This window comes from Flavobacterium profundi, from assembly GCF_006491645.1.
In the GTDB taxonomy this organism is placed as follows: domain Bacteria; phylum Bacteroidota; class Bacteroidia; order Flavobacteriales; family Flavobacteriaceae; genus Flavobacterium; species Flavobacterium profundi.
This window is the reverse complement of sequence record NZ_VDCZ01000018.1, coordinates 1-52,526: the sequence shown is the minus strand read 5'-3', so window position 1 is coordinate 52,526 and position 52,526 is coordinate 1. Positions and strand designations below refer to the sequence as shown.

Annotated in this window: 54 protein-coding genes; 29 read left to right on the top strand and 25 right to left on the bottom strand. The window is 30.4% G+C overall.

The features are described 5' to 3' along the window. Positions 1–148: 148 nt before the first annotated feature. Positions 149–928, bottom strand: a complete 780-nt coding sequence (gene mazG, locus FHG05_RS17515; protein WP_140999408.1) for a nucleoside triphosphate pyrophosphohydrolase — start codon at positions 926–928, stop codon at positions 149–151. A 192-nt stretch (positions 929–1,120) separates the two neighbouring features. On the opposite strand from mazG, the gene FHG05_RS17510 reads away from it, so the two are divergent. Genes FHG05_RS17510 through FHG05_RS17500 form a run of 3 tightly spaced genes read left to right on the top strand, consistent with a single transcriptional unit; the run spans position 1,121 to position 2,273 of the window. Beyond that, positions 1,121–1,657 (top strand): DUF2975 domain-containing protein, encoded by a 537-nt coding sequence (locus tag FHG05_RS17510; RefSeq protein WP_140999407.1) that lies wholly within the window; start codon positions 1,121–1,123, stop codon positions 1,655–1,657. Positions 1,658–1,659: 2 nt separating this feature from the next. Then, complete coding sequence (locus tag FHG05_RS17505; RefSeq protein WP_130736122.1) at positions 1,660–1,863, top strand: helix-turn-helix domain-containing protein; 204 nt, start codon at positions 1,660–1,662, stop codon at positions 1,861–1,863. Positions 1,864–1,907: 44 nt separating this feature from the next. Then, entirely contained in the window at positions 1,908–2,273 is a 366-nt protein-coding gene (locus FHG05_RS17500; RefSeq protein ID WP_140999406.1) for a VOC family protein, read from the top strand. A 44-nt stretch (positions 2,274–2,317) separates the two neighbouring features. Here FHG05_RS17500 and FHG05_RS17495 read toward each other — a convergent pair whose 3' ends face one another. Both FHG05_RS17495 and def read right to left on the bottom strand, forming a co-directional pair. Further along, positions 2,318–2,740 (bottom strand): DUF5606 family protein, encoded by a 423-nt coding sequence (locus FHG05_RS17495; RefSeq protein ID WP_140999405.1) that lies wholly within the window; start codon positions 2,738–2,740, stop codon positions 2,318–2,320. A gap of 101 nt (positions 2,741–2,841) precedes the next feature. Next, positions 2,842–3,429 carry a peptide deformylase gene (gene def, locus FHG05_RS17490; RefSeq protein WP_140999404.1) on the bottom strand — a complete coding sequence of 196 codons (588 nt, stop codon included), beginning with the start codon at positions 3,427–3,429 and terminating at the stop codon, positions 2,842–2,844. 209 nt (positions 3,430–3,638) lie between these two features. Between def and FHG05_RS17485 the strand changes: the two genes are divergently transcribed. From FHG05_RS17485 to argH, 8 genes are read left to right on the top strand one after another with little or no spacing between them, the layout of a single operon-like run. After that, the gene (locus FHG05_RS17485) at positions 3,639–4,313 is read left to right on the top strand and encodes a GNAT family N-acetyltransferase (protein WP_140999403.1); all 675 of its coding nucleotides are present in this window, start codon (positions 3,639–3,641) and stop codon (positions 4,311–4,313) included. A 15-nt stretch (positions 4,314–4,328) separates the two neighbouring features. Continuing rightward, entirely contained in the window at positions 4,329–5,546 is a 1,218-nt protein-coding gene (locus FHG05_RS17480) for an argininosuccinate synthase (protein ID WP_140999402.1), read from the top strand. After that, positions 5,536–6,507, top strand: coding sequence for an N-acetyl-gamma-glutamyl-phosphate reductase (gene argC / locus FHG05_RS17475; protein WP_140999401.1), 972 nt, complete (start codon positions 5,536–5,538; stop codon positions 6,505–6,507). Before FHG05_RS17480 ends, argC begins: the two co-directional genes overlap by 11 nt. Positions 6,508–6,520: 13 nt before the next feature. Then, the gene (locus FHG05_RS17470) at positions 6,521–7,684 is read left to right on the top strand and encodes an aspartate aminotransferase family protein (RefSeq protein ID WP_140999400.1); all 1,164 of its coding nucleotides are present in this window, start codon (positions 6,521–6,523) and stop codon (positions 7,682–7,684) included. Beyond that, on the top strand, positions 7,662–8,615 hold the full coding sequence (locus tag FHG05_RS17465; RefSeq protein ID WP_140999399.1) for a Rossmann-fold NAD(P)-binding domain-containing protein: 954 nt from the start codon (positions 7,662–7,664) through the stop codon (positions 8,613–8,615). The genes FHG05_RS17470 and FHG05_RS17465 overlap by 23 nt, the downstream gene beginning before the upstream one ends. Then, positions 8,608–9,408 (top strand): acetylglutamate kinase, encoded by an 801-nt coding sequence (argB, locus tag FHG05_RS17460; protein ID WP_140999398.1) that lies wholly within the window; start codon positions 8,608–8,610, stop codon positions 9,406–9,408. Before FHG05_RS17465 ends, argB begins: the two co-directional genes overlap by 8 nt. Next, on the top strand, positions 9,383–10,468 hold the full coding sequence (locus tag FHG05_RS17455; RefSeq protein ID WP_140999397.1) for a M20 family metallo-hydrolase: 1,086 nt from the start codon (positions 9,383–9,385) through the stop codon (positions 10,466–10,468). Before argB ends, FHG05_RS17455 begins: the two co-directional genes overlap by 26 nt. A gap of 1 nt (position 10,469) precedes the next feature. After that, positions 10,470–11,780, top strand: a complete 1,311-nt coding sequence (gene argH / locus FHG05_RS17450; RefSeq protein ID WP_140999396.1) for an argininosuccinate lyase — start codon at positions 10,470–10,472, stop codon at positions 11,778–11,780. A 36-nt stretch (positions 11,781–11,816) separates the two neighbouring features. On the opposite strand, the gene FHG05_RS17445 is transcribed toward argH, so the two are convergent. The 4 genes from FHG05_RS17445 to FHG05_RS17430 form a co-directional block, all read right to left on the bottom strand. Then, positions 11,817–12,293 carry an Lrp/AsnC family transcriptional regulator gene (locus tag FHG05_RS17445; RefSeq protein WP_140999395.1) on the bottom strand — a complete coding sequence of 159 codons (477 nt, stop codon included), beginning with the start codon at positions 12,291–12,293 and terminating at the stop codon, positions 11,817–11,819. A gap of 6 nt (positions 12,294–12,299) precedes the next feature. Then, complete coding sequence (gene ruvX / locus FHG05_RS17440; RefSeq protein ID WP_140999394.1) at positions 12,300–12,713, bottom strand: Holliday junction resolvase RuvX; 414 nt, start codon at positions 12,711–12,713, stop codon at positions 12,300–12,302. A 132-nt stretch (positions 12,714–12,845) separates the two neighbouring features. After that, positions 12,846–14,324 (bottom strand): malate:quinone oxidoreductase, encoded by a 1,479-nt coding sequence (locus tag FHG05_RS17435; protein WP_140999393.1) that lies wholly within the window; start codon positions 14,322–14,324, stop codon positions 12,846–12,848. 124 nt (positions 14,325–14,448) lie between these two features. Further along, entirely contained in the window at positions 14,449–15,060 is a 612-nt protein-coding gene (locus FHG05_RS17430) for a PAS domain-containing protein (RefSeq protein WP_140999392.1), read from the bottom strand. Between the two features lie 246 nt (positions 15,061–15,306). On the opposite strand from FHG05_RS17430, the gene FHG05_RS17425 reads away from it, so the two are divergent. Beyond that, complete coding sequence (locus FHG05_RS17425; RefSeq protein ID WP_140999391.1) at positions 15,307–16,122, top strand: 2,3,4,5-tetrahydropyridine-2,6-dicarboxylate N-succinyltransferase; 816 nt, start codon at positions 15,307–15,309, stop codon at positions 16,120–16,122. A gap of 135 nt (positions 16,123–16,257) precedes the next feature. Beyond that, positions 16,258–18,129, top strand: coding sequence for an LTA synthase family protein (locus FHG05_RS17420; RefSeq protein WP_140999390.1), 1,872 nt, complete (start codon positions 16,258–16,260; stop codon positions 18,127–18,129). Here the strand turns inward: FHG05_RS17420 and FHG05_RS17415 are convergent. Continuing rightward, positions 18,126–18,878, bottom strand: a complete 753-nt coding sequence (locus tag FHG05_RS17415; RefSeq protein WP_140999389.1) for a glycosyltransferase family 2 protein — start codon at positions 18,876–18,878, stop codon at positions 18,126–18,128. The two genes, FHG05_RS17420 and FHG05_RS17415, sit on opposite strands and share 4 nt — an antisense overlap. A 93-nt stretch (positions 18,879–18,971) precedes the next feature. Between FHG05_RS17415 and FHG05_RS17410 the strand changes: the two genes are divergently transcribed. Then, positions 18,972–20,036 carry a glycosyltransferase family 9 protein gene (locus tag FHG05_RS17410; protein ID WP_140999388.1) on the top strand — a complete coding sequence of 355 codons (1,065 nt, stop codon included), beginning with the start codon at positions 18,972–18,974 and terminating at the stop codon, positions 20,034–20,036. On the opposite strand, the gene FHG05_RS17405 is transcribed toward FHG05_RS17410, so the two are convergent. Next, positions 20,033–20,848 carry a glycosyltransferase family 2 protein gene (locus FHG05_RS17405; RefSeq protein WP_140999387.1) on the bottom strand — a complete coding sequence of 272 codons (816 nt, stop codon included), beginning with the start codon at positions 20,846–20,848 and terminating at the stop codon, positions 20,033–20,035. The genes FHG05_RS17410 and FHG05_RS17405 overlap by 4 nt on opposite strands. Before the next feature lie 24 nt (positions 20,849–20,872). Next, on the bottom strand, positions 20,873–21,634 hold the full coding sequence (locus tag FHG05_RS17400; protein WP_140999386.1) for a lipopolysaccharide kinase InaA family protein: 762 nt from the start codon (positions 21,632–21,634) through the stop codon (positions 20,873–20,875). An 80-nt stretch (positions 21,635–21,714) separates the two neighbouring features. On the opposite strand from FHG05_RS17400, the gene FHG05_RS17395 reads away from it, so the two are divergent. After that, positions 21,715–22,515 carry a glycosyltransferase family 2 protein gene (locus tag FHG05_RS17395; protein WP_140999385.1) on the top strand — a complete coding sequence of 267 codons (801 nt, stop codon included), beginning with the start codon at positions 21,715–21,717 and terminating at the stop codon, positions 22,513–22,515. Here the strand turns inward: FHG05_RS17395 and FHG05_RS17390 are convergent. Next, positions 22,512–23,621 carry a glycosyltransferase family 4 protein gene (locus tag FHG05_RS17390; protein ID WP_140999384.1) on the bottom strand — a complete coding sequence of 370 codons (1,110 nt, stop codon included), beginning with the start codon at positions 23,619–23,621 and terminating at the stop codon, positions 22,512–22,514. The two genes, FHG05_RS17395 and FHG05_RS17390, sit on opposite strands and share 4 nt — an antisense overlap. A 190-nt stretch (positions 23,622–23,811) precedes the next feature. On the opposite strand from FHG05_RS17390, the gene FHG05_RS17385 reads away from it, so the two are divergent. Together FHG05_RS17385 and FHG05_RS17380 are read left to right on the top strand one after the other, a co-directional pair. Beyond that, a complete protein-coding gene (locus FHG05_RS17385; RefSeq protein WP_140999383.1) occupies positions 23,812–24,732 on the top strand; it encodes a glycosyltransferase family 2 protein in 921 nt (306 codons plus the stop codon). Further along, positions 24,729–25,907, top strand: a complete 1,179-nt coding sequence (locus FHG05_RS17380) for a glycosyltransferase (protein ID WP_140999382.1) — start codon at positions 24,729–24,731, stop codon at positions 25,905–25,907. The genes FHG05_RS17385 and FHG05_RS17380 overlap by 4 nt, the downstream gene beginning before the upstream one ends. Here the strand turns inward: FHG05_RS17380 and FHG05_RS17375 are convergent. From FHG05_RS17375 to FHG05_RS17365, 3 genes are read right to left on the bottom strand one after another with little or no spacing between them, the layout of a single operon-like run. Continuing rightward, positions 25,891–27,039 (bottom strand): glycosyltransferase, encoded by a 1,149-nt coding sequence (locus FHG05_RS17375; protein WP_140999381.1) that lies wholly within the window; start codon positions 27,037–27,039, stop codon positions 25,891–25,893. The two genes, FHG05_RS17380 and FHG05_RS17375, sit on opposite strands and share 17 nt — an antisense overlap. Before the next feature lie 3 nt (positions 27,040–27,042). Beyond that, on the bottom strand, positions 27,043–28,296 hold the full coding sequence (locus tag FHG05_RS17370) for a glycosyltransferase (protein WP_140999380.1): 1,254 nt from the start codon (positions 28,294–28,296) through the stop codon (positions 27,043–27,045). Further along, positions 28,293–29,348, bottom strand: a complete 1,056-nt coding sequence (locus FHG05_RS17365; RefSeq protein WP_140999379.1) for a glycosyltransferase family 2 protein — start codon at positions 29,346–29,348, stop codon at positions 28,293–28,295. The genes FHG05_RS17370 and FHG05_RS17365 overlap by 4 nt, the downstream gene beginning before the upstream one ends. 166 nt (positions 29,349–29,514) lie before the next feature. On the opposite strand from FHG05_RS17365, the gene FHG05_RS17360 reads away from it, so the two are divergent. The 3 genes from FHG05_RS17360 to FHG05_RS17350 are packed head-to-tail and all read left to right on the top strand — an operon-like array spanning position 29,515 to position 32,625. Next, positions 29,515–30,075, top strand: coding sequence for an L-threonylcarbamoyladenylate synthase (locus FHG05_RS17360; protein WP_140999378.1), 561 nt, complete (start codon positions 29,515–29,517; stop codon positions 30,073–30,075). A gap of 58 nt (positions 30,076–30,133) precedes the next feature. Then, on the top strand, positions 30,134–31,552 hold the full coding sequence (locus FHG05_RS17355; protein ID WP_140999377.1) for a CCA tRNA nucleotidyltransferase: 1,419 nt from the start codon (positions 30,134–30,136) through the stop codon (positions 31,550–31,552). Positions 31,553–31,599: 47 nt separating this feature from the next. Next, positions 31,600–32,625 carry a COX15/CtaA family protein gene (locus FHG05_RS17350; RefSeq protein WP_140999376.1) on the top strand — a complete coding sequence of 342 codons (1,026 nt, stop codon included), beginning with the start codon at positions 31,600–31,602 and terminating at the stop codon, positions 32,623–32,625. On the opposite strand, the gene FHG05_RS17345 is transcribed toward FHG05_RS17350, so the two are convergent. The 10 genes from FHG05_RS17345 to FHG05_RS17300 form a co-directional block, all read right to left on the bottom strand. Beyond that, positions 32,626–33,381 (bottom strand): LytR/AlgR family response regulator transcription factor, encoded by a 756-nt coding sequence (locus tag FHG05_RS17345; protein ID WP_140999375.1) that lies wholly within the window; start codon positions 33,379–33,381, stop codon positions 32,626–32,628. It lies immediately after the preceding gene. A gap of 10 nt (positions 33,382–33,391) precedes the next feature. Continuing rightward, the gene (locus FHG05_RS17340) at positions 33,392–34,882 is read right to left on the bottom strand and encodes a glycosyltransferase family 39 protein (RefSeq protein ID WP_140999374.1); all 1,491 of its coding nucleotides are present in this window, start codon (positions 34,880–34,882) and stop codon (positions 33,392–33,394) included. A gap of 27 nt (positions 34,883–34,909) precedes the next feature. Then, the gene (locus FHG05_RS17335; protein WP_140999373.1) at positions 34,910–35,278 is read right to left on the bottom strand and encodes a 2TM domain-containing protein; all 369 of its coding nucleotides are present in this window, start codon (positions 35,276–35,278) and stop codon (positions 34,910–34,912) included. A 1-nt stretch (position 35,279) separates the two neighbouring features. Beyond that, positions 35,280–35,615 carry a 2TM domain-containing protein gene (locus tag FHG05_RS17330; RefSeq protein ID WP_232338113.1) on the bottom strand — a complete coding sequence of 112 codons (336 nt, stop codon included), beginning with the start codon at positions 35,613–35,615 and terminating at the stop codon, positions 35,280–35,282. Beyond that, a complete protein-coding gene (locus FHG05_RS17325) occupies positions 35,593–35,895 on the bottom strand; it encodes a 2TM domain-containing protein (RefSeq protein ID WP_232338112.1) in 303 nt (100 codons plus the stop codon). The genes FHG05_RS17330 and FHG05_RS17325 overlap by 23 nt, the downstream gene beginning before the upstream one ends. A 2-nt stretch (positions 35,896–35,897) precedes the next feature. Then, on the bottom strand, positions 35,898–36,221 hold the full coding sequence (locus tag FHG05_RS17320) for a 2TM domain-containing protein (RefSeq protein WP_181369191.1): 324 nt from the start codon (positions 36,219–36,221) through the stop codon (positions 35,898–35,900). A 2-nt stretch (positions 36,222–36,223) separates the two neighbouring features. After that, a complete protein-coding gene (locus FHG05_RS17315; RefSeq protein ID WP_140999370.1) occupies positions 36,224–37,558 on the bottom strand; it encodes a 2TM domain-containing protein in 1,335 nt (444 codons plus the stop codon). 10 nt (positions 37,559–37,568) lie between these two features. Then, positions 37,569–38,192: a hypothetical protein gene (locus FHG05_RS17310; protein ID WP_140999369.1), complete on the bottom strand. Its 624-nt coding sequence runs from the start codon at positions 38,190–38,192 to the stop codon at positions 37,569–37,571. 415 nt (positions 38,193–38,607) lie between these two features. Then, positions 38,608–39,018 (bottom strand): DUF2141 domain-containing protein, encoded by a 411-nt coding sequence (locus FHG05_RS17305; protein WP_140999368.1) that lies wholly within the window; start codon positions 39,016–39,018, stop codon positions 38,608–38,610. A 78-nt stretch (positions 39,019–39,096) separates the two neighbouring features. Continuing rightward, positions 39,097–41,250 (bottom strand): TonB-dependent receptor, encoded by a 2,154-nt coding sequence (locus FHG05_RS17300; RefSeq protein WP_140999367.1) that lies wholly within the window; start codon positions 41,248–41,250, stop codon positions 39,097–39,099. Between the two features lie 139 nt (positions 41,251–41,389). Here FHG05_RS17300 and FHG05_RS17295 point away from each other — a divergent pair, with 139 nt between their 5' ends. From FHG05_RS17295 to FHG05_RS17275, 5 genes are all read left to right on the top strand, one after another. Beyond that, positions 41,390–42,304: a glutaminase gene (locus tag FHG05_RS17295; RefSeq protein WP_140999366.1), complete on the top strand. Its 915-nt coding sequence runs from the start codon at positions 41,390–41,392 to the stop codon at positions 42,302–42,304. 84 nt (positions 42,305–42,388) lie between these two features. Continuing rightward, a complete protein-coding gene (locus FHG05_RS17290; RefSeq protein WP_140999365.1) occupies positions 42,389–42,919 on the top strand; it encodes an IS1096 element passenger TnpR family protein in 531 nt (176 codons plus the stop codon). 98 nt (positions 42,920–43,017) lie between these two features. Then, positions 43,018–44,076 (top strand): nucleoid-associated protein, encoded by a 1,059-nt coding sequence (locus FHG05_RS17285; RefSeq protein ID WP_140999364.1) that lies wholly within the window; start codon positions 43,018–43,020, stop codon positions 44,074–44,076. 92 nt (positions 44,077–44,168) lie between these two features. Further along, entirely contained in the window at positions 44,169–44,618 is a 450-nt protein-coding gene (locus FHG05_RS17280; protein WP_140999363.1) for a GNAT family N-acetyltransferase, read from the top strand. Between the two features lie 123 nt (positions 44,619–44,741). Beyond that, positions 44,742–45,827, top strand: a complete 1,086-nt coding sequence (locus FHG05_RS17275) for a serine hydrolase domain-containing protein (RefSeq protein ID WP_140999362.1) — start codon at positions 44,742–44,744, stop codon at positions 45,825–45,827. 58 nt (positions 45,828–45,885) lie between these two features. On the opposite strand, the gene glyA is transcribed toward FHG05_RS17275, so the two are convergent. Further along, positions 45,886–47,160 carry a serine hydroxymethyltransferase gene (gene glyA, locus FHG05_RS17270; protein ID WP_140999361.1) on the bottom strand — a complete coding sequence of 425 codons (1,275 nt, stop codon included), beginning with the start codon at positions 47,158–47,160 and terminating at the stop codon, positions 45,886–45,888. A gap of 110 nt (positions 47,161–47,270) precedes the next feature. On the opposite strand from glyA, the gene fahA reads away from it, so the two are divergent. The 4 genes from fahA (at position 47,271) to FHG05_RS17250 (ending at position 52,399) form a co-directional block, all read left to right on the top strand. Continuing rightward, a complete protein-coding gene (gene fahA / locus FHG05_RS17265; protein WP_140999360.1) occupies positions 47,271–48,554 on the top strand; it encodes a fumarylacetoacetase in 1,284 nt (427 codons plus the stop codon). Between the two features lie 196 nt (positions 48,555–48,750). Then, positions 48,751–49,932: a hypothetical protein gene (locus FHG05_RS17260; RefSeq protein ID WP_140999359.1), complete on the top strand. Its 1,182-nt coding sequence runs from the start codon at positions 48,751–48,753 to the stop codon at positions 49,930–49,932. 128 nt (positions 49,933–50,060) lie between these two features. After that, positions 50,061–50,921 carry a TolB-like translocation protein gene (locus tag FHG05_RS17255; protein WP_140999358.1) on the top strand — a complete coding sequence of 287 codons (861 nt, stop codon included), beginning with the start codon at positions 50,061–50,063 and terminating at the stop codon, positions 50,919–50,921. A gap of 5 nt (positions 50,922–50,926) precedes the next feature. Next, positions 50,927–52,399, top strand: coding sequence for an N-acetylmuramoyl-L-alanine amidase (locus FHG05_RS17250; RefSeq protein WP_140999357.1), 1,473 nt, complete (start codon positions 50,927–50,929; stop codon positions 52,397–52,399). Positions 52,400–52,526 lie beyond the last annotated feature (127 nt).

Genomic DNA, 52,526 nt, shown 5'->3' with positions numbered 1-52,526 from the left:
CATTTCCTTATTTTGGTAAACGCTTCGCTTCCTCCCAAAATTGTAGAACTATTTGAAAATCATAGATTTCCATTTCCTTATTTTGGTAAACGCTTCGCTTCCTCCCAAAATGGTAGAACTATTTGAAAATCATAGATTTTCTAATTCTTTATTTTGGCAAACGCTTCGCTTCTTCCCAAAATACATCCATTTCAGCTAAAGTCATATCTGCTAATGATTTTCCTAATTCACCAGCTTTATTTTCTAAATATTGAAATCGCTTTATAAATTTTTTATTGGTTCGCTCCAATGCGTCTTCCGGATTTACTTTTAAAAAACGAGCATAATTAATCATCGAAAATAAAACATCACCAAATTCTGCTTCAATTGTATCTTGATTTCCCAGTTGAATTTCATCTTGTAACTCTTGTAATTCTTCTTGTACTTTGTCCCAAACTTGATGAGACTCTTCCCAGTCAAAACCTACTCCTTTCACTTTGTCTTGTATGCGACTCGCTTTAACTAATGCAGGTAAACTCTTGGGTACACCTTCTAAAACGGATTTTTTTCCTTCTTTTAATTTCAATTTTTCCCAATTGCGCTTCACTTCTTCTTCATCAGCTACAACAACATCCCCATAAATATGCGGATGACGATCAATCAATTTATCACAAATAGAATTCGCTACATCTGCAATATCAAAAGCATTGGTTTCACTTCCTATCTTAGCATAGAAAACAATATGCAACAATAAATCTCCTAATTCCTTTTTTATTTCCTGTAAGTCATTATTTAAAATGGCATCACCTAATTCATATGTCTCTTCTATAGTTAAATGACGTAAACTTTCCAATGTTTGTTTTTTATCCCATGGACATTTTTCTCTTAAATCATCCATGATATCTAATAATCTATTAAAGGCTTGCAATTGACTTTCTCTATTGTTCATTGTTTTTTATTTAAAATTCCAAAATGAATACTGTAAAATTAGGTATTATTTTATGAAATGCTACTATTCAATCTCTTATTATCATATTTCTACTTTTGTAAATTCATCAAAATAAATATTTATTCGTATTTATTGTTTTTCAATAAATATTTATTTATTTTTGACAAATATTAATTACTAATCAAATACAATATGTCAAAACAAAACAACTTCGTTTTTAAAGTTTTAAGTATTTTTTCTTGGATTATTTTTGTGGGCTTGTGTATTGAAGCTGGAGGTTTATTGGTTAATTTTTTTATCAGTATATTCAAACCAAAATGGATACAAAATTTATATCAAAAATTAGATTTAACTGAACTATACAACCAAAGCAAATTCTTATTTTTTGGTATCTATAGTTTTATCTTGTGTATTGCGATTCTAAAAGCTGTACTTTTTTATATGATTATTAAATTGACTTATAAAATCAATTTAGAAAAACCATTTAGCACATTTGTTTTAAAACAAATTTCTCGCATTAGTTATTATACTTTTTCTATAGGTATTTTGAGTTATATTGGACAACAATTTAATAAAAATTTAATGCATAAAGGGTTCGATACCACTCTTACAAATCCCTTTTTACCCGATAGTCAAGCGTTTATTCTCATGGCAGGAATTATCTATATAATTGCTGTTATTTTTGCAAAAGGAATTGATCTACAGAATGAAAATGAATTAACTATATAAGTATGCCAATAGTTGTGAATCTAGATGTAATGATGGCAAAAAGAAAAATGTCATTGAACGAACTCTCAGAGAAAGTGGAATTAACACTCTCCAACCTTTCTATTTTGAAAACGGGTAAAGCAAAGGCCATACGATTTAGTACTTTAGAAGCAATTTGTAAAGCATTAGAATGTCAACCTGGTGATATTTTAGAATATATTGATTAATATTTCATTTTAAAGTATCTTTATAATTCTTTTAAAACATACATATGAATCATCAAGCTAAATCCATACGCCCTTTTATTGGTTCTAAAAATTACGAGATTTCAAGACAATTTTACCTAGATTTGGGTTTTAAAGAAAGTAGTATAGAACCAAATATGAGTTATTTCTATTCTGGTGATTTTGGTTTTTATCTTCAAAATTACTATGCAAAAGATTGGATAGACAATACTATGGTTTTTATGGAAGTAGAAGATGTTTATACTTTTTGGAATGAATTACAAGAACTTCAATTACCTGAAAAATATGAAGGGGTAAAAATTGTTCCCATAAGAGAACTTCCTTGGGGAAGAGAATGTTTTGTTCATGATCCTTCAGGAATATTATGGCATTTTGGAAATTTTAATACATAAAAAAGTCCTCAAATGAGGACTTTTTAGTATACGATAATTTAAAATTATTCTGCTTTTTCTTCTTTAGCTTCTTCTGTTAAAGCTTCAACTGATACAAATCCTTTTGGTTGTAATATGTTGTACCAATTTAAAATCTTTTTAATATCTGAAGTATACACTCTCTCTTCATCAAATTCTGGTAACACTTCACGGAAATATGCTTTTAAAGTAGCATCATCTTCTTTATGAGAAATAGTCTCTCCATCATTTTCTTTTGTAGCAATTGCCTTAAAAACTTCTGATAGACGAACTTCTTCTGTATAGGTATACACTGCTATTTCAGATAACAAACTTACATTACTTCTCATTCCTACAGTAATTCGTTTTCCGTCTAATAAAGATTCTGCAACAAATCCAGTTCTTGTTTGTATTTTTAATTCGTATAAACCTGGTTTACCAGAAATAGCTAATATTTTTTGAATACTCATGTTGTTTTAAATTTTAAAGATGGCAAATATATAATTTTAGTTTAAAGTTTAAAAGTTTAAAAGTCGAAAGTTCAAAGTATAATTAATACTTCTTTTTCTTCCTATCTTCCTTTTACTTTCGCAAATTTCATTTTATAATCGGGTCTTGCTTTTCCTTCTAAAATGTTATTCAATTTTTTACCAATCAATTTCTTTTTTAAAGCAGATAAATGATCTGTGAATAAAATTCCTTCAATATGATCATATTCATGTTGAATAACGCGCGCAATTAATCCAGAATACACCTCTGTTTTTTTATTAAAATCTTCATCAAAATATTCAATTGTAATTGTTTCATGTCTAAAAACATCTTCTCTTACATCTGGAATACTTAAACAACCTTCATTAAACCCCCAAATATCTCCTTCTTCCTTAATAATTTTAGCATTAATAAAAGTTTTCTTAAAAGCTTTTAATTCAGCTGCTTCTTCTTTAGAAACCTCATCACTATCTGAAAAAGGAGCCGTATCAACAATAAAAATTCTTATAGGCAAACCTACTTGTGGTGCCGCTAATCCAACTCCTGATGCATGATACATCGTTTCATACATATTAGCTATGGTTTCTTTTAAATTAGGATATTCAGGTGTAATTGCCTCACCTACTTTTCTTAACACGGGTTCGCCGTATCCGTATATTGATAAAATCATTCTTTAGTACATTTTAATAAAGTGCAAAATTAAACAATTAAATTATATGTTTTACTAGATTTTTCACTATTAAAAAAGATAATTTATTTAAAAAAATTTATTTAAAAGATAAAATATCTAAATATATTTTTTAATAATATTATTTATCTTTTTTTAACTAAATTTACAAATAATAAATCTATATTTGCCGCTTATTATTAATTTTAATTATGCAATTTACAATTGAACAGGCTTCAGAAAAGCATTTACATTATGCTGAAGCGATTTGCAATGAAATGGAAGCTTCTGCCAAAGTTAGAGGCACTGGTATTGCTAAGCGTTCCCCTGAGTATCTTCAAAAAAAAATGATGCAAGGCAATGCAATTATTGCGATAACAGAAACAGGCAACTGGGCCGGGTTTTGTTATATCGAAGTGTGGAGTCACGAAAAATTTGTTGCTAATTCTGGTTTAATTGTGTCACCCGAGTTTCGGGAATTTGGCTTAGCCAAGAGAATAAAGCAAGCTATTTTTAAATTATCTAGAAGTAAATACCCTACTTCTAAAATTTTTGGACTAACCACAGGTTTAGCCGTTATGAAAATTAATAGTGATTTAGGCTATGAACCGGTAACGTATTCTGAACTGACTCAAGATGAAGATTTTTGGAAAGGTTGTACTTCGTGTATTAATTACGAAATTTTAGTAAGTAAAGATCGGAAAAACTGTATGTGTACTGCTATGATTTGGGATCCTGTAGAAAAAGAAAAAGACAAAAAGTTAAAAATAGAACAAAAAGTTATCGCAAAAGAGCGATTGAGTAGAATGAAGAAAAAACATTCTTTATTGAAAATAATATCAATGAAATTTAAAAAAAAAGGTAAAACTTTTTTAAACCTTATTTAAAATCGCATTATAACAATGAAAAAGAAAATAGTTTTAGCATACAGTGGTGGTTTAGACACATCTTTTTGTGCCGTTTATCTCTCGAAAAAATTAAATTATGAGGTGCATGCGGTAACTGTAAATACGGGTGGTTTTTCACAAGAAGAAATCGATGCTATTGAGAAACGTGCTTATGAACTAGGAGTACATTCCTACACTTGTGTAGATGCAATGGAAGATTACTATACAACTTGTGTAAAATATTTAATTTTTGGAAATGTACTAAAAAACAATACGTACCCTTTATCGGTTAGTGCAGAAAGAACCATACAAGCAAAAACCATTGCCGATTATGCTCTTCAAATTCAAGCAGAAGCGGTAGCGCATGGCAGTACTGGTGCTGGTAATGATCAAGTTCGATTTGATGTTATTTTTAATATTCTTTGTCCTAATACTACTATCATAACCCCAATTCGTGATTTACAACTTTCTAGAGAAGCAGAAATTCATTTTTTACAAGAAAATGGTTTTGAAATTAATTTTGAAAAAGCGCTCTATTCTATTAATAAAGGCTTATGGGGAACTTCAGTTGGTGGAAAAGAAACGCTTACTTCTCATGGCTATTTACCCGAACAAGCTTTCCCGTCTCAATTAAATACGGCAGTAGCTCCTTCTACAGATGTAACACTTCATTTTGAAAAGGGAGAAATAGTAGGTATTAATAACAAAGCATTTTCCAATCCTGTACAAGCCATTCAACATCTTGAAAACATTGCAGCTCCTTATGCAATTGGAAGAGATATGCATGTTGGTGACACCATTGTAGGTATAAAAGGAAGAGTTGGTTTTGAAGCTGCTGCTGCCATTTTAATTTTAAAAGGACATCATCTCTTAGAAAAACACACCTTATCCAAATTTCAATTGAATCTGAAATCGCAATTAGCAGACTGGTATGGAAGTTGGCTACATGAAGGTTTATTTTTAGATCCAGCTATGAGAGATATCGAAGCCTTCTTTGAAAGTACTCAGGATAAAGTAACTGGAAAAGTATTTATTACGCTTTTACCTTATCGTTATATTCTAAAAGGAATTGAATCAGAAAATGATTTAATGAATGCTAAATTCGGTAGTTATGGTGAAATGAATTTAGGATGGTCTGGAGAAGATGTAAAAGGGTATTCAAAAATTATTAGCAATTCACTTTCTATTTATCATAAAGTGAATGCCGCTCAAAAAGAAGTCAATGCAAACTAAAATAAAAGTAGGAATTATAGGTGCTGCCGGTTATACCGGTGGCGAACTCATTCGATTATTACTCCATCATCCAAATGTACAAATTAACGCTGCTATCAGTAGAAGTAATACTGGTAAACCGGTTTATGCTGTACATACAGATTTATTTGGGGAAACTGAATTGCAGTTTACGAATGAATATGTTAACTCAGACGTTTTATTTTTGTGCTTACCACACAAAGAAAGTAAAACTTGGTTAGAAGAACATACCGTTTCTGATACCACTAAAATTATTGATTTAGGAAATGATTTTAGATTAGATGGTAATTTCTCAAAAGGTGAATTTATCTACGGTTTATCAGAAATCAATTGGGAAAGCATAAAAAAAACAAACTATGTAGCTAATCCTGGCTGTTTTGCAACTGCCATACAATTAGCATTATTACCATTGGCTCAAGAAAAATTATTGAATAAAGTGTACACAACGGGTATAACGGGTGCAACCGGTGCTGGTCAACAATTGCAACCTACCTCACATTTTAGTTGGAGAACCAATAATATTTCAGCTTATAAAACATTATCGCACCAACATGTACCTGAAATTTGTCAAACATTAGAACATTTTAACAAACAGAAAGTGCATTTAGAATTTATACCTTGGAGAGGCGATTTTACGAGAGGTATTTTCACCAGTTCTACAGTAGAAACGTATTTGTCTTTAGAATCGGTTTATGCGATTTATGAAACCTATTATAAAAACAATCCGTTTGTATTTGTTTCTCATAATACTATAGATTTAAAACAAGTAGTCAATACCAATAAATGTTTGATTCATATTGAAAAACAAGGAGAACAAGTGGTTATCCACTCTATTATAGACAATTTAATTAAAGGAGCTTCAGGTCAAGCTATTCAAAACATGAACATTATGATGGGTTGGGAACCAACCTTAGGCTTGAAACTAAAAGCATCCGCATTTTAAAAATATTCCCATTATGAAACTATTTGATGTATATCCGTTATTTGATTTAAATTTCATTGAAGCTGAAGGCAGTTTTTTATGGAATGATAGAAATGAAAAATATTTGGACCTATATGGAGGTCATGCAGTAATATCTATTGGTCATAGTCATCCAACCTATGTAAAAATGTTAACCCGACAATTGCATAATATCGGCTTTTATTCTAATTCTGTACGTATACCTATACAAGAAGAAGTAGCCAAACAATTAGGGAAATTAAGTGGCTATGAGGATTACGAATTCTTTATGTGCAATTCAGGAGCTGAAGCCAATGAAAATGCTTTAAAATTAGCTTCTTTCCATACCAATAAGAAAAAAGTAATTTGCTTTACAAAAGCGTTTCACGGAAGAACTGCAGCAGCTGTTGCCGCAACCGATAATAAAAAAATTATAGCTCCTATAAATGAAACGGATAATTTTATCTTTTTACCTTTTAATGAAATTGAAGTATTAGAAGATGCTTTTAAAAATAATGAGATTGCTGCTGTAATTATTGAAGGAATTCAAGGTGTGGGCGGTGTTCAAATACCTACTACTCCATTTTTACAAAAGATACGAACTCTATGCGATCGTTATCAAGCGTTACTTATTTTGGACGAAATTCAATCGGGTTACGGAAGAACGGGTAAATTCTTTGCACATCAACATGCTAATATTAAAGCCGACATCGTTACAGTTGCAAAAGGTATGGGAAATGGTTTCCCTGTTGGTGGTGTAATCATTTCTCCTGAAATAGAAGCCAAACATGGTTTATTAGGAACTACTTTCGGAGGCAATTATTTAGCCTGTGCCGCATCAAAAGCCGTTTTAGAAGTGATGGAATCTGAAAAATTAATGGTAAATGCTAAGGAAATGGGAGATTATTTGTACCAACAATTAAAAGAGGATGAAATTATCAAAGAAATCCGTTATCAAGGACTCATGTTTGGTATTGAATTAAAAATGCCTTGTGCGCCTTTCAGAAATCAATTGTTACAAGATTTTAGAATTTTAACTGGAAATGCCTCTTGTCCTAACACACTTCGGATTTTACCAGCTTTGAACATTTCCAAAAAGGAATTGGATGTTTTCATCAGTGCTTTTAAAACCGTTTCTAAATTAAACATTAAAAAAAATGAACAAATTCTTTTCTGTTAAAGACATAACAGATTTAAATACATTAGTAAAAGAAGCTATTGCATTAAAAAAAGCGCCTTTACAAAACCAACATTTAGGAAAAGGAAAAACCATTGGCCTGGTTTTTTTAAATTCTAGTTTGCGTACGAGATTAAGTACTCAAAAAGCGGCTCAAAATTTAGGGTTACACACCATTATATTAAACGCAAATCAAGAAGCATGGACTTGGGAATTTGAAGATGGTGCTATCATGAATGGAAATACAATAGAACATGTTAAAGATGCAGCCAATGTTTTAAGTCAGTATTGCGATATTATTGGTATTCGTTGTTTTGCTGGTTTGACCAATAAAGAAGAAGATGTATCAGAAAAAGTGTATTCCCTTTTCGAAAAATATGCTAAAGTTCCACTAGTTTCTTTAGAATCTGCTACTTTACATCCTTTTCAAAGTTTAGCGGATTGCATTACCATTGCGGAACATTTACCTATAAATAAAAAACCAAAAGTAGTGTTAAGTTGGGCACCTCATATAAAACCTATCCCTCATGCTGTAGGTAATTCTTTTGCACAATGGATGCAAAAAGCAGATTATGATTTTGTAATTACACATCCCGAAGGTTATGAATTAGATCCTCAATTTACGGGTGGAGTAACCATTGAATACAATCAGGAAAAAGCGCTTGAAAATGCCGATTTTGTATATGTAAAGAATTGGTCCTCTTTTAAAAACTATGGCAAGCTAATTCCTGTTGAGGAAGATTGGTTATTGACCAATGAAAAATTGAAAGGAAGCAACAATGCTAAAATAATGCATTGCTTACCAGTAAGAAGAAATGTGGAGATTAGTGATGAGGTATTGGATAGCGAAAATGCATTGGTATACCAACAAGCCAATAACAGAACCTATGCTGCTCAAATTGTCTTGCAGAAAATATTAGAAAATCATGAATAAAGAAAAAGTTTTAGTAATAAAAATTGGTGGTAATAGTATCGATAACCCAAAAGAGTTAGTTGCTTTTTTGGAAACTATTGCTACTATTAAAACACCTTTTATACTCGTTCATGGTGGTGGAAAACTAGCAACAGATTTAGCTGAAAAACTTAATATTCCTCAACAATTAATTGATGGAAGAAGAATCACAAATGCAGAAACCATTAAAATTGCAACTATGGTGTATGCGGGTTATATAAATAAAAACATTGTAGCATTACTCCAAAAAAACAATAAAAATAGTATTGGATTATCGGGTGCAGATGCTAATCTTATTCAAACCACAAAAAGAGTCCATCCAACCATCGATTATGGTTTTGTTGGTGATTTACACACAACTAGTATCAATACCGAATTTATAGAGAATCTATTGAATTTTGACTTAACACCTGTAGTAAATGCCATTACACATGATGGAAAAGGTGAATTATTAAATACCAATGCCGATTCTATAGCCAATGCTTTAGCTGTAAGTTTAGCTAGCAAATATGAGGTTTCATTATTGTATTGTTTTGAAAAAAACGGGGTTTTATACGACCCCAGTAATGATGATTCCGTTATCCATGAATTGAATCATCAACAATTTGAAGAATTAAAACAGCAAGGAATTATTTCTAAAGGGATGCTACCCAAATTAGACAATTGCTTCCATGCGTTACAAAATGGAGTACAAACGATAGCCATCTTAAAAGCAACTCTTATTTTAGGCTTTTTAAACCACACCAATCATGAATACACAAGAATTATCAAATAATACCGTTACAGAATTATACGAAACAGCACTTTCACTACTGAAAAAATTAATAATCACACCTTCTTTTAGCAAAAGCGAAGATAAAACAGCTTCTATACTTGAAGATTTCTTTAAACTAAATGGAATACCAACACAAAGAAGTATGAATAATGTTTGGGCCTTTAACAAACTTTATGATGTTACAAAACCTACTATTTTATTAAATTCTCATCATGATACAGTAAAACCTAATTCGGGTTATACCTTAAATCCTTTTGAACCTATTGAAAAGGATGGGAAACTTTTTGGACTAGGTAGTAATGATGCTGGTGGACCATTGGTAAGTTTAATTTGTGCCTTTTTGTATTTCTATGAAAAAGAAAATTTAAATTATAATTTAATTATTACTGCTACAGCGGAAGAGGAAATTTCAGGTGTAAATGGTGTGGAGTCTATTTATAAGAAATTAGGACCAATTGATTTTGCCATTGTGGGCGAACCTACAGAAATGAATTTGGCTATAGCTGAAAAAGGATTGTTAGTTTTAGATTGTGAAGCTTCTGGAACCTCTTCTCATGCAGCTCATCCAAATACAGACAATGCTATTTTAAATGCTATTCAAGATATTCATTGGTTTACCCAATATAAATTTGATAAAATCTCACCTATTCTAGGTGAAGTTAAAATGACACCTACAATTATTAATAGTGGTTCCCAACATAATGTGGTTCCTAATTCCTGTCATTTCACTGTGGATGTAAGAACGAACGAATGCTATTCTAATGAAGAAGTATATCAATTAATACAGGAAAAAGTAAAGTCTAAAGTTACAGCTCGCTCTTTACGATTGAACTCCTCTTCTATTCCATTGGAACATCCTTATGTTAAAGCAGGGTTAGCTTTAGGAAGAACCTATTATGGTTCGCCAACATCTTCTGATCAAGCCGTTATTCCTTGTCCGTCTTTAAAAATAGGTCCAGGTTTATCGACACGTTCTCACAGTAGTGACGAATTCATTTATTTGGATGAAATAAAAGATGCTATTCAAATTCATATTTCAATTTTAACCCAAATACTATAAAATGGCTACTAAAATTTGGCAGAAAAAAGAAACATCTAATGAACAACATGCAACAATAGTTGAAAAATTCACCGTAGGTAATGACGTGGTTTTTGATTATTTATTGGCAAAATATGATGTTCAAGGGTCTTTAGCTCATTGTGAAATGTTAAATTCAATAGGTTTGTTAACCAATGAAGAATGGTCGGTTATCCAAAAAGAATTAAAAAATATTGCCATTGAAATTGAAAACGAAAATTTCGAAATTGAAACTGGAATTGAAGATGTGCATTCTCAAGTGGAACATCTTTTAATTCAACGCATTGGAGATATCGGTAAAAAAATCCATAGCGGTCGTTCCAGAAACGATCAGGTTTTAACCGATTTAAAACTATATTATAAAGCCGAAATACAAGAAATTATTCAACTAACCGAAATACTTTTCAATACTTTAATTGAATTGAGTAATCAACATAAAAATATCTTATTACCAGGATATACGCACTTACAAATTGCAATGCCTTCTTCTTTCGGACTTTGGTTTGGTGCTTATGCAGAAAGTTTAGTTGACGATTTAGAATTGTTTTTAGCCGCCCATAACATCGTCAATAAAAACCCATTAGGCTCTGGAGCTGGATATGGTACTTCCTTTCCATTAAACAGAACCTTAACAACACAACTATTAGGCTTTAAAACCCTAAATGTTAATGCTGTATATGCGCAAATGACTAGAGGAAAATCGGAGAAGGTTTTTGCAATGGCTTTAGCTGGAATGGCAGCTACTATCAGTAAATTTGCTTATGATACCTGTTTGTATTTGAATCAGAATTTTAATTTTATTTCTTTTCCAGATTCCTTAACCACAGGAAGTAGTATTATGCCTCATAAAAAAAATCCGGATGTTTTTGAAATTATGAGAGCCAAATGCAATCGCATTCAAGCGGTACCCAACGAATTAATTTTAGTTACCAATAATTTACCATCTGGTTACCATAGAGATGTTCAGGTAACTAAAGAAATTTTATTTCCAGCAATCTCATCCTTGAAAGAATGTTTGGAAATGCTAGACTTTATGTTGGCACATATTCAAATAAAACCCAACATTGTAACAGATGAAAAATACCAGTATATGTTTAGTGTAGAGAATGTGAACCAACAAGTGTTAGAAGGTATTGCGTTTAGAGATGCTTATAAAAACATTGGTTTAGCTATTGAAAATAATACATTTGAACCCAATTATAATGTAAAACATTCGCATGAAGGCAGTATTGGCAATCTTAGAAATGATTTAATTGTGGAAAATTTTAAGGAAGTCATAAACAAGTTTAAATAAAAAAGACTTTTCATTTTTAAAAATGAAAAGTCTTTTTTATTCTTTAATTCCAAAAGGATAAGCTGTTTCTTTTTTACATTCGTTCATTACAATGCTGCTATGGTATTGACCAATATTAGGTATATTTGAAATAACATTCACAACAAAATCATTATAGCTACGAATATCATTGGCAACAATTTTCAGCATATAATCATAATTTCCAGACAAACTAATAACGTCTAAAACTTGAGGTATAGGTGTAATAATTTTTTCAAATTCATCAAGAGCTTCCTTTGATTGTTCTTTTAAGGTAACGTTGCAATACACTACAATCTCCACCCCTATTTTAAAACGATCCAACAAAGCCACATATTTCTTGATCACGCCATTGCGTTCCAAATTCTTAATACGTTCGTAAGTAGGTGTAAACGAAAGCCCGATTTTTTCTCCAATATCTTTTACCGAAATGGTAGAATCATTTTGTAAAATTTCTAATATTAATTGGTCTTTAGCATCTAATTGGTCTCTCATTTTCAATTATCTTTTATATTGCAAATAATCTTGTAGCATAATCGTAGCTGCAATTTCATCGATTAAAGCTTTATTTTTGCGTTGGTTTTTCTTTAAACCACTATCTAACATCGTTTGAAAAGCCATTTTTGAAGTAAATCGTTCGTCAACTCTATCCAAAAGCATTTGTGGAAATTCTTTTTGAAATAGAAGAATAAACTTATCAATAATTATAGCACTTTCAGAAGGCGTTCCATCCATTTGTTTGGGTTCCCCAATAATTACTTTTTCAACTTTTTCTTTAGAAAAATAATCTTTTAAAAATGCCAGTACAGTTTCTGAAGGAATGGTTGTTAATCCAGAAGCGATCAATTGCATTTCATCCGTAATGGCAATTCCTGTTCGTTTTAATCCGTAATCTATAGCAAGTATTCTGGCCATTATTTAGTTTTAATATACAAAGATACGCAAAGAAGCATTGATTTACCTTTAAAAAAAGCAACAAAAAAAGGGCTTACAAGCAAAAAACTTCACTAAAAGAAGTAAATTACTAATAAGCCTTTTCTTTTTATATTAGTTTACCAACTTCAATGTTGTACTCGTCATGGCTCTAATTTGAGTGCACAACTCGTCATTGTCATTTAACGATTCTCCAAAAGCAGGAATCATTTCTTTGAATTTATTTTGCCATTCCGCTGATTGGTATTTTTTAGCAAAACATTTACTGATAACTTCAATCATAATAGAAACTGAAGTTGAAGCACCAGGAGAAGCTCCTAATAAAACCGCTAAAGAACCATCATCATCATTTACTACTTCGGTACCAAATTCTAGAACGCCTTTACCGTTTTTATCTTTCTTAATCACTTGTACCCTTTTTCCAGCTGTTTCCAAAACCCAATCTTCACTCTTTGCATTTGGAAAATAGTTTTTTAAAGCTTCCATTCGATCTTCTTGAGACTGCATAACTTGTTCAATCAAATATTTAGTCAATGGTATGTTGTGAATTCCTGCGGAAAGCATGGGAACAATATTATCGGTTTGAATGGACTTGATTAAATCGAGATACGAACCATTCTTTAAAAATTTAGTCGTAAAACCAGCATAAGGACCAAAAAGCAACTCTTGTTTGCCATCAATTATTCTGGTATCAATATGAGGTACCGACATTGGTGGCGAACCCACAGAAGCTTTACCATATACTTTGGCTTTATGTTGTTTGATGATTTCAGGGTTCATACAACGTAACCATTGTCCGCTAATCGGAAAACCACCATAGCCGTCACCTTCTTCAATATTTGCTTTTTCTAATAAGGGTAAAGAACCACCTCCAGCACCAATGAAAACAAAAGGGGTTTTTATCTTTCTTGATTTTCTTGTTTCTAAATTTCTAACCTTTATTCTCCAACTGCCATCGTCTTGTTTTTTTAATTTTTCAACTTCCGTATCAAAATACAACTCAATTCCATCCTGATTTTTTAAATATTCAAATAATAATCGAGTCAAAGAACCAAAGTTAACATCTGTTCCTATTGGCATATAAGTAGCGGCATGAACTTCATCTTTGGGTCTGTCGTGCATTACTAAGGGCATCCATTCTTCTAAAACCGTTTCATCGCTACTGAATAACATTCTTTTAAAAAGACTTTTTTGAACTAAAGCTTCATGCCTTTTTTTTAAGAAAGCTACATTTTCTTTTCCCCAAACAAAACTAATGTGCGGTATTGAATGAATAAAATCTTCTGGATTCTTAAGCACTCCTTTTTGAACTAAATAACTCCAAAATTGTCTCGAAACCTCGTAGGCTTCCGATATTTTTAAAGCTTTAGAAATATCAATACTTCCATCTTCCTTTTCAGGAGTATAATTCAATTCACAAAAAGCAGCATGCCCTGTTCCTGCATTATTCCAAGCATCACTACTTTCAGAAGCAGCTTCTGACAAACGTTCGTAAATTTCAATTTTACAATTAGGATCTAATTCTTTTAACAAAATCCCAAGCGTTGCGCTCATAATTCCAGCACCTATTAAGACTACATCTGGATTTTCCATTTAATTTTCTTCTTTATAAACTTATTCTTACCTAAAAAGCTATACAAAGATAAGTAAAGTATAAAAATGAAGAGTTAATTATAATGCAAAAATACCGCCCTATTCTTAAGAAATACTTAATTTTTTACCTTGAAAAAAACCTACTAAAAAAACTTTTTTCTTCTTCTGTTTTGTGATTAGAATGGTTCTCTATTTTTTCTTGGTTATATATCAATTCTAGTATGTATTGTACATAGGTTTTATTCTTTTCCTCTAAAAAACCGTTTAAATATTTTTCACTGTATTCAATACCACTAGCTGCCTCTATTTGCCATAATTTTTTATATAAAGGTTCTATATGATTGGTAATCACTTCTTGTGGCACCGCCCTTCTTCTAGCAAAGTAATTTACTATTTCACCTGCTTCGTTTTTTGAAATTTCAAAATCAGTAATTACCCAATAGTATCTTCCTGATTTAGCTAAATTTTTAACGATGGCATGAAAGTTTTCACCATTTTTCAATTTTTCCCAAAGTACTTTAAAAATAACCTTTGGCATATCGGGATGCCTAATAATACTATGCGGTTGTCCCATTAATTCATAATCTTCATATCCACAGACATCTACAAAAACTTCATTGGCATATTCAATGGTTCCAAAAGCATCTGTCTTACTCATAATTACTTTGGTTTTATCCCAAGTAACTTCTTTGTCAACTAGTACAGGTTTGTTTGCAATTTGATTTTGAAAATTCATATTTGATGGTTTTTCTATTTATTGTTATACTATTTATTTGTTGGCAAAACTAGATAAACTTGAACTTTAAAAAACTGATAAAAATCAGTTCTTACATTTTAAATAAGTGTATAGAATCTTTTTTTAATAATTTTTAAAAGAAAGAAGTAAAACTCACATATCGATTGAGAAATAACAAATATGTAACGGAAACAAATTATGATTTATAAAAAAACAAATTATCTTTGCCAAAAATAGATTTATACCATGATACAATTACAAACTACTATAGAAAATGCGTGGGACAACCGTGCATTATTACAAGAAGAAAGTACACAAAAAGCCATTAGAGAAGTTATTGAATTGATTGATTCTGGTGTGCTACGTGTAGCACAACCTATTGAAAACGGCTGGCAAGTAAATGAATGGGTAAAAAAAGCAGTAGTTTTATATTTTCCTATTCAAAAAATGGAAACTCTTGAAGCTGGAATTTTTGAATATCATGATAAAATGCCTTTAAAAAAAGGATATGCTGAAAAAGGAATTCGTGTGGTACCAAATGCTGTTGCGCGTCATGGTGCCTACATTTCAAAAGGAGTCATTTTAATGCCAAGTTATGTTAATATAGGCGCTTATGTAGATGAAGGTACTATGGTAGACACTTGGGCTACAGTTGGAAGTTGTGCTCAAATTGGTAAAAATGTACATTTATCAGGTGGCGTGGGTATTGGTGGTGTATTAGAACCTTTACAAGCTGCACCTGTAATTATTGAAGACGGAGCTTTTATTGGATCTCGATGTATCGTAGTGGAAGGAGTTCGCGTAGAACAAGAAGCGGTTTTAGGAGCTAATGTTGTTTTAACGGCTTCCACAAAAATTATAGATGTAACCGGTTCAGAACCCAAAGAATTTAAAGGAGTTGTTCCAGCTCGTTCTGTAGTTATTCCAGGAAGCTATACTAAAAAATTTGCTGCTGGTGACTATCAAGTTCCTTGTGCATTAATCATCGGACAAAGAAAACCTTCGACCGACTTAAAGACCTCTTTAAATGATGCTTTGAGAGAATACAATGTAGCCGTTTAAAAAATATATTCTTATAAAAATCCAAATGCATTCCCATTTGGATTTTTTGTTAACCAATGAAAATTTAAGGTAAATACACGCTTAATTAATTGTAATTATTTATTCATTTTATAAATTTGTCGAAATTTATAAATAATGAAAAACTACTTTAAGAGTATTCTTCTCTTTTTTAAACGCTTTTTATTGGTTCTGTTTATCTATCAAATTTGTAGGTTTTTATTTTTATATTTTAACAAATCTGCTTTCAGTGGATTAGATTTAAAAGTATTTTTAGGAGGCATTCACTTTGATCTTTCGGCTATTGCCTATATTAATATACTATTTGGTTTTTTACATCTATTTCCAGCAAAATTCATATACAAAAAAGGATATCAAAAAGGTTTAAAAATAGCTTTTTATACGGTTAATCTTATTTTTATTCTAACCAATTTTGTTGATTTTGAATACTATAAATTTACCGGAAGAAGAAGTACGTTTAGCATGATTACTGCCTCTGGTATGGAAAATGAAATTGGCGGATTAATGCTCTCTTTTTTGAAAGAATTTTGGTATTTACCGCTACTAGGAATTATTTTAGCAATTGCATTTTGGAAAGTAATACCAACATTTTCTTCTTCTATTCCTAAAGAAAATACTACCCTTGCAATTGTAGGAAAACAAACAGGTCTTTTTATACTAATTATGGGATTTTTATTGGTTTTAGGACGAGGAGGTTTCCAACAAAAACCTTTAAAAGTAGTAGATGCCGTAAATTATGGTTCCATTAGCCATTCCGCTTTAGTTTTAAATACACCCTTTTGCATTTTAAAAACAATAGGAAAAAAAGAAACTTTAGAAGCAAAATCATTTTACAATGAAACCGAATTACAAGCAATATTTAATCCTGTTTTAGAGTTGGAGCCAGATAGCGATGCCCTAAAACAAAATGTTGTCATTCTTATTTTAGAAAGCTTTGGACGGGAGAATTTACAAATTGGTCAAACCCCATTTTTAGATTCTTTGGTAACCAAATCCCTTTTCTTTGAAAATGGTTTTGCCAATGGTAAATTATCCATTGATGCTGTTCCTTCTACTTTATCAAGTATTCCAAGTTTAATGAATCATTCTTTAATTACTTCCAGTTACTCGATTAATGAAATATATGGATTGCCTAAAATTTTAAAAGACAATAACTATTACACCGCTTTCTTTCATGGTGCATTCAATGGAAGTCAGAATTTTGATCAATATTGTAAAGTAGCTGGTTTTGATGCCTATTACGGCAAAGATGAATACGAAGGACCTGAAGCTTTTGATGGCAACTGGGGAATTTATGACGAAGAATTTATGCAGTTTTTCTGCACTAAAATGAGCACTTTTAAAACGCCCTTTTTCACTTCTCTATTTACAATTTCTTCTCATAATCCTTATAAAATACCAGAACGCTATAAAGACAAATTTCCTAAAGGTAATACGAAAATTCAAGAAAGTATAGCGTATACCGATTTTGCCTTGAAAAAGTTTTTTGAAACTGCTAAAAAACAACCCTGGTATAACAATACATTATTTGTTATTACGGCTGATCATACTTCCTCTGAGCCAACAGCTGAAAAATTTAAAACGAATATTGGTAAATTTAGAATTCCGATTTTGTTTTTCAACCCTGGAAATCCAAACTTTGGAGGATTAAATTTCAGAAATTTTCAACAAATTGACATCATGCCATCAATACTCAGTTATTTAAGAATAAAGGCTAAAATGATTACCTTTGGAAAGCCCTATCAGTCCGAAAAAGATTTTGTAGTATATTATTTAGACAATATTTACCATTATATAGATGGGGATTATTACATGGCATTTGATGGTAAAAAAGCTATTGGCTTATATAATTTTAAAGAAGATGAATTATTACAACATAATCTTTTAAATTCAAACGATGCAATTGTAACAAAAATGGAACAATTTATAAAAGCATACATTCAGAGTTTCAATCAAAGAATGATTGCAAATAAATTAACTATAAATTAATTTTTTGATTGTCGTTGTAACTTTAATAATTTAGCATATTTCATGTAGGAAAAAAAAGCTTGAATCATAGCAATAGTTAAGCCATCCAAGCCATTAAATATCCCTTTTTTAAAGAAATAACAACGTATAAACGCAACAGTTCCGTTTAAAACTGGTTTCCAACTGTTAATTCTCTTTCCTTGATCAAATAATTGTTGAGCATGCCAAGTAGAATATTGGTTCTTTTTAGCCAAAATTTGATCAAAAGAACTCCATCCATAATGCAAAATATGCACTGCTACTTTCTTTTCATTCGTTGCAATAATTTTTTGATGCACTTTTGCATCTGAAGGATGAGCTGTTTTTTTATTAAAAAAGCGGACTTTACTATCAGGATACCAACCTGAAAAATCAATTAACTCATCAGCTAAAAAATTTTTAACTCGAAAAGAAAAAGCATCATAACTACCTGATAGATATTTTTTATTCAAAATAAACGCTTTTGCATCAATATCTAGAAATTCATCTGCATCCAAATTTAAAATCCACTCATTTTTACAAAAAGGCAAACCATGGGTTCGTTGTGGGCCATCACCTAAAAACGCTTGTGTAATAACCTTAGCTCCTTTAGCTTCTGCAATGGCTACTGTTTGATCGGTACTTAAGGAATCTACAATGATAACTTCATCACATACTTCAAAAAGTGCATCAATACATTTACCAATGTTTTTTTCTTCATTAAAAGTAATTACTAAACCACTAATTGCCATAATTCATAAAATTTAAGCAAAAGTAACTAATTTATTTTTTCTTAGAGTTTCAAATTCTTACATAGTTATGTATTTTAGCACAAAAAATAAGCCATGAAATTTTTAATCATTCAACAAAAACGCATTGGAGATGTCTTAACTTCTTCTATTTTAGCTAATAATCTAAAAAAAGCGTATCCAAATGCTCAAGTGGATTATATGTGCTATGCCAATTGTGTTGATGTATTAAAAAACAATCCTAATATTAGCAATATCATTGTATTAGAAGAAAAAGTAAGAAAAAATTACGTTTCCTTATTTGAATTTATATTTAAAATTAGGTCTAAAAAATACGATGCTGTAATAGATGTATACAGTAAATTAGAAACCAATTTAATCACTCTTTTCTCAAAAGCAAAAAAGAAAATTTCATATAAAAAATGGTACTCTACTATCTTTTATAATTACAATATTGAAAGACAAACTCAAAAAGGACAAAATAAATTAGGATTAGCTATAATCAATCGTATTGAATTACTAAAACCTATTATTTCAGAAGAAATAACCGACTATAAACCTAAAGTTTTTTTAACAAAAGAAGAAATAGAAAACGCAAAAAACTATATTGGTAACTTTCCATTAAATAAAGACAAACCAAATTATATGATTGGAATTTTAGGAAGTGAATGGTACAAAACCTATCCTTTTGAAAAAATGGCCGCATTGTTAGACTTTATTGTAGCACAAACTCAAGCTAATTTATTTTTCAATTATATTCCAAAACAAAAAGAAGATGCTTTAGCAATTTATAATCTTTGTAAGGAAAACACTAGAAAAAATATCTTTTTCGATTTGTATGCCAATGATTTACGTTCTTTTCTAGGAATTTTATCACAGTGTGATGCGCTTATAGGAAATGAAGGTGGTGCTGTAAATATGTCTAAGGCATTAGAAATTCCAACTTTTTCTCTATTTTCTCCTAGTGTGAACAAAGAAGCATGGCAAATCTTTGAAGATGAAAAAAATGTTTCTATTCATTTAAAAGACTTAAAGCCAGAAATTTACAAAGAATTTGATGAGAAATATATTAAAGAAAATACGTTCAAATACTTCGAAGAGTATCCAATTCAATTAATTAAAGAAAAATTAACTCACTTTTTTAAAGCTATTGGTAATTAATAATATTGATCGATTCCTTTTTCGATTTTTATAACATTATACTTTTTATTGTAAGCTCTAATGGCATTATTGTTTTTCCAAATTTCAGGAGATGCATAGCCTCTTTTGTGATCTAAATGAATGCAAATGGCACTATATCGAATTTGTTTGGCTAATATTCCATAATTAAAAAGACGTTCTCCTACTTCTCTATCTAAACCTCCATATAACATCTCTTCATTAAAACCATTAATTGCCAATAAATCTTCTTTAAAACAAGAAGTATTATGTCCATTAAACGTTTTTTTAGTTGGCGTAAGCCAATTCATTAATACGGCGAACCAATTCCATTTGGTTAGTTTAGATAGCTTAAAAGACTTTTTAAGTCCTTGTTTAGTAAGCCATCTAATGGAAAAAGCTTCTTGCTTCTGAATGTGTGAAGCATCAATCAATTTTGAGATTGACATAGGCAATTTAAAATAACCACCTGATAAAAAATAGCCTTTTTCCTTACTTTTCAAATGTTGGGCTACAAAATCTTTTCGTGGAATACAATCTCCATCGGTAAAAATGAGATAATCCGTGTGTGTTTGTAAAATGGCTTTATTCAAAATTTTACATTTTCGAAATCCTTCATCCTCATGCCACACATGTTGTATTGGATGCAAAAAAGAAGCTTTAAAAGAATCTATAACCCTTTTAGTTGCTGATGAAGAACCATCATCGGCAATAATTAATTCAAAATTTGGCTCCGTTTGAACAGCATATCCTAAAAGGACTTTTTCAAGCCATTCCTCCGAATTGTAGGTAGTGATTATTACAGAAACTTTCATGAAAAGGTTTATAAATTGAAAGTACTACTTTTTCCAGAATTTTAGTTTCTTTTTAATCCTTTTTTTACGATAAAATCGATATTGGAAATCAGAAGTTAATTTCCAAAGCGTGGTAAAAATCAAATTTTCATCTTCACCAGTAATTGTAGCATACTCATTACTCATGATAAGTATCATTTCTTTTTTAGGAGTAATTTTAGATAGATTTTTCATTCTTGTTTGAAAATCAATTACTTTATGAAATTTCATACGATTCAAATCTACTAGAAAAAAAGAATAACTACCATCGTTTTCTTTACGAATTAAAGTGTTTCCTGGTGAATGATCTAAAAACTCTACCCCTTCTCTATGCATAAAAGCAGTAAAACGGATAAACTGTCTTATAATTTCCTCTCTATCTTCAAAATCTTCATTTTCAATTATAGCTCTAAATTCAAAAACATTTTCTAAATGTTCGCAAGCATAATAACTATCCTTAAGTCCAATTATATCAAAATTTTCATAATAAGCTATAGGTTGTGGTGTTCCAATTTGCATTTCAATTAATTTAGAAGCAAATTCAAAAGAACGTCTGGCTTTTGATTTACGAAAATAACGATACGCAATTTTATTGATAAGATTCGGTTTTTTAAATGATTTTATATTTACAATGGTATGCTCAATTGTAAAAAGCTTAATCGTATTACGTGAACCTTTTACAAAAACAGTTCCTTTTTTAGTAAAATTTTCAATACAATCTAATATTTCAGAAGTATATTTTTGGTAAGCCTTAGAAATCGTAATCAAAGTTATTAATTTTTCTCAAAAGTAGATATTGTGTTTAATAATTCCAATTAATTCAATATTTTTACCAAAAAAAAATTGGAATGAGTCTGTATCCTAAGTGTTCTTTAATAACTCCTACATACAATTGGCCACAAGCATTAGAATTATTGCTTTTAAGCATTAAAAATCAAACTGTTTTACCAAACGAAGTTATTATTGCAGATGACGGTTCTAAACCTGAAACTACTGCACTCATTTCTGAATTCCAAAAAGACTTTCCTGTTCCTTTATTGCATGTTTGGCATGAAGATAATGGCAATCAAAAGCCGAAAATAATGAATAAAGCAATTGCAAAAGCGCAATATGACTATATTATTGAAATTGATGGAGACATCATCATGCACAAAAATTTTGTTGAAGATCATTTAAAAAATGCCAAAAAAGGTCAATATTTATTTGGTTCGAGAGTAAATATAAAAAAAGACATCTTAGCTTCTATTTTTACCAATAAAACAATTAGTTACCATTTCTTTTCAAAAGGAATTAAAAAAAGAACAAGAACATTAAGAATGCCTTTTTTTATGTATTTTGAAAAACAACATAAAAAAATTTCAAAAAAGTTACGAGGTTGTAATATGTCTTTTTGGAGAAAAGATTTTATAACAATAAATGGTTTTAATGAAAATTTGGTGGGTTGGGGTGTTGATGACTCAGAAATGATTCAACGACTTCACAATATTGGAATTGTTGGTAAAAGATTAAAACATACTGGAATTGCTTTTCATATTTATCATAAAGAACAAGATAAAAGTCACATCAATATTAATCATGCCATAGAAGATGAAGTAAGAGAGAAAAAAATAATGTATATTGAAAAAGGAGTTAATCAATACTTAAATTAATTCGTTTTTAATAATTTTTCAAATTCGTTTTTAATTTGATTTGCAATATAAACAGCTGAAAATTTAGTTTTAACTATCTCCATATTTGTTTCTGAAAATTCTTTTTGCAATTTTTTATTATCCAATAATTCGATAATATTCTTACTTAATTTTTTTGCATCTTTAATTTCTGCAGAGAAACCATTACTTCCATCTTGAATGATATCTGGGACTACTCCAACTTTTGTTGATACTACTGGTGTACCCATTAACATGGCTTCTAAAAGTGACGTTGGTCCACCTTCTCTTTGAGAAGTAAGTAAAAAAACATCAAATTGATTGTTCAAAGAAGACGCATTCTTTATTTGATTCATAAAAATAATGTCCTTAAACACTTTCTTTTTAATAGCGTATTCTTTGAGTTTATCCGTTTTTTTTGAAAACTCTCCTACTTGAACAAAAACGATATCATTTCTATTATGGACGTGTTTAATTTCTGCTAAAACATCAATTAAAGTAAATAAATCTTTAGCATTGGTATGGTTTGCAATATTACCTACTAGCAATTTATCATCTGGTATATTATATAGTTTACGGATTTTAATATCACTTTTTAAATCCAAAATATCCAAAGAAACACAATCATTAATTACAATTGTTTTGTCTTTCATTTTAGGAGTAAGCGTTTTACCAAAAGATTCTTCTACCATTTTTGAAACACATAAAATAGCATCAATTCTTGAACTATTATATTTTATCTTACTTAAAAAACTACCACTAACTCCAACACCCTTTTTAGAAAACACTAATTTTCCTTTAATTCTAAATAAAAAATTAGACAAAAGAAAAAACATAAGCGAATCACTCGTGTGCAATTGAATAATATCTTGGGTTTCCACTTTTGAAATTTTTGCTAACTGCTTGTAATTGGAAAAACTTTTTAGTTTTTTATTTCGGAAAGGAATGAAGGAAATATTGTTCTTCTCGCATTCTTTTTCCAAAACAGAGTTTTTCAAACCACAAACAATATTTTGAACTCCTAATGCGTTAAGCTTGGGTAAAATGTATATTATTTGTTGTTCATTTCCACCCCAACCTTTTGCACCAGATATATGCAGTATTTTCATAAGAAGCAGTTATAGAATTAGTTCTTAATTTAACAATAAAATTAGTATTACATTTTGAACTATATGTGTAATGATAATAGCTATTCCTAAAAATTATTTGTTACTTTGCTAACAAATTTTTTGTCTTTGTAAAACTAGATAAAAATATATAGAAATAAAACTATATATTTAACTTTACTTAAAAAAATAAATGTTGGATTTATCTATCATAATAATAAATTATAATACAAGTAGCTACACTATTCAATGTGTAGAAAGTATTATTAAACATACTTCAACACTTTTAAATTATAATATTATAATTGTAGATAATCATTCCAAATTGAATGATTACAATCTATTAAAAAACTATATAGCAGCATTAAACAATCCTTCTATAAAACTACTTAGAAATCATATAAATACTGGTTTTGGTGGAGGTAATATGATTGGTTGTCAGTTTTCGGATGCTACTTATTATGCATTTGTAAATAATGATTCCATATTACTAAACGATTGTTTTTCAATTATTATTGAAGCCATGAAAAATAATGAAAGCTTTGGAATTTGTGGACCGCAAAGTTTCAAAGAAGATGGTAGTTTATTGCCAACTTTAGATCATTTTTCATCGCCATTAAAAGAGCTTTTGGGTCGTTACTTTTTAGAAACAATCAATCCTAAAATATATCCTAAACGAAAATTAGAATATAAGAGTCCGCAAAGAGGTCAATTTGTGTCTGGGAGTTTTATGATGGTTCGTTCTGATGATTTTTGGAGTGTGGGTGGTTTTGATACCAATATCTTTTTGTATCAAGAAGAAACAGATTTGTGTATTCGACTAGCTAAAATTAAAAAGTATGCTTATTTAATACCAGATGCTAAATTCATTCATTTTCATGGAGCTAGTACTCCAAAATCAATCGAAATTAAAACGGAATTAAAAATTTCACTCTTGTATGTGATTCGAAAACATTATGGTTATCTTAATTATCGAATTATATTGTTATTCTTGCAAATAAAATATTTTATAAAGAGTATTCGAAAACCAAAATACTGGTCATTGTTTAAAGTGCTTTTTAGAGGTGGAAGATTAAATGATTCTTTAAAACATAAACAAAACAACAAAGAATGATCACGTTTAAACATCTTTTTTCTAAAAAAATAGATTTTGATTTAAACTCTTTAATAAATGGTGAAAGGTATGATGCATCTAAAAAAACAATTGTTTTTATATCGAATGCAATTCCTACTTATGATAAAGATTCTGGATCAAATAGACTTAAGGAAATTATTTTAGCCTATGTCCAACTTGGATATAATTGTTTTTTAACTTTTACATCATCTGAGAATGACAATAATTATATTGAGTTTTTTAAAAATGAAGAGGTAATCCTATTTTCTGAACTTAAAAATAAACAGACAACCCTTTCTTTTTTAAAAGCTATTCCAAAGGTTGATTTTATTTGGTTTTATGGACCAAACACTTTAAAAAGACATTTCCAATATGTTCATAAAACGATTCCTGAAGCAACCACCTTATATGACATGGTTGATATTCATTTTTTGCGTTACAAAAGAGCTATTGAACTAAACCCAAAAAGGATTTCCTTAAAGAAAAGATATAAAAAGTACTTCCATATTGAAACTGTAGTAGCCAAAAAAGTTGCATTAGTCATTACCATTTCTGAACAAGAAAAAGAATTTATGCGTACTTACATCGCAGCTCATAAGATGAAGACTATTTCAAATATTCATTATCCAAAAATAAGTTTACAAGAAACGTTACCTTTTGAAGAAAGAAAAAACATTCTTTTTATAGGTTCTACACATACTCCTAATATTGATGCTTTGTATTTTCTATTTGAAAAAATCATGCCTAAAGTATGGGAAAAATTACCTGAGATTGTGGTAGATGTTATTGGTAATTTGAATACCGAAATAAACGATATTGTGCACCCTAATTTTATTTTTCACGGCTACATTCCTGAAATAGAAACCTTTTTCACTTCTTCAAAGTTTATGGTAGTCCCGTTGCGATACGGAGCTGGTGTAAAAGGAAAAATAGGACAGTCATTTGAGTATTATCTTCCATTAATTACAACGGCTATTGGTGCTGAAGGTATGTTTTTAGAGCATGGAAAAAACGCATTGATAGCTTCAACTGAAGAAGATTTTGCAAATGAAATCATTCGATTGTATAATGACAAAAATCTTTGGTTACAACTACAAAGCCACTCTGAAGAAAGCTTAACTCCTTTTTCAAGAGCGACTTTGCAAAAAACATTATTATCTATTGATCAACTGTAAAAATAGAATCTAACTCAGAATAAGTTGCTTCAATAGAATGATTGGCTTCAAAAAATGATTTTGAATCTTGTGCATGTTTCTTGTAAAAAGACTCATCCTGATGCAGTTGAATTATATAGTTCGCAAACTGACTTGGATTATTAGTCATTAAACAACCATTATTGGTTTTATTCAATAAACCGTCAAGACCTCTTTCATTACATACAACTGGCAAACCATAAGAAAGGGCTTCCACGACTTTAATTTTCAAACCTGTTCCACTAAGCATAGGACAAATGGCCATTTTTGAAACTTCATAAATAGCATCTAAATCTTCAACAAATGCTATTTTAGTAATGTTATCTTCGTCTGGACAAAAAGCTGCTACTCTTCCTACTACTACTATTTGTAAATTTTTATCTAATTTTGGGTACACTTCACTAAAAAACCATTTGGCTGCTTTAATATTATGTTCATTATTACTAGCAACATAGACTATATCATATTTCTTAGTTATTTTAGATGCTTCAAAATGCGATTTCAAAGAATGAGTAACTATAGAAACTGGCTTTTCCAAAAATTGAGAGAAAATATACTTTTCTTCGTTAGATATTACTAAAACTTCGTCAAATTTATTTAAAAGACGTATTTCCGTTTCGAAATATTTACCCAATTGAAAATCTTTAGTATGCTGAAATTGAGACGTTAAAAAATCATGTGTATCAATAACAAATTTTACATTTGGTTTTACTTCTTTAATTTTATCTATTAGATTAGCCCAATAAGCATAAGATATTAATATGAAATCATATTCTTTTTGTAGTGCAATTTCTTCGAATAGTTTTTCTTGTCCAAATCTTCTTCTGTCAAATTCCTTTATTTTTTTAAAGATTTTTCGGGGTAAAGAATACATAAAGAAATAGCGCAATTGATTTTTCTTTCTAGAAAGACTTTTTAATAAATAACCCTCTTTAATATAGTGTTCCTTTTTTAAATCAGATAGGTCTTCATGTTGAAAATTATCAGCATAAACCCCAACAAAATCAACTTCAATAGCACGTGCTTTAAAATATTCTAAAAGTGCTAAGGCTCTTGCATTATTTCCTTGATTTTTTAAAAGTGGATTTTCTGGATAAAAATATAATATTCGCATCGTTTAATTTTGTTTTTTATTTATTTGAGTAATAAAGTGGAACCATTTTTGGAACACAGCTTCTTCTGAATATTTTTTTACAGATTCATGAGCCATGATTCCCATTTTCTTTCTTAATTCTGAATTTTGAATGAGTTGTTCCAATTTGTGCTGCATATCAGTTATATCATTCGCTAAAAAACCATTCTGTTCATTTTGAATTAACTCATTTACTCCAGAACAAGATTGAAAACCAATTACAGGTAAACCAACAGCCATTGCTTCGGTTAAAGCTAACGGAAAACCTTCATATTTACTAGGAAAAAGAAAAATTTCTGCCTCTTTTAACTTTTCAAGAGGTTCTGAAGTAAATCCTTTGAAAAAGATCCTATTTTCTAATTGCAACTCGGCAACTTGTTCTTGTAAAATTTGCAAATCATTACCCACACCCCAAAACTCTAAAATCCAATTAGGGTAAGAGGTAGCTATTTTTGAAAAGATTTGGATGGCTACATCTTGTTGCTTACAACTATTATTTAAAGAAGCAATATTTATAATTTTATATGTTTTTTTTGCTATGTCATGATGTACTAACGCATTGGTATCCATTTGGATTACTGGATTTGGAATAGTTACAGCTTCACCAATAAATGTAGTAGGAAGAAAAGCTTTGTAACTATCAAATAAAACTTGGATTCCAGATAAATGAACATACGCTTCTTCCAACAATTTCATTTCTATTTTAGAACGATACCACAATACATCTGTATAATCATAATCTGGTCTTCCATTCACTGAATTTAGTATGGGAAATTGTAGCTTTTTTCCAAATGTAATCTCGACTAACGAACTTATAGACATGGTAATAATGACATTAGGCTTAACATCACTTAAATAAGTTTGCCAAAGTGTAACTCTTTCTTTAAGATTATGAGTATAAATACCTTCTACTCCGCCGTATTTTTTTACTAGTAATTTGTTGTGTATTTTATCTCGTTTCTTTTTCAGTTTGTAATAAAGCCAAAAGAAAGGATTGTTGCCTTTGTAATTGAAAAGTGTAATTATCTCTTCTTGAATAAATTTTGGATTAAATAGATTATTAAGGGTAACTTTTGGATTTAAATAAAACATGGGTTTTCCTGAAACATTCTCATCATTAGTAGCAAGAATTACTTCACAGTCTTTTTCAACTAAATTATTTGCTAAAAAACAGGCTATTTTTTCAGTTCCACCAGTACTATTTAAAAAGTTTTTATGTTGGACAATTACAATTTTCATTTGGCAAAATTGGCATTAATTCTATTTCGTAATGACTTTCTATATTTAGAAATAGGGATGATATTAACCATTTTTAGTTGCGCTTTATAATTAAAAAAATGCAATTTCTCTTTAATTTTTAATAACAATACATGCCTTTTATAAACTTTTTCAAAAGCCATATGATTTTTTGCTTTTAAAAAACTAAGAAAAAGTCGACTTAACTTTTTTTTCTCATTACTCCCAATAAACGGTGCAACATGAGTGGTATAAAAGTCTTTAATTAATACATGGAGGCTTTCTTTTTGAATGCTATCAAATGGCATCGCTAAAAACCTTAATTCAAAAGGTTCGTGTTCTAAAAAAAAAGCTAGGTGTAACGTTTTTCGTTGATATAAATTGTTTTGAGTATAAAAATTTTCTAAAATTTCTAACCATTTTGGAATTTGATGGAGTACTTGCTCCTTATTTTTATGAATCGTAATATGGTTTTGATTTTCATGTTCTCTGTAATTGTAAATACCTAAGGGATTTTTTGCAATTTTATCAGTCAAAGCTAATAATTGATGCGAAAACAAGCCATCTTCACACGGTTGAATTTTTTCAGGGAAACGAATGTTTGGATGTTGTTTTAAAAAATCATGCTTCAAAAATTGAGCACAAGTAGGTAATGCAGGAACTTTAGTTGATTTACAATAATAATCTCCAACAATAACAATATCAGCATCTTTAGTTTTAGCCACTTCATAAGATGAGCGAATAAATTCAACATCAATCGTATCGTCAGAATCCATAAAAAAAACATATTCTCCTTCTGCTATTGAAAGACCTTTGTTTCTTGCTATAGAAACTCCAGAATTTTGTTGCTCAATTAATTTTATATTTGAATGTTGCTGTACAAACTGTTTACAAATTGATAAGGAATTGTCTTTGGATCCATCATCAACTAAAATAATTTCAATAGGTTTATAAGTTTGATTTAAAACGCTTTCAATAGCTTCTGAAATATATTTTTCAACATTATATACAGGAATAATTACGGACACTAAAATAGAAGAATTATTAAGAAGCATTAGTTTAAAATATTAAAGCATCAAATATAGATAAAAATAAGCAATTGCTTTGCTTACAAATCTTGAATTTAGAGACCAGCTTTTACTAATAATACCTATTTTATAAGCATTTAATTAAATATATTTGCAAAAAAAATGATTTTTATTTTTTATAAGTACCAATAAGATGAATACAGAAGTACACGAAGCATTTGAAGTGATTAAAAATGGAGGTATTATACTTTATCCAACAGATACCGTTTGGGGAATTGGTTGTGATGCTACGAATGAAGAGGCTATAAAAAAAATATTTGCATTAAAGCAACGTGAAGAAAGCAAAAGCATGATTGTTTTAGTAAATGGTGAACGTATGATGCATCAAGTATTTAATGAAATTCCGGAAGTAGCTTGGCAAATTTTGGATTTTTCTGAAAAACCTACAACCTTAATTCTTGACAAACCTAAAAATGTTGCAAAAAATATAATTGCAGAAGACAATACATTAGCTGTACGAATGGTTACCGAACCTTTTTGCTATAAATTAATGGAACGAATGAAAAAACCTTTAGTTTCCACTTCTGCCAATATTTCTGGAATGCCAACACCACAATCTTTCAAAGAAATTTCGCCCGAAATTTTAAAAGGTGTGGACTATGTAGTAAATTTGCATCACGATAAAATTTGCAAAAATCCTTCAACCATCATAAAACTAGGATTAGATAGTCAAGTTAAAATTATTAGGAAATAGATTTATATACCAATTTATAATTAGTCAATATATATTGAAAATTGACTCATTTAAAAAAATGAATTACAAACAACATCTCGATCATAAAATATTTGAAATCGTTTCTAAAGCAGCAGCAGAACTCCAATTAGAATGTTATGTAATTGGTGGCTATGTAAGAGACATTTTATTAGAACGCAATCATAAAAAAGACATTGATATTGTTGCTGTAGGCAGTGGCATTGATTTAGCCTTAAAAGTATCCGAATTAATTCCCAACAATCCCAAAGTACAAGTTTTCAAAAACTATGGTACGGCAATGTTGCGTTATAAAGATATGGATATAGAGTTTGTGGGTGCTCGAAAAGAATCCTATAATAGAGACAGTAGAAAACCTATAGTTGAGAATGGATCTTTGAAAGATGACCAAGAAAGACGCGATTTTACAATAAATGCACTGGCTTTTTCCTTAAACAAAACTAATTTTGGTGAATTATTGGATCCTTTTAATGGTGTGGTCGATTTAAAAAATAAAATCATACGTACACCTTTAGATTCTGATATTACTTATTCTGATGATCCTTTACGAATGTTAAGAGCGATTCGCTTTGCTACTCAGTTGCATTTTGAAATTGAAAAGGAATCTTTAGAAGCTATTTCCCGTAATAAAGAACGTATAAAAATTATTTCTGGAGAGCGTATTGTAGAAGAGTTCAATAAAATTCTTTCTACTGAAAAACCATCTATCGGTTTTTTATTATTACATCAAACCGGATTATTAGACCTTATATTACCTGAATTGACGGCTTTAAACAGTGTAGAAGAGGTAGAAGGTCATACACATAAAAACAATTTTTATCATACCTTGGAAGTAGTAGATAATATTTGTCCGAATACGGAAGATGTATGGTTGCGTTGGGCTGCTTTATTGCATGACATTGGCAAAGCACCTACGAAAAGATTCAATAAAAAACAAGGCTGGACCTTTCACGGACATGAATTCTTAGGAGGCAAAATGGTAAAACGCATTTTTGAACGTTTGCACATGCCTTTGAATCAAAAATTAAAATTTGTGCAAAAAATGGTTACTATGAGTTCGAGACCTATTGTTTTGGCTCAAGATATAGTTACCGATTCGGCAGTTCGAAGATTGGTCTTTGATGCAGGTGAAGATGTAGAAAGTTTAATGACCTTATGCGAAGCTGATATTACTACGAAAAATCCTAAAAAATTTAGCAAATATCATAATAACTTCAAGATAGTACGTCAGAAAATTGTAGAAGTTGAAGAAAGAGATCATGTACGTAATTTTCAACCGCCTATTACAGGTGAAGAAATCATGAGTTTGTTTGGTTTACAACCTGGAAGAGAAATTGGAACGCTTAAAGAAGCTGTAAAAGAGGCCATTTTAGAAGGAGAAATTCCAAATGAATACGAAGAAGCATTAGCATTTGTGATACAAAAAGCAAAAAAAATGGGGTTGCAGAAAGTTGATTAACTGTTATTTAACTTATATTTTCATTCAATATTGAATGTAACTACTTTATGAAAAAATATTTTTTACCAATAACTAAAATTGCGTTAGTACTCGTATATCTTGTAATTGTAGCTGGTGCTTTGGTACGTATGACAGGCTCAGGAATGGGTTGCCCTGATTGGCCCAAATGTTTTGGCTATTATATTCCACCAACAGATGAAAAAGAATTACTGTTTACTCCTAACAGAGTTTACAAAAAAGGAATGGTAATTATAAAAGAGGAAACGCTTTTGGTTGCTAAAACAGATTTTACCACTACAGCAACTTTTTCAAAGGAGGATTGGGAACAATATACCAAACATGATTATGCCATTTTTAATCCTTCGCACACATGGGTGGAATATATCAATCGCTTATTTGGTGCTTTAGCAGGAATTGCTTGTTTTGCAAGTTTTATTGTTTCCTTTTGGTTTTGGAAAACCAATAAAAAATTAGTGCTCTATACCTTTATAATCTGTTTTTTAATGGGATTTCAGGCTTGGCTTGGGAAAACTGTTGTAGATTCAGTTTTAAATCCTGTAAAAATTACGACACATATGTTGGCCGCATTTTTAATTGTCGGACTTCAACTGTATTTAATTTTTTATTTTCAGAAAAGCCAAACTAAAGGATATAACTACCATTCAAAATTTAAATCAGCTATAATCGTTACATTGGTTTTAACCTTAGTTCAAGTCGTTTTAGGAACTGCAGTTAGAGAACATGTAGATACAATTTCTGAAACGGGTTTACCAAAGGAAACTTGGTTACAAAGTCCTACTCTATCTTTTTATATTCACAGAAGTTTTTCCATTTTGGTAACTCTTGCGATTGCTTATTTAGTGTATTTAAATTCTAAATTGAAATTGGGTTATACCAAAATAAAATTTGTAGTAGCCCTTGTTGTATTTGAAATTCTTTCAGGTATTGCTATGTATTATTTTTATTTCCCTTTTGGATCACAAACCTTACATATTGTATTATCTTCGCTTTTATTTGGATTTTTATTCTATTTGGTTTTAGAGAGTTTTCAAAGTAGAAAGCAACTGAGTTAATTATTCTAACCACGTTTTAAAATCGTTCACACGTTCACGAGCCACAATAACCTCATCTTCTTTATAGGTAGGAAGTATAATTTTTAATCGAGAATTAGTATGCACTTGAATTTCTTTAATTCCTTTTAAGGGTAAAATAAACTTTCTATTTATACGGAAGAAATCTTTAGGATTTAAATCGTTTTCTAATTGCTCCATTGTCGTATCTAAAAGATAATCTCTATTGTCGAAAGTATGCAAGTAAGTTCCTTTGTTTTCACTAAAAAAACATTCTACTTCTTGAATTGGAATAACTTTTATTTGTTGGCCAATTTTAACTGAAAAACGAGCTTTATATTCTCTTTCTACTGGATTGACTAACATTCTCTTAATGGCTTCAAAATCTAAACTTACTGCTGCATTAGCATTTGCTCTAGCTTTAAATTTAGAAACAGCCGTTTCTAAATCTTCTTCATCAATAGGTTTTAGCAAATAATCGATGCTATTTAATTTAAAAGCACGTAACGCATATTCATCATAAGCAGTGGTAAAAATAATCGCACTTTTAATGTCTATTTGCTCAAAAATTTCAAAAGACAAACCATCAGACAATTGAATATCTAAGAAAATCAGATCAGGATGTGTATTATTTTGGAACCAATTTAAGGCCTCTTCTACAGAATGCAACATTTGGGTTACTTCTAATCCTAACTTTTCAACTTTGCGTTGCAACAATCTTGCTGCTGGTTTTTCATCTTCAATTATGATAATATTCATATTCTATTTTTTAATCAAATACATGGCTTTCTAAAGTAGGCCAAATTTCTTTTAACGTTATTTTTGGTTGCTTACAAAGATACACAGGAATATTATTTTCTTCGTCTATCGCATACTTATGTTGGATTATTTTTAGAAGTTGGTACTCCCTAAAAACTTTTCCAATTACGGGTTTTTCAATTCCTAAGGTAATAACAATTTCACCCGATGTGGTTCCTGAACCCCATAACCAAAAACTGCCATGACTACAAACAGGCTCAGGTAAATTATATTTTTCTCCTAAAATAGACAACGCTCCCGCTTCTCCATAATTTTCAGCTAAAAGGACACACTTTTGCTTTTCTTCTTCAGATAATAAATTATAAATTGAGGCAATACAAGCAACTTGTTCTTCCCAACCAAACATATCAGCATAATCACTTGTTAAAAGATACCTTCCATTTTCTTGTGGTTCCAATTTTTCATAGGCTATATACTTTTTAATGGGTAAAATAGGAATGGATTTTGGAATAAAATAAAAAGATAATACCGTGATACACCCTAGAACACTATACAAGATTACGTTCCTGTTTGCTGTAATTTTTTCTAATTTATAGGCTCCAAAGGCAAATACAACTGGATAGGCAGCATAAAAATAATATCCTTTAGATTTTAAACCCCACATTAGTAAAAATACGAGTATAAAAGTAAAACCAACAGCCTTATATTGCGAAATCGATGTATCAAAAAACAGAGTCCAAACTCCAATTAAAGCAAGAAATAAAGTAAACGGTGCATGCAATTGATTTTTTACAAAATCGAATGCATCTAATTGCTCTAATTGTATTTCATTTAATTTTTGAAAATGTTTCAGAATGGGAAAATCATGAGTAATTTGCCAAATAAAATTCGGTAAAACAATTATCAAAGCGATTAGACCTGTTAGATAGAACCATTTGTTTTGGAGGATTTTTTTCCCTTGCGTAAGGATTAAACTCAGTACAATACTTAGTAATAAAATGAATATGGTATATTTATTTAGGAATCCAATTGCCAATGCTAAACCAGTATATACTAAATAGTGATTTTGCTGTGTTTTCAAAAAACGGATGAAATAATAAAAACTTATTGTCCAAAACAATTGATCAAAAGCAACGGGTTGGAACAACATATGGTTCCTGTAGAAAGCGATAAAAATTAATATTGAAAGCCCTGCCAAAAATACCGCTTTTTTCTTACCTCCTATCTCAATAGCTATTTTACAACAAAGTATTAAAATAGCAATGCCAGCTAGTGTTGGAAACAAGCGTGTGCCAAATAAGGAATATCCAAACAAAAAATGAGACAATTTACCTACAACTGCTATAAAAGGAGGAAATTCCATGTAACCCCAATCGAGGTGTTTACTTACCGAAAGGTGCAACAATTCATCTCTATGAAATCCATAATTTTGATTTCCTAAACAATGGATGAGCAATTTAAATAACGATAATCCTAAAATGATGGGCCAATATTTTTTCATAGTTGTGGCATTATTGTAACAGTTTGATTATTCCCATCTCTCGTCTTTCTCTTTGTCCATTAGCTCTTTTATTTTTTTAGATTCCCAATCATTCCCTAGGATAAAATTGGGTAAAAACACAGATAAACCATGTGCTACTAAACCAATTCCCCAGAACATTGCTGTAAAAAAGTTATGCCATTGAAAATAACTTTCTCCTTCTTTTAAGTTTTGAATGTTTACTATCACAATCATAATATTAATCACAACATATACTAAAGCATGTGTGTAAAATCCTTTAATTCTTTTAACACGTCGTAAGGCTTCTTGGTATTTTATTTCCTCAGGAGACGTTGGATAAAAATCGATTTCTCCACTCCTTTCCATTCTTCTTTGTATTCTATCTTGTAAGCTCATTTTATTCAAATTTATTATTTTGTTGTTCCTCTTCTTGCATAAACTGCTGAATTTTTCTCTCTTCCCATGCTCTACCAAAAACTGGAAACGAATAGAAAACAACGATTCCATGAATCGCTAAACCAACACCCCAAATTAAAAGCTGCCAGTAAAACCAATAATCAAACCAAAAATCATTGGGATACGTTATAATATTGATGACATATAAGGCTAAATTGATGACTACAAATGAAGTCAAATGACCAAAAAATTTTTTTATATGTTCTACTCTCTTTTTGGCTTTATAATACTGTATGTCTTCTCTCATTTCTTTTTTATTGATATTTTGTATTTTCATTTTTTTCTTCTTCCATAAATTGTTTGATCTTTTTTTCTTCCCAAGATTTATTAAAAAATGGGAAAAAATCAAATACTTTCATGGCTTGAAAGAAAACTCCCAATCCCCAACCTAGCATTGGATATAAAAACCATAAGTGCTGTGGAGAGTACTTTAAATTAATAAAAGCTAGTACAGAAATAACGAATATGTAACTGATTAAATTTCCATAAAAACCTTTCATTTCTTTGACTTTCTTCTGTGCTTTTTGATAGCGCTCAAATTCATTATTCTGTTGCATAATTACTTCCAATTTTGTTTTTTTATTCTTTCTTCTTCCATAATTTGTTTTACCTTTTCCTCTTCCCATTGGGTTCCTAAAAAGCGTTCTCCTAAAAATAAACGAATGCCTTGTACTGCAATAACAAATGTCCAACACCACATAAAAAATGCATTAATGAAACGGATTGGAAAAAAATTTATGGGTACGTTACAATACGTTTTCAATACATAAAGGATTACTCCAATACAATAGATAAATAAATGAATATAAAAGTTTTTAATTTTTTGAACTTTTTCTCTAGCTATCGTTTCTAGAATTTCTTTTGCGTCTTTTTCTCTTTCCATGATTATCTCCATTTTGCTTGTTCGTTATCATCCTTTTCTAAAATCTCACGAATTTTTTTCTCTTCCCAAGATTTGCCATATCCAAAAGTTTCCAATGCGTGAAAAGTGACTCCTAATCCCCAACCTAACATTGGGAACCAAAACCATTGAAACCCACTGGTTTTATAATTTATAAAGATTAAAACTGGAATAACACAGCAATACGAAATTAAATTGCCATAAAATCCTTTTAACTTTTCAACGCGCTCTTTTGCTCTGGCATAGGCCATTTTTTCTGAATATATATTTTTTGATTCCATAATGGTAACTTGTTTGGTTAAAATAGGTAAGAAAACTTTAAAATGAATGTTATTTTCTTCCACTAATACATTTCTTTTGGTTAAAATAGCATATCGGTTCACAATGTTTTGTAATCCAACTCCTTTTCTGTCTTGCAATACTTCTTTCTTTTGAAGGTTATTGCTAATAGTTAATTGATTGTCTTCTATCGCAATGGTAATATGCAATGGTTTTGACTCACTAACCACATTGTGTTTGATACAATTTTCTAATAGTAACTGAAGCGATAATGGTACTACTTTAGCATCTTCATTATTCAATTGATCAGGTAGTTCATACGTAATACTATTTTCAAATCGCATTTTTAACAGATTCATATAGGTTTTTGCAAACTGCAATTCCTCATCTACAGAAACTAATTCTTTATCTCTTTGTTCTAATACATATCTGTAAATTTTAGATAACGAAGTGGTAAATCGTTGTGCATTATCTGGGTTTTCTTCAATTAACGAACTTAAAACATTCAAACTATTAAATAAGAAATGAGGATCCAACTGGTTTTTTAAACTTTCAAATTTTGCTGAAGCGGTACCCGCAATAATTTTTTGTTCTTTTAGTTTGTTTTCTTGATATGCCTTATAAAAATAGACCAAGTGCACAATTAAGGTTACAAACACAGTGATAATCATTGCTACCAAATAATTGGAAGGTTTTTCGGTTCTAAAAAACTCATCGATAGTTTTATTTTCAAATCCTACATCTTCTAACATTCGAAGTAAGAAGATAATGAACCCAGAGATTGCAAAAGAAGCTAAGAAACCAACTACCAATCTTTTTAAATGAAATCTGTTTTTTTCAAAATGTTTATCTAATTGAATAAATACAATGGAATTGGCTCCATATAAAGCTACTGTATAAAGCATTGTAAATATAAAATTCCACTTCAAGTCTTCTAATCCAGGTAATTTTTGATTGACAACAAAGTTTATAATTTGTAATCCTAAAAAAATTACGATACCTATTACAAATGCTTTTTTTATTTCTTTTAGATAATTCATTGGTTGTTTATTACTTACATTTCGCTAATTCTTCTTGTGCTCTATCCAATCCCCAAGTTGGATGAAATGGTGTTTCCGGTTTAAAGTTAGCAAAAAGTTCTAATGATTTCTCTAACTGCGCACACATTGGTTTTGTATCTTGACCAAAATAACTTGCCATACCAATCTCAAAAGAGGCTTTTTGAAAAACTACTCTCGGATTTTCTGGAGCAATCTGATACGCTTTATTGTAAATATACATGACGTCTCCTGATAATTTTTGTCCGTTAACCATAGGATCATATACTATCCAACCAGTGTGAATCATGGCTTGCATTACTAAAACTTCTGGATTGTCTAAAGCTACTCTATTCATTTTATCTTGTGCTTTTTGAGCTTCTTCAAGCAATACTTTTACTTTTACTTTGTCATTCATATAACGAAATGACTGTACAGTATTAATAAAAGCGATATAATAATTCGGTAACCAATTGGTTTCGTCTACTGCAGCAATTCTTTCAAAAACTGCAATCGCTTCTGTGGGTTTGTCATTTTTCCAAAGTTCTAAAGCTTGTTGCATGCCTTTCTCATATTGTGCATGAGCGGTTATAACTGAAAAAATAAAGAATGTGATGATGGTGATAATTCGTGTCATGATGTTTGATTTTAAATTGTTACTAATGATAACTGTTCGTTTTTTAATTGTTATTGCTTTTTGATAGAACAAATTTCGGTCAGTTCCTTCTATTTTAAAATTGATACTTACCGAACTGTTATTTTTTGAGGATGAATTGTATTTTTTTAGGAATTAGTGATTCGGAATTAGGAATTAGATATGGGAAATTAGGAATTAGGGCGTGTAGAAAGCCTTTTTGCTTCTTATGATTTGCTTTAAGCTTCTAAATACAACCTTTTAGCATTACATCATTTACTTTTAGTATTACATTATTTACTTTTAATAAACATTTATTTACTTTTAGTTAAAAATAATATACTTTTAGTATCAAAATATTTACTTTTAGTTACTAATTATTAACTTTTAGTAAATAAAATAGTGCTTTTTGCTCCTTCTAATCGATTGTAATGTGTAGTACTACATCTTCTTTTATAATAAATTTAGCATCTTTATACTTAGGTGGACCAAAAGACCCTTTGGCATTATTCGAAGAGGCATACGCTTCTTTTGGAATACCAAAAAGATTTTTATCCATCTCATTATTGTTGTTTTCATCGTGATAAATGGAAACAGCATACTCCCCTTTTTCCAAATTTTCAAACACTACTTTAGCTTCTTCGTTAATTATGGATGCATCCAAACTCAGAAAAGTAACTTTTAAAAAAGTAGCTTCAGAAGTATACAATCCTACTTTTACTTTTCCTTTATTGTTTTTGAAACCGGACATGTTAACTTCTAGAGTATACGTTTGTGCATTTAAATAACCGCATAGCAATAGACATGCTGTAACAATTGTTGTTTTCATATGGTGTTTATTTATTGTGTTTACTTTATTTTAACTGGTTAAAGACTAAGTACTAGGTATTAATCACTTAATACTGATTTACAAATTATTCAGATTATTCGTTTTCTTATTATCGCTTATCGTCCAAAAGAAACCTACAAAAAAGAATTGATTGGCTGGTTGAGTAACAGCTTGTCTTTGAAACTGTCCGTTACCGTCTGGAGTATTAGCATATTGGTAGCCAAAAACATTAGAAGCATTTAAGACATTGGTCACAGAAAAGAATAAAATCTTTTGTTGGGAAACTAAATACGCCCAACTCAAACTTAAGTTATTGAATGATTTGGTTTTTTCATTCATAAAATCAGCACTATTCGGATTGTTATAAGGTCTTCCAGAATTGAACGTATAGGTCGCGCTTATTTGTGATTTTAATTGGTCAACCCAATATTTCGTAACTACTGAAAAGTTGTGATTGGCAATAAAACTGGGTGTTACTTCTTTTGAATAATTCTTATAATCTCTTTCCGAATCTATGTAAGAATAAGAAATCCAATAATCTAAATTTTTAATGGTTTTATTATCTCTCCAAAACAAATCAATCCCTTTGGCATACCCATAACCGTTATTGTTGTAATTGCTGTCATAAGTAGCCAAGTTTCCATCATATTTTACTAAATCGGCATATCGTTTATAATACGCTTCTGCACGCAACATTCTTTTGTCTTTGTTATACATATAATTGAATATATAATGTTGGGTCTTTTCATAATCTAAGTGGGTATTGAACTTTAGATAGTCTTGATTTGCCGTTTGATTGAAATTACCATAAGCCATAGAAAACTGACTATTTTCGGCTACTTTATAAGCAAATGAAACTCGAGGTTCTAGGGTGTAATCTGAAATTAAATTACTTTTAGAAGAACGCAATCCTACATTCATGGCTACTTTTTTAGAGAAAAAGATTTCTGCTTCTGAAAATAAGGCAGTCATATTATTTTGGTAACCATAGTCAAAACGATTCGATGCAGCTGGAGTAAAATTTTCATCGAAATTTGTATGGAAAAAATCCCCTCCAAAGTTTAACTTTATTCTATTGGTAATCGTTTGACGAAATTTCAGTTTATAATGTAACGCTCTTTCATTATTTTGAAGTAAATCATTGGCAAGATTCAATTCATTTTGGCCATAACCAAAACCAAAACCGGTTTGTAATTGCAAATTATCATTTAGATAACCTTTATAGCTCGTATTCAAGTAAAAGTTTTTATTTTGAATGGCAATACTCCTTTTAGCATCAAAATTCACATCTTTTTGATTGATATCGAAGGTTGTATAATCTAAAGCACCATACACTTTTAATAATCCATTCTTAAACTTTCTACGATACACACTCTCACCAGAATAGGCTTGAACGGGTTTATTCCAATCTATTTTTTGTGGAACAAGTACTTGATACGGAGCAAAATTGATATAACCTGTATTAAATGTTAACGAACTCTTTTCCCATTTTTGGGTATTCCCTAAACCTACTCCCAAAGACATAATGGAAATATCTGTCTGACTTTGTACCGGTTCATTGATTGTATTTAATAACAAAACACTCGACAAAGCATTTCCATATTCAGCACTATAACCTCCCGTTGAAAAAGTAACGCCATCAAACAAAAAAGGTGAAAAACGACTTCGTGTAGGTAAATTATTTGCCGTTGCGCCATAAGGTTGCGCCACACGAATACCATCTACAAATGTTTGGGTTTCATCACTTTCTCCACCACGCACAAAGAGTCTTCCACTTTCACCAACCGTTTGTGTTCCTGGTAAGGTTTCTAAAGCGCCAATAATATTACCTACAGAACCTGCAGTAGTAACAATATCTAAAGGCTTTAAGGCTGTTGTTTTACTATTATCACCCGCTTTAAACGTTCCTGCAGAAACCACTACAGCATCTAGGGTATTTACATTTTCTTTCAAAATATACTTTTTAGGCTGATAGTTTTCAATCGTAATTTTAAGAATTAGAGTTTCATAAGACAAAAAACTAATTTGAAGAATTTGTGCCCCTGAAGCCGTTGTTTCAAATTTAAAATTTCCTTTTTCATCTGAAATACCTCCATCATAAGTACCTTTAATAAAAATATTAGCGCCATATATAGGTTGACCAAATTCATCTTGAACAGCACCTGTAATTTGAGTTTGTGAAAAACCGAATAAAGAAGTGAAGCATACTAAAAGTTGTAAAACCGTTTTCATTTTTAATTGTTGTTTAATTAATTTGATGAAGCAAAATTGAAGTATTGCTAACGGCTTTTCAATTTAATTCTACCCAACTGTAATTTTTCGTTACCGAATTGTAAGCAGAAACATTTTAGTACATTTACCAAAAAAAGAAATGGAATACCAACAAATTATCAATTCAATATACAATGAAGTGCTTCTTTTGGAAAATAAGGGAACCGTTGCAGATTATATTCCGGAACTTGAAAAAGTAAATTCTAATAAATTTGGTATTGCCTTAATAGATAATCATCAAAACAACTATTCCATTGGCGATGCCAAAGAAAAATTTTCCATACAAAGTATTTCCAAAGTACTCACAACCGCTATTATTTTTTCTAAAATAGGGAACGATTTGTGGCAACGTGTGGGTTTTGAACCCTCTGGGAATGCTTTTAATTCTTTAGTACAATTAGAATATGAAAATGGCATTCCTAGAAATCCCTTTATAAATGCAGGTGCACTGGTTATTGCAGATCTCATGTTATCTCATTTTGATAATCCTAAAGCTTATTTTTTAAACTTCATAAGAGAATTAGCCGAAAACGAAGCTATTGATTATAATGAAACAGTAGCTCAATCTGAGAAAGAACATGGTTTTCGCAATGCTGCATTGGTAAACTATATCAAATCTTTTCACAATATTACTAATGCTCCTGAAGATGTACTTGATTTCTATTTTTATCAGTGTTCGATTGAAATGACCTGTGAGGATTTAGCCAAAGTATTTCAATTATTTTCACATAATGGTTTGATCCCCAAAAGTAAAACCAAGTTTTTAACAACCAGTCAGTGTAAAAGAATGAATGCCTTAATGCAAATGTGCGGTTTTTATGATCAAGCAGGAGAATTTACGTTTAAAGTGGGATTACCAGGTAAAAGTGGTGTTGGTGGCGGTGTTGTAGCCATTTACCCGAATCATTATACTGTAGCGGTTTGGAGTCCAAAATTGAATAAAAAAGGAAATTCTTATTATGGTTTAGAAACTTTAGAACGATTAACAACAATTACCGAAGCCTCAATATTTTAGAAATAATGTTATCAACAATACTAAAAACCTAAAGCAAAAATGGCAAATAATCCTTACTTTTGCGTTTCCTAAAATTTCAAGATTATGATTTATAAATTCCGAGCAATACTCGATGCAGAAGAAGATATTTTTAGAGATATTGCTATTGAAAAAGAAGCTACGTTAGAAGATTTACACAATGCATTAGTAAATGCTTTTGGCTTTGATGGTACTGAAATGGCTTCCTTTTATACATGTGATGAAAACTGGAATCAGGAAGATGAAATTCCTTTGTTTGATACGGGTGATGTTCCAGGAGAAATGCGAATCATGAATAATTTTATATTAGAAGATAATTTAGACCAACATCAAACTAAAATTATTTATGTATATGATTTCTTTAATATGTGGACTTTTCTTGTTGAGTTAGCTGCTATTGAAGAAAAAGTAGAGGGAGAAACCTATCCTGCTCTATTATATTCTCATGGACAATTACCATTAGATGCACCAGATAAAGCATTTGAAGCAGATGATTTTGGTTCTGATTTTGAAGACGATTACGATGAAGACGATTTAGATATGTTTGATGGAGATGATAGTTTTGAAGATTTTGGTTTTGAAGAAAATTGGAATTAAAAAATTAGTCAATATGTAAATGTGACAATGTGCTATTGGTACGGGTTTCGCAAACATAAAATGACACATTGACAAATTAATAATTGACACATTTAAAAATGATAAACTTATTTAATACACATATTGAAAACCTATCTGTTCACAGAGTAGGTAACAAAAGCAGAAATGAAAGCACCTTTTTATCTGAAAACCCATACGGATTAAATGATGAAATCATGCCTTTATTAAAGGAATATTTTTTTAAACCTTTTCGTGAAAAAGAAGAGAATTATTATCAATTTGCTCATGAAGTAGATTTAGAATACAATGAAATGTTCCAATTGGCTTCTCAAGTTTTTAATAATCCATCGGAAATTCATGAGGTTTCTAAAAAGATAACCCAACATCTTTTTGAACAATCCAATCATCCTCATATCAAAAATGGTGAAGTATATGTTACCTATTTTACGAATGTTTCCATCGATAATAATACGGTAGATGCAATAGGTGTTTTCAAAAGTGAAATTCAAACCGATTTTTTGCAATTTGAGGAAAACGGCAACAATTTGGAAATGATTTTACAACAAGGAATCAACTTAAACAAATTGGACAAAGGATGCCTTATTTTTAATTATAAAAAAGAAGAAGGTTATAAAATTTTAACGGTTGACAGTAACCGATATGATGCGCGTTATTGGTTAGAGCATTTTTTATCTGTTGATGTTTTTCAGGATGAAAATTTCATTACTAAAAAATACTTAAAATTTTGTCAAGACTTTGCCAAAGATGTTGTTTTACCCGCTGAAGATAAACAACAAGAAGTTTTATTCATGAATAGAGCGGTAAATCACTTTGCTAAAAATGATGAGTTTGAAGAAACGGCTTTTTTAAATGAAGTGATGCAAAATCCTGAATTTATTCCAGAATTTAAAAACTATAAAGTAGACAAAGGAGCCAAATACAGTATTGAAGACGTTTCTAATTTTCCAATTGCCAATGCAGCTGTAACAGATGCTAGGAAGAAAATGAAAAATACCATACAATTGGACACTAATATTCAAATTAAATTAGATTTTATTAATCCTGAAAGTGCCGAGAAGTTTGTAGAAAAAGGTTGGGATGAAGAAAAGCAAATGTATTATTATTTGGTGTATTTCAATAAAGAACAAAAAAGCTAAAAACAAATTAAAATCCTCAATATTACATATTGAGGATTTTTTATTTTAATTACATTCGTTGGATTTATAAAAGAATAAAGATTCTCTAAAATATGCTAACAACTACTCTAACCTTACAGAAAGATAACTTTTCCATTTCAACCGATACAGCCAAATTAGATATAGCATCTATTCATCAATTTTTATCTACTAAAGCCTATTGGTCATTGAATATTCCTAAAGAAAAGGTAGCACAATCCATACAAAACTCGTTATGCTTTGGAGTGTATGATAATGGAAAACAAATTGGATTTGCGCGAATTATAAGTGATTACACAACGATTGCCTATTTAGGTGATGTTTACATCTTTGAAGCTTATAGAGGAAAAGGACTTTCAAAATGGCTTATGGAAACGATTATGACACATCCTAACCTCAAAGGATTAAGAAGATGGATTTTATTAACTGGTGATGCCCATGAATTATATCGTAAATTTGGTTGGTCTGAAATTTCAGATCCTTCAAAATGGATGGAGATTCACAACAAAAATTGTTATGAATAATTTTTAAGGCAAATCTTACCTAATATTATTCTTCATTTTTTCAAAGTTTTATATATTTGTGTATACACGAATTAGTACAATATCACTACTATAGAAAATTAAGTAGTAGTCAAATAGTATAACATGAAAAAATTGTCTCCCATATTATTCCTTGCTTTCCTACTAATTATTGCAAGCTGTAATCAATATAAAAACAATTATCAGTTAAGCGAAAAATCAATTTATTCTGAAAGTGGCAATCTTCATTTGTTAGATTCACTTTTAAATGACCTCTATAAAGAAGATAAAATAAATGGAACTGTTTTAGTTTTAAAAAACAATCATCCGGTTTTTGAAAAGTCGTATGGTTATGCTACAGCAGATAAATCAAAACAATTAACTAAAGAATATCAATTTATCATTGGTTCTATTTATAAAGAATTTCCTGCAGTTGCCATCATGCAATTAGAGGAAAAAAAATTATTACAATTACAAAATCCCATATCTCAATATATTTCTAACTTACCAGAATGGGCAAATTCTATTACTATTGAACATCTATTACAATATACTAGTGGATTACCTACAATCAATTGGAACCAACTCTTTCAAAACAATGGAAATCCTACTGAAAAAGAAGTTTATGAACACATTCAAAAAATTGATCATTTAGAATTTCAACCTGGTACTAACTATTTATACACCAATTGCAGTCCGTTGTTACTTATTAAAATTGTTGAAAAAATAACGAATAAAAAATTCGAAAAATATTTAAACGATAACATTTTAAAACCTAATCACATAAATGGAATTACTTTAAAAGATCAGTTTCCATATAAGAATCCATCCTTAATGGCAATGCCTTTTAATTATGAGTATGTACCTGATAGTTTTAAATTATCTATTAAAAATTTGCTCTTTGTAAGTAAAGCCAAATCATTAGGAGATTGGTTTTATAAATTAGACCGTTACAAAATCATTTCTGAGAAATCCTATAAAGTTTTAGCAAAAAAATTTAAAGCAGAAGATGATTTTCAAGCTCCTTTAGGGAATGTTATCTATGATACTAAAGGTAATTTAATAGAACACACACATCATGGTTCAAGTGGAAATTACGAATGTTTAGGAAGACATTTTATACAAGATGAGTTAACCATTATTATTCTAACCAATCAGAAAAAAAGAAACTTATACGAACTTTCGAATCTTATAAAAGAAGTTTTGAAATAATAGTATAAAAAAAGACTTCGTTTGAAGTCTTTTTTTATACTATTAGAATTCTTTTGAATTAAAAAACAAACATTGCTCTTTCTCCCATAAATTCATTTACTTCTTCTGCTACTTGTTCCAAAACAGCTTCATCAGTGAAATTAGTAATCACTTTATCAATCAAAGCAACAATCGTTTCCATATCTTCTTCTACCAAACCTCTTGTGGTAATTGCTGGTGTTCCAACACGTATTCCAGAAGTTACAAAAGGAGATTTATCATCAAAAGGAACCATATTTTTATTCACTGTAATTTCTGCTTTTACTAATGCGTTCTCAGCTTCTTTACCTGTAATGTTTTTATTTCGCAAATCAATTAACATCATATGATTGTCTGTTCCTCCAGAAATTAAATGATATCCTCTTTTTACAAATGCAGCTGCCATTGCTTGAGCATTCTTTTGAACCTGCATGGTATATCTAAAAAATTCATCTGTTAAAGCCTCTCCAAAAGCAACCGCTTTAGCAGCAATGATATGCATTAAAGGTCCTCCTTGATTTCCAGGAAATACGGCCATATCTAAAACATGTGACATCATTCTGATTTCTCCTTTTGGAGTTTTTAATCCCCATGGGTTTTCAAAGTCTTTACCCATCATAATCATTCCTCCACGTGGTCCTCTCAAGGTTTTATGAGTGGTTGTGGTTACTATATGACAGTGCGGAATTGGATCATTTAATAATCCTTTTGCAATTAATCCTGCTGGATGTGAGATATCGGCTAAAAGTATCGCTCCTACACTATCTGCAATTTTTCTAAAACGCTCAAAATCCATATCTCTAGAATAAGCTGAAGCTCCAGCTATAATCATTTTTGGTCGTTCTGCAGAAGCAATTTCTTGAATTTTATCATAATTCAATCTACCTGTTTCTTGTTCTACTCCATAAAATACAGGATTATATAATTTTCCAGAAAAATTTACTGGAGAACCATGCGTTAAGTGACCACCATGTGACAAATCAAATCCTAAAATCTTATCTCCTGGTTGCAAACAAGCTGCAAAAACTGCAGTATTGGCTTGTGAACCTGAATGCGGTTGCACATTTACATATTCAGCTCCAAAAAGAGCTTTAGCTCTATCAATGGCAATTTGTTCCACTATATCAACTACTTCACAGCCTCCATAGTAACGTTTCCCAGGATAACCTTCTGCATATTTATTAGTTAATACAGATCCAGCTGCTTCCATAACTTGATCACTTACAAAGTTTTCTGAAGCAATTAATTCAATTCCATGAATTTGTCTGTCTTGTTCATCTAGAATAAGATCAAAAATTTGTTCGTCGCGTTGCATTTCTTAGTAATTCGTTAAAATTTATTCAAAATTACAAAAAAGGTTTGTTAAATTAGCAGTAAAGTTTATATTTGGTGTATAATTTTTCAACAAAAAACTAACAAATAATTATGCCAAATATAGCCAATGATCCTACAAGAAAATCTTGGATAGAGGTCCCAAAAAATAGCGACTTCCCTATTCAAAATATTCCTTTTGGGGTTTTTATTACTAAAGAAGATGTCATCACTATAGGTACTCGAATTGGAGATTCAGCCATAGACATGGGTGCTTTACAACAACTCGGATATTTTGAAGGCATTGATCTTACAGATGATATGTTCATGCAAGATACTTTAAACGATTTCATCTCAGACGGAAAAAAAACATGGCGATTGGTTAGAAACCGATTAGCTGAAATTTTTGATTCAGAAAATGCTACTTTAAGAGACAATGAAAAACACAAAGAGGTTGTCATTTTCGATGTAAAAGATATTGAAATGTTATTGCCTGTACAGATTGGTGATTATACTGATTTTTACAGTTCAAAAGAACACGCTACTAATGTAGGAAAAATGTTTCGTGATCCAGAAAATGCTTTACTTCCAAACTGGCTTCATATTCCAGTAGGATACCATGGTAGAAGCTCTACTATTGTTCCAAGCGGTGTATCTGTTAGAAGACCAAATGGACAAACACTTCCTGCTGGTGCAACTGAACCCGTTTTCGGACCATCTAAACTAGTGGATTTTGAATTAGAAACTGCCTTTATTACCACAGATGCCAACTTAATGGGTGAGCCTATACCTGTAGATCAAGCAGAAGAATACATTTTTGGAATGGTTTTGTTTAATGATTGGAGTGCACGCGATATTCAAAAATGGGAATATGTACCTTTAGGTCCGTTCTTAGCCAAAAACTTCGCTTCATCTATATCTCCATGGATTGTTACTATGGATGCATTAGAAGCTTTTAGAGTAAAAGGTCCTGAACAATCACCTACTCCATTACCTTATTTACAACAATCGGGAGAAAATGCATTTGACATTCACCTTGAAGTGGCAATCCAACCTGAGAATGAGGAAGAAACTGTAGTTTCAAAATCCAATTTCAAATATATGTATTGGTCTATGGCCCAACAGTTAGCGCATCATACCATTAATGGTTGTCGTATTAATTCGGGAGATATGATGGGAAGTGGAACTATTTCTGGACCTACACCAGATTCATTTGGTTCTATGTTAGAACTAACTTGGGGTGGAAAAAATCCTATTCAAATGAAAGATGGTAGCGAAAGAAAATTTATCAACGATAATGATACCGTAATCATTAGAGGATATTGTGAAAACAAAGAATTACGAATTGGGTTTGGAGAATGTGCTAGTAAATTACTTCCAGCTGTTGCTATAAAATAGTTTTAGGAATTTTTTATTACTTATATTACTTAAAACTTTATACACCAAATATTTAAAAAAACTCCAAAATTTAATTTTGGAGTTTTTTTTTAGCCCTGATGGAAGTGGCATCCTTTTTGTTTAAGAGAAAAAAACAAAAAGATATCCGCGAGGAAATCCTCCTAAAAAATTTTATCTTTGCCTAAATGATTTATTTATGAGAAAAATTACTTTTATTATTTTATCACTTGTTCTTGTTAGTTGTGGAGTGAAACAAACCCAATCCATGTTAAGTAATGGAAATTATGATGGTGCTATTGAAAACGCTGTCAACTCACTAAGAACAAACAAAACTGCAAAAGGAAAACAGGATTATGTGTATTTACTCGAAGAATCGTTTGCTAAAGCGAAAGCTCGTGATGAATCCAACTTGAATTTATTAATTAAAGAAAATAATCCAGCTAATTACGAGCGAATTTATAATTTATATACGCAATTAAGAAATCGCCAAGAAAGAATTAAACCATTACTTCCTTTACCTTTATTAAAAGAAGGAAGAGATGCGATCTTTCCAATGGATGACTATTCAGATGAAATCATTAGCAGCAAAAATAATCTATCGGGTTATTTATATGCTAATGCAAAAAAATTAATGACTTCTAAAAACAAAATGGATTTTCGTCAAGCTTTTGATGATTTAAACTATTTAGATCAATTGAATCCAAATTATCAAGATGTAAGAGCCTTAATGGATCAAGCTCAATTAAAAGGAACCGATTTTGTCCATGTATATACTAAAAATGAAACCAACCAAGTTATTCCTGCGCGCTTACAAGATGATTTATTAGATTTTAGCACTTATGGAATCAATGATAAATGGACGGTTTACCATAATAATCGTCAAAAAAATATCAATTACGATTATGGAATGATTGTAAATTTTAGAAATATTGCCATCTCTCCTGAACAGGTAAAAGAAAAACAGTTCATCAAAGAAAAACAAATAAAAGATGGTACCAAAACGCTTTTAGACAACAATGGAAATGTGGTTAAAGATAGTTTAGGAAACCCAATTAAAGTAGATAATTTTAAAACAATTTCTGTAAGTATCTATGAATTCACTCAATTTAAATCTTGTCAAGTAACTGCAAAAGTAGATTACATTGATTTTAGAAGCAACCAATTAATAGACGCTTTTCCGGTAACTAGTGAATTTGTTTTCGATTATATCTATGCAAATTACAACGGTGATAAAAGAGCTTGCGAAGAGAATTATTATCAATATTTTGATCGTAGAGCAGTACCTTTCCCAAGTAATGAACAAATGATTTACGACACTGGTGAAGATCTTAAAGCAAAATTAAAAGCAATTATAACCAACAATAAGTTTAGAAGGTAAAAGCAACATTTAAAAAAATAAATAAAAAAACACGTTTTGATTAAAACGTGTTTTTTTATTTATTTTTTTAACTTTTTTACAAACAAAATGCTATTTTTATGTTTATATAACAAACAAATAGTACTAATATGAAAAAAAGTCTTTTTTACTTCTTGCTATGCGCAAGTAGTATGTACTTTAGCTATGCTCAAAATTTAAAGAATTTACAAAGAATTCCACTTGAAGCATATTTTACAAACCCTGTAGTGTCTCCAGACGGACAATTTACTTTACTAACAAACCAACATTTTAAAGGGGTATATTTATTAAATCTTTCCAATAATCAAATACAGCGTATTACCGATAAAGAAGGTAGTGGTTATGGTTATTCATGGAATGAAAAAAGTGACACTTTTTATTTTAAACAAAAAAATGAAAATGAGTTTTTTTATAATTCAAAAACGTATAGCTACTCTATTTTAGATCAAAAAATTGAAGAACTTCCTGAAATTAATGCGAATTATTTGCCTTCTTTTAAAGGTTTTAAAAAAGGAGGTGATAGAGCTATAGTTGTATATACCAATTTAAATACTTTACAAATTTTTGCTAAAAACTTACATACTCAAGAAAAATGGTTAATAACTCAAAATGATGGTCAATATTATAATGCTATACGCTCTAACGATGGAAAAAAAGTAGCTGTTCACAATGGAGCAGATATTTATATTTATGATATTGATGGTCAAAAAGAAGGCGTAAAAATTGGTAGTGGTATTGCCACTTCTTGGTCTCCAAATGACGATTATTTAATTGGTTTTTTAGATCAAAGTTCTGATGGACATACTATTGATAATTCGGAAATCTATTTGTTTAACCCAAAAGAGTACAGTCCTAAAAAAATTACAAATACAGAAGTAATTTCTGAAATGTTTCCGTCTTTTATTGATGAAAACACAATTATATTTTCAGATGATAAAACTGGACGCATTTTTACTTTTAATATAAAATAAAAACCATGAAAAAACTATACATTTTTCTTTTATTAGTAACTTTTACTCTGGGTTTAAACGCACAAATAATTGTTATTGATCCTTGTCATGGCTACGGATCAACTACCAGTAATAACCCAGATGGTAGAACAGCAACAGAAATTGAAACCGCTTTAGCTGTTGGCTTAAAAACAAGAACTTTAATCCAAAATAATTGTAGTGCATTAACAGTACATATGACAAGAACAACAAATATAAATGGATGGATTTCAGTCACCCAAAGGGCGCAAATGGCCAATAATTGGAATGCAGACCGATTAGTAAGTGTTCACTGTAATGCTGGAGAAGGAACAGGAACTGAAACTTTTTATTGTACCTATGACGACAGTAATACTACTCCTGACATAAATTTTTCAAAAAAAATACAAACTGATATGGTTGCCAATGGCTCATTTAATAACAGACGTTGCGTTGAAGATAATTCTTATTTAGCCTATCATCTAGGTGTTTTACGCTATTCATCTGCAACAGCTTGCTTGAATGAAATTGGATTTGTAGATAACTCCACAGATGCTGCTAAATTAAATAGCAATACTTGGCGAGATACATTTGCTTTATCCTATTTTAATTCATTAAAATCAAATTTAAACGTCAGTTGCAGTATTACCAATTCTCCTGGAAGTTTTACACTAAATGCTACTCCCGAATGTGTTAATAACACAAGTCGCATAAATTTAACTTGGACCTCTTCAGCTAATGCAACAGGATACGATATTTACAGAAATGGAGCTTTGTATGCTAGCAATATTACGGGAACCTCATTTTTAAATACTTATGTAACAAATGGAACTATTTATACTTATTATATAAAAGCTAAAAATAGTGCTGGTTCCATAAACAATTCTAATGGTACTTTAACTCGAACTGCCTCTTGTATTCCAGGTTCATTTACGTTAACAACAACGGCTACCTGTAGTGGTTCTTCAAGTGCCATAAACCTTACTTGGACAACTTCTTCTGGGGCAACTTCTTATGATATATATAGAAATGGTAATCTTTATGCTAGCGATGTTACTGGAACCTCTTTCTTAAATACTTATCTCATTAATGCTGGCTCAACCTATACTTACTACCTGAAAGCTAAAAATAGTTCGGGCACTTTAAATAATTCTAATGGGACTCGTTCAGTAACAGCTACTAGTTGCAGTAGAACAATAACTTATAACAATGAAAATTCATTATCTCTAAAAGATGAAATTAAACTATATCCCAATCCAGCTAGTGATGCTATAACGCTAGAAGTAAATCAGATAAACGAAAAAGACGTTTGGGTTAGCATATTGGATATTTCAGGAAAACAGGTATTGCAATTCCAATTAGCATCCAAAGAAAATTCATTGAATCAAACGATTGATATTTCAAAACTAAATAATGGTATTTACTTCATGAAAATCATAGTCAACAATGAAGAACATATTAAAAAATTTGTCCGAAATTAATAAAAAAGCGCTTTATTGCACTGCCCCCAAAAAGTTAGACACTATTTGGGGGTATTTTTATGGAAAGAAAAGTCAAGTACGATTATGCATTTAAATTAGAATGCGTAAGATTAGTTTTAGAAAAACA

Bases quoted from the DNA above. Each gene is read 5' to 3' on its own strand.
- FHG05_RS17395 (WP_140999385.1), top strand. From the start codon at position 21,715: ATGAGTCTGTATCCTAAGTGTTCTTTAATAACTCCTACATACAATTGG.
- FHG05_RS17355 (WP_140999377.1), top strand. From the start codon at position 30,134: ATGAATTACAAACAACATCTCGATCATAAAATATTTGAAATCGTTTCT.
- FHG05_RS17310 (WP_140999369.1), bottom strand. From the start codon at position 38,192: ATGACACGAATTATCACCATCATCACATTCTTTATTTTTTCAGTTATA.
- FHG05_RS17260 (WP_140999359.1), top strand. From the start codon at position 48,751: ATGAGAAAAATTACTTTTATTATTTTATCACTTGTTCTTGTTAGTTGT.
- argB (WP_140999398.1), top strand. From the start codon at position 8,608: ATGAATAAAGAAAAAGTTTTAGTAATAAAAATTGGTGGTAATAGTATC.
- FHG05_RS17410 (WP_140999388.1), top strand. From the start codon at position 18,972: ATGAAATTTTTAATCATTCAACAAAAACGCATTGGAGATGTCTTAACT.
- FHG05_RS17325 (WP_232338112.1), bottom strand. From the start codon at position 35,895: ATGCAACAGAATAATGAATTTGAGCGCTATCAAAAAGCACAGAAGAAA.
- FHG05_RS17365 (WP_140999379.1), bottom strand. From the start codon at position 29,348: ATGCTTCTTAATAATTCTTCTATTTTAGTGTCCGTAATTATTCCTGTA.
- FHG05_RS17285 (WP_140999364.1), top strand. From the start codon at position 43,018: ATGATAAACTTATTTAATACACATATTGAAAACCTATCTGTTCACAGA.
- fahA (WP_140999360.1), top strand. From the start codon at position 47,271: ATGCCAAATATAGCCAATGATCCTACAAGAAAATCTTGGATAGAGGTC.
- mazG (WP_140999408.1), bottom strand. From the start codon at position 928: ATGAACAATAGAGAAAGTCAATTGCAAGCCTTTAATAGATTATTAGAT.
- FHG05_RS17360 (WP_140999378.1), top strand. From the start codon at position 29,515: ATGAATACAGAAGTACACGAAGCATTTGAAGTGATTAAAAATGGAGGT.
- FHG05_RS17330 (WP_232338113.1), bottom strand. From the start codon at position 35,615: ATGAAAATACAAAATATCAATAAAAAAGAAATGAGAGAAGACATACAG.
- FHG05_RS17485 (WP_140999403.1), top strand. From the start codon at position 3,639: ATGCAATTTACAATTGAACAGGCTTCAGAAAAGCATTTACATTATGCT.
- FHG05_RS17335 (WP_140999373.1), bottom strand. From the start codon at position 35,278: ATGAGCTTACAAGATAGAATACAAAGAAGAATGGAAAGGAGTGGAGAA.
- ruvX (WP_140999394.1), bottom strand. From the start codon at position 12,713: ATGGCCAGAATACTTGCTATAGATTACGGATTAAAACGAACAGGAATT.
- FHG05_RS17445 (WP_140999395.1), bottom strand. From the start codon at position 12,293: ATGAGAGACCAATTAGATGCTAAAGACCAATTAATATTAGAAATTTTA.
- FHG05_RS17305 (WP_140999368.1), bottom strand. From the start codon at position 39,018: ATGAAAACAACAATTGTTACAGCATGTCTATTGCTATGCGGTTATTTA.
- FHG05_RS17420 (WP_140999390.1), top strand. From the start codon at position 16,258: ATGAAAAACTACTTTAAGAGTATTCTTCTCTTTTTTAAACGCTTTTTA.
- FHG05_RS17455 (WP_140999397.1), top strand. From the start codon at position 9,383: ATGAATACACAAGAATTATCAAATAATACCGTTACAGAATTATACGAA.
- FHG05_RS17480 (WP_140999402.1), top strand. From the start codon at position 4,329: ATGAAAAAGAAAATAGTTTTAGCATACAGTGGTGGTTTAGACACATCT.
- FHG05_RS17250 (WP_140999357.1), top strand. From the start codon at position 50,927: ATGAAAAAACTATACATTTTTCTTTTATTAGTAACTTTTACTCTGGGT.
- FHG05_RS17380 (WP_140999382.1), top strand. From the start codon at position 24,729: ATGATCACGTTTAAACATCTTTTTTCTAAAAAAATAGATTTTGATTTA.
- FHG05_RS17295 (WP_140999366.1), top strand. From the start codon at position 41,390: ATGGAATACCAACAAATTATCAATTCAATATACAATGAAGTGCTTCTT.
- FHG05_RS17290 (WP_140999365.1), top strand. From the start codon at position 42,389: ATGATTTATAAATTCCGAGCAATACTCGATGCAGAAGAAGATATTTTT.
- FHG05_RS17370 (WP_140999380.1), bottom strand. From the start codon at position 28,296: ATGAAAATTGTAATTGTCCAACATAAAAACTTTTTAAATAGTACTGGT.
- argH (WP_140999396.1), top strand. From the start codon at position 10,470: ATGGCTACTAAAATTTGGCAGAAAAAAGAAACATCTAATGAACAACAT.
- FHG05_RS17280 (WP_140999363.1), top strand. From the start codon at position 44,169: ATGCTAACAACTACTCTAACCTTACAGAAAGATAACTTTTCCATTTCA.
- FHG05_RS17465 (WP_140999399.1), top strand. From the start codon at position 7,662: ATGAACAAATTCTTTTCTGTTAAAGACATAACAGATTTAAATACATTA.
- FHG05_RS17435 (WP_140999393.1), bottom strand. From the start codon at position 14,324: ATGGAAAATCCAGATGTAGTCTTAATAGGTGCTGGAATTATGAGCGCA.
- FHG05_RS17275 (WP_140999362.1), top strand. From the start codon at position 44,742: ATGAAAAAATTGTCTCCCATATTATTCCTTGCTTTCCTACTAATTATT.
- def (WP_140999404.1), bottom strand. From the start codon at position 3,429: ATGATTTTATCAATATACGGATACGGCGAACCCGTGTTAAGAAAAGTA.
- argC (WP_140999401.1), top strand. From the start codon at position 5,536: ATGCAAACTAAAATAAAAGTAGGAATTATAGGTGCTGCCGGTTATACC.
- FHG05_RS17470 (WP_140999400.1), top strand. From the start codon at position 6,521: ATGAAACTATTTGATGTATATCCGTTATTTGATTTAAATTTCATTGAA.
- FHG05_RS17300 (WP_140999367.1), bottom strand. From the start codon at position 41,250: ATGAAAACGGTTTTACAACTTTTAGTATGCTTCACTTCTTTATTCGGT.
- FHG05_RS17510 (WP_140999407.1), top strand. From the start codon at position 1,121: ATGTCAAAACAAAACAACTTCGTTTTTAAAGTTTTAAGTATTTTTTCT.
- glyA (WP_140999361.1), bottom strand. From the start codon at position 47,160: ATGCAACGCGACGAACAAATTTTTGATCTTATTCTAGATGAACAAGAC.
- FHG05_RS17390 (WP_140999384.1), bottom strand. From the start codon at position 23,621: ATGAAAATACTGCATATATCTGGTGCAAAAGGTTGGGGTGGAAATGAA.
- FHG05_RS17345 (WP_140999375.1), bottom strand. From the start codon at position 33,381: ATGAATATTATCATAATTGAAGATGAAAAACCAGCAGCAAGATTGTTG.
- FHG05_RS17415 (WP_140999389.1), bottom strand. From the start codon at position 18,878: ATGGCAATTAGTGGTTTAGTAATTACTTTTAATGAAGAAAAAAACATT.
- FHG05_RS17495 (WP_140999405.1), bottom strand. From the start codon at position 2,740: ATGAGTATTCAAAAAATATTAGCTATTTCTGGTAAACCAGGTTTATAC.
- FHG05_RS17385 (WP_140999383.1), top strand. From the start codon at position 23,812: ATGTTGGATTTATCTATCATAATAATAAATTATAATACAAGTAGCTAC.
- FHG05_RS17430 (WP_140999392.1), bottom strand. From the start codon at position 15,060: ATGAATTTTCAAAATCAAATTGCAAACAAACCTGTACTAGTTGACAAA.
- FHG05_RS17255 (WP_140999358.1), top strand. From the start codon at position 50,061: ATGAAAAAAAGTCTTTTTTACTTCTTGCTATGCGCAAGTAGTATGTAC.
- FHG05_RS17375 (WP_140999381.1), bottom strand. From the start codon at position 27,039: ATGCGAATATTATATTTTTATCCAGAAAATCCACTTTTAAAAAATCAA.
- FHG05_RS17505 (WP_130736122.1), top strand. From the start codon at position 1,660: ATGCCAATAGTTGTGAATCTAGATGTAATGATGGCAAAAAGAAAAATG.
- FHG05_RS17350 (WP_140999376.1), top strand. From the start codon at position 31,600: ATGAAAAAATATTTTTTACCAATAACTAAAATTGCGTTAGTACTCGTA.
- FHG05_RS17500 (WP_140999406.1), top strand. From the start codon at position 1,908: ATGAATCATCAAGCTAAATCCATACGCCCTTTTATTGGTTCTAAAAAT.
- FHG05_RS17315 (WP_140999370.1), bottom strand. From the start codon at position 37,558: ATGAATTATCTAAAAGAAATAAAAAAAGCATTTGTAATAGGTATCGTA.
- FHG05_RS17425 (WP_140999391.1), top strand. From the start codon at position 15,307: ATGATACAATTACAAACTACTATAGAAAATGCGTGGGACAACCGTGCA.
- FHG05_RS17340 (WP_140999374.1), bottom strand. From the start codon at position 34,882: ATGAAAAAATATTGGCCCATCATTTTAGGATTATCGTTATTTAAATTG.
- FHG05_RS17405 (WP_140999387.1), bottom strand. From the start codon at position 20,848: ATGAAAGTTTCTGTAATAATCACTACCTACAATTCGGAGGAATGGCTT.
- FHG05_RS17320 (WP_181369191.1), bottom strand. From the start codon at position 36,221: ATGGAAAGAGAAAAAGACGCAAAAGAAATTCTAGAAACGATAGCTAGA.